Source organism: Pseudoalteromonas sp. TP27 (assembly GCF_056470645.1).
Window position 1 is genome coordinate 57672 of sequence record NZ_JARDAK010000017.1, and the last position, 41480, is coordinate 99151.

General features: G+C 39.6%; 40 protein-coding genes (1 of these 40 only partly in view). 23 read left to right on the top strand and 17 right to left on the bottom strand.

All coding sequences use genetic code 11. From position 1 onward, the window contains the following. The 6 genes from PX700_RS16995 to PX700_RS17020 form a co-directional block, all read left to right on the top strand. Positions 1-328, top strand: the end of a protein-coding gene (locus PX700_RS16995; protein WP_479521370.1) for a sigma-54-dependent transcriptional regulator. Its footprint begins 1013 nt before the window's first position; the window shows 328 of its 1341 coding nt (coding positions 1014-1341); its start codon lies beyond the left edge, outside the window; it ends in the stop codon at positions 326-328. Between the two features lie 14 nt (positions 329-342). Next, complete coding sequence (locus PX700_RS17000) at positions 343-552, top strand: histidine kinase (protein WP_039485081.1); 210 nt, start codon at positions 343-345, stop codon at positions 550-552. 35 nt (positions 553-587) lie between these two features. Next, positions 588-2072: a sensor histidine kinase gene (locus PX700_RS17005; protein ID WP_479521371.1), complete on the top strand. Its 1485-nt coding sequence runs from the start codon at positions 588-590 to the stop codon at positions 2070-2072. Beyond that, positions 2073-2534, top strand: coding sequence for a response regulator (locus PX700_RS17010; RefSeq protein ID WP_479521372.1), 462 nt, complete (start codon positions 2073-2075; stop codon positions 2532-2534). Positions 2535-2544: 10 nt separating this feature from the next. Beyond that, positions 2545-4512 carry a response regulator gene (locus tag PX700_RS17015; RefSeq protein WP_479521373.1) on the top strand — a complete coding sequence of 656 codons (1968 nt, stop codon included), beginning with the start codon at positions 2545-2547 and terminating at the stop codon, positions 4510-4512. 285 nt (positions 4513-4797) lie between these two features. After that, positions 4798-5412: a fumarylacetoacetate hydrolase family protein gene (locus tag PX700_RS17020; RefSeq protein WP_479521374.1), complete on the top strand. Its 615-nt coding sequence runs from the start codon at positions 4798-4800 to the stop codon at positions 5410-5412. 66 nt (positions 5413-5478) lie between these two features. Here the strand turns inward: PX700_RS17020 and PX700_RS17025 are convergent, their stop codons facing one another. Further along, positions 5479-6531 (bottom strand): aldo/keto reductase, encoded by a 1053-nt coding sequence (locus PX700_RS17025; protein ID WP_415636614.1) that lies wholly within the window; start codon positions 6529-6531, stop codon positions 5479-5481. A gap of 18 nt (positions 6532-6549) precedes the next feature. Then, positions 6550-6978: an acyl-CoA thioesterase gene (locus PX700_RS17030; RefSeq protein ID WP_415636613.1), complete on the bottom strand. Its 429-nt coding sequence runs from the start codon at positions 6976-6978 to the stop codon at positions 6550-6552. A gap of 165 nt (positions 6979-7143) precedes the next feature. Here PX700_RS17030 and PX700_RS17035 point away from each other — a divergent pair, with 165 nt between their 5' ends. The 3 genes from PX700_RS17035 to PX700_RS17045 all read left to right on the top strand — a co-directional run bounded on the left by PX700_RS17035 (position 7144) and on the right by PX700_RS17045 (position 10410). Beyond that, positions 7144-7320 (top strand): hypothetical protein, encoded by a 177-nt coding sequence (locus PX700_RS17035; RefSeq protein ID WP_479521375.1) that lies wholly within the window; start codon positions 7144-7146, stop codon positions 7318-7320. A gap of 387 nt (positions 7321-7707) precedes the next feature. Then, entirely contained in the window at positions 7708-8760 is a 1053-nt protein-coding gene (dinB, locus tag PX700_RS17040) for a DNA polymerase IV (RefSeq protein ID WP_479521376.1), read from the top strand. 129 nt (positions 8761-8889) lie between these two features. Beyond that, positions 8890-10410, top strand: coding sequence for a M17 family metallopeptidase (locus PX700_RS17045; RefSeq protein WP_479521377.1), 1521 nt, complete (start codon positions 8890-8892; stop codon positions 10408-10410). Positions 10411-10645: 235 nt separating this feature from the next. Here the strand turns inward: PX700_RS17045 and PX700_RS17050 are convergent, their stop codons facing one another. Together PX700_RS17050 and PX700_RS17055 are read right to left on the bottom strand one after the other, a co-directional pair. After that, entirely contained in the window at positions 10646-12283 is a 1638-nt protein-coding gene (locus tag PX700_RS17050; RefSeq protein WP_479521378.1) for a methyl-accepting chemotaxis protein, read from the bottom strand. Positions 12284-12427: 144 nt separating this feature from the next. Beyond that, on the bottom strand, positions 12428-14653 hold the full coding sequence (locus tag PX700_RS17055) for a S9 family peptidase (protein WP_479521379.1): 2226 nt from the start codon (positions 14651-14653) through the stop codon (positions 12428-12430). A gap of 111 nt (positions 14654-14764) precedes the next feature. Between PX700_RS17055 and PX700_RS17060 the strand changes: the two genes are divergently transcribed. After that, entirely contained in the window at positions 14765-15169 is a 405-nt protein-coding gene (locus tag PX700_RS17060; protein WP_479521380.1) for an HIT domain-containing protein, read from the top strand. Between the two features lie 41 nt (positions 15170-15210). Here PX700_RS17060 and PX700_RS17065 read toward each other — a convergent pair whose 3' ends face one another. Beyond that, positions 15211-16911: a dipeptidyl-peptidase 3 family protein gene (locus PX700_RS17065; RefSeq protein ID WP_479521381.1), complete on the bottom strand. Its 1701-nt coding sequence runs from the start codon at positions 16909-16911 to the stop codon at positions 15211-15213. A 297-nt stretch (positions 16912-17208) separates the two neighbouring features. Between PX700_RS17065 and PX700_RS17070 the strand changes: the two genes are divergently transcribed. Beyond that, entirely contained in the window at positions 17209-18048 is an 840-nt protein-coding gene (locus PX700_RS17070) for an HDOD domain-containing protein (RefSeq protein WP_479521382.1), read from the top strand. Between the two features lie 52 nt (positions 18049-18100). On the opposite strand, the gene PX700_RS17075 is transcribed toward PX700_RS17070, so the two are convergent. From PX700_RS17075 to PX700_RS17100, 6 genes are all read right to left on the bottom strand, one after another. Continuing rightward, positions 18101-18778: a FlgO family outer membrane protein gene (locus tag PX700_RS17075; RefSeq protein ID WP_415636604.1), complete on the bottom strand. Its 678-nt coding sequence runs from the start codon at positions 18776-18778 to the stop codon at positions 18101-18103. A gap of 102 nt (positions 18779-18880) precedes the next feature. Then, positions 18881-20557 carry an amidohydrolase gene (locus PX700_RS17080; RefSeq protein WP_479521383.1) on the bottom strand — a complete coding sequence of 559 codons (1677 nt, stop codon included), beginning with the start codon at positions 20555-20557 and terminating at the stop codon, positions 18881-18883. 133 nt (positions 20558-20690) lie between these two features. Next, a complete protein-coding gene (locus PX700_RS17085) occupies positions 20691-20927 on the bottom strand; it encodes an EF-hand domain-containing protein (protein ID WP_166420479.1) in 237 nt (78 codons plus the stop codon). A gap of 9 nt (positions 20928-20936) precedes the next feature. Next, the gene (locus PX700_RS17090; protein WP_415636602.1) at positions 20937-21173 is read right to left on the bottom strand and encodes an EF-hand domain-containing protein; all 237 of its coding nucleotides are present in this window, start codon (positions 21171-21173) and stop codon (positions 20937-20939) included. Positions 21174-21353: 180 nt separating this feature from the next. Then, complete coding sequence (locus PX700_RS17095) at positions 21354-21581, bottom strand: EF-hand domain-containing protein (RefSeq protein WP_415636601.1); 228 nt, start codon at positions 21579-21581, stop codon at positions 21354-21356. 24 nt (positions 21582-21605) lie between these two features. Next, a complete protein-coding gene (locus PX700_RS17100; RefSeq protein ID WP_479521384.1) occupies positions 21606-21839 on the bottom strand; it encodes an EF-hand domain-containing protein in 234 nt (77 codons plus the stop codon). A gap of 330 nt (positions 21840-22169) precedes the next feature. Here PX700_RS17100 and PX700_RS17105 point away from each other — a divergent pair, with 330 nt between their 5' ends. From PX700_RS17105 to PX700_RS17125, 5 genes are read left to right on the top strand one after another with little or no spacing between them, the layout of a single operon-like run. Beyond that, positions 22170-23627 (top strand): sensor histidine kinase, encoded by a 1458-nt coding sequence (locus PX700_RS17105; protein WP_479521385.1) that lies wholly within the window; start codon positions 22170-22172, stop codon positions 23625-23627. A gap of 1 nt (position 23628) precedes the next feature. Further along, positions 23629-24174: a hypothetical protein gene (locus tag PX700_RS17110; protein ID WP_197179923.1), complete on the top strand. Its 546-nt coding sequence runs from the start codon at positions 23629-23631 to the stop codon at positions 24172-24174. A 2-nt stretch (positions 24175-24176) separates the two neighbouring features. Then, positions 24177-25526, top strand: coding sequence for a sigma 54-interacting transcriptional regulator (locus PX700_RS17115; RefSeq protein WP_479521386.1), 1350 nt, complete (start codon positions 24177-24179; stop codon positions 25524-25526). Between the two features lie 8 nt (positions 25527-25534). Further along, a complete protein-coding gene (locus PX700_RS17120) occupies positions 25535-26035 on the top strand; it encodes a DUF1543 domain-containing protein (RefSeq protein WP_415636596.1) in 501 nt (166 codons plus the stop codon). A 23-nt stretch (positions 26036-26058) separates the two neighbouring features. Further along, complete coding sequence (locus PX700_RS17125; protein WP_341593010.1) at positions 26059-27210, top strand: murein transglycosylase domain-containing protein; 1152 nt, start codon at positions 26059-26061, stop codon at positions 27208-27210. A 32-nt stretch (positions 27211-27242) separates the two neighbouring features. On the opposite strand, the gene PX700_RS17130 is transcribed toward PX700_RS17125, so the two are convergent. Beyond that, complete coding sequence (locus tag PX700_RS17130; protein WP_341593011.1) at positions 27243-27461, bottom strand: hypothetical protein; 219 nt, start codon at positions 27459-27461, stop codon at positions 27243-27245. Between the two features lie 132 nt (positions 27462-27593). Here PX700_RS17130 and PX700_RS17135 point away from each other — a divergent pair, with 132 nt between their 5' ends. Beyond that, complete coding sequence (locus tag PX700_RS17135) at positions 27594-28844, top strand: multifunctional CCA addition/repair protein (protein WP_479521387.1); 1251 nt, start codon at positions 27594-27596, stop codon at positions 28842-28844. Between the two features lie 5 nt (positions 28845-28849). Here PX700_RS17135 and PX700_RS17140 read toward each other — a convergent pair whose 3' ends face one another. The 3 genes from PX700_RS17140 to pdsR all read right to left on the bottom strand — a co-directional run bounded on the left by PX700_RS17140 (position 28850) and on the right by pdsR (position 31989). After that, complete coding sequence (locus tag PX700_RS17140) at positions 28850-29014, bottom strand: hypothetical protein (RefSeq protein ID WP_197238774.1); 165 nt, start codon at positions 29012-29014, stop codon at positions 28850-28852. A gap of 150 nt (positions 29015-29164) precedes the next feature. Further along, positions 29165-31300: a proteobacterial dedicated sortase system histidine kinase gene (pdsS, locus tag PX700_RS17145; RefSeq protein WP_479521388.1), complete on the bottom strand. Its 2136-nt coding sequence runs from the start codon at positions 31298-31300 to the stop codon at positions 29165-29167. After that, positions 31300-31989, bottom strand: coding sequence for a proteobacterial dedicated sortase system response regulator (gene pdsR, locus PX700_RS17150; RefSeq protein ID WP_479521389.1), 690 nt, complete (start codon positions 31987-31989; stop codon positions 31300-31302). The genes pdsS and pdsR overlap by 1 nt, the downstream gene beginning before the upstream one ends. A 364-nt stretch (positions 31990-32353) precedes the next feature. Between pdsR and pdsO the strand changes: the two genes are divergently transcribed. From pdsO to PX700_RS17165, 3 genes are read left to right on the top strand one after another with little or no spacing between them, the layout of a single operon-like run. After that, the gene (gene pdsO, locus PX700_RS17155) at positions 32354-33085 is read left to right on the top strand and encodes a sortase-associated OmpA-like protein PdsO (protein ID WP_479521390.1); all 732 of its coding nucleotides are present in this window, start codon (positions 32354-32356) and stop codon (positions 33083-33085) included. Positions 33086-33141: 56 nt separating this feature from the next. Continuing rightward, positions 33142-35157, top strand: a complete 2016-nt coding sequence (locus PX700_RS17160) for a marine proteobacterial sortase target protein (RefSeq protein WP_479521391.1) — start codon at positions 33142-33144, stop codon at positions 35155-35157. Between the two features lie 17 nt (positions 35158-35174). Further along, a complete protein-coding gene (locus PX700_RS17165) occupies positions 35175-35780 on the top strand; it encodes a class GN sortase (RefSeq protein WP_479521392.1) in 606 nt (201 codons plus the stop codon). On the opposite strand, the gene PX700_RS17170 is transcribed toward PX700_RS17165, so the two are convergent. Beyond that, positions 35675-36634: a DMT family transporter gene (locus tag PX700_RS17170; RefSeq protein WP_024604368.1), complete on the bottom strand. Its 960-nt coding sequence runs from the start codon at positions 36632-36634 to the stop codon at positions 35675-35677. The two genes, PX700_RS17165 and PX700_RS17170, sit on opposite strands and share 106 nt — an antisense overlap. Before the next feature lie 119 nt (positions 36635-36753). On the opposite strand from PX700_RS17170, the gene proB reads away from it, so the two are divergent. The 3 genes from proB to gltX all read left to right on the top strand — a co-directional run bounded on the left by proB (position 36754) and on the right by gltX (position 39857). Next, the gene (gene proB / locus PX700_RS17175; protein WP_479521393.1) at positions 36754-37857 is read left to right on the top strand and encodes a glutamate 5-kinase; all 1104 of its coding nucleotides are present in this window, start codon (positions 36754-36756) and stop codon (positions 37855-37857) included. Positions 37858-37973: 116 nt separating this feature from the next. Beyond that, a complete protein-coding gene (locus tag PX700_RS17180; RefSeq protein ID WP_007581591.1) occupies positions 37974-38333 on the top strand; it encodes a glutaredoxin family protein in 360 nt (119 codons plus the stop codon). Positions 38334-38372: 39 nt separating this feature from the next. Next, positions 38373-39857 carry a glutamate--tRNA ligase gene (gene gltX / locus PX700_RS17185; RefSeq protein ID WP_479521394.1) on the top strand — a complete coding sequence of 495 codons (1485 nt, stop codon included), beginning with the start codon at positions 38373-38375 and terminating at the stop codon, positions 39855-39857. A gap of 88 nt (positions 39858-39945) precedes the next feature. On the opposite strand, the gene PX700_RS17190 is transcribed toward gltX, so the two are convergent. Further along, a complete protein-coding gene (locus tag PX700_RS17190; protein ID WP_479521395.1) occupies positions 39946-40914 on the bottom strand; it encodes an integron integrase in 969 nt (322 codons plus the stop codon). Positions 40915-41480: the final 566 nt, after the last annotated feature.

A 41480-nucleotide genomic window follows, 5' to 3' on the forward strand; every position in this document is an offset into this window, starting at 1 on the left:
TAAAGAGTTGCAAAGCTATGAATGGCCGGGTAACGTGCGCGAAATTCGCCATGCGATACACCGTGCATTTATTATGAGTGATCCGCAAACTAGCGATATTATTTTGCCTGACAATTTAGAATCGCCGTTTTCGCGTGTTAATAATCAAACTGCAGAAAAGCCAGTATCGGCAGGGCAAACAATTGAAGAAGTTGAAAAAGAACTTATTCATGCAACGCTTGATAAAGTGCAAGGTAATAAAACACTTGCTGCGCAAATGTTAGGTATTAGTACAAAAACACTTTATAACCGCCTTAATGCGTATGGCGGTATTGGCGAATATAAATAGATCTGAGGAAGGGCATGACATCCGATAACCAAACAGAGCAGCTTAATAAATTAGTACACGATGCAAGAGGACCGCTAAATCGTATTTCGATGAATGCCGAGCTTATTAAATTGGTACTTGAAAACGATATGCCAAAAGAAAAAGCGCTAGATGCACTTGATAAAATTATCAATAATTGCCAACAGTGCAGTGAAAGTTTACAAAAAATATCAGACTCTCAATAAATACAGTGTTGTTTAAACACTAACTCGGGAAGCTAATGAACAAGCAAAAACATCAAAGCAAAGCGAATATTACTTGGGCAGCTTTTATAGTTGTTGTGTTGAGTATTATTGTAGGTAACGCATTTTTAGCATTGAACACTATTCAAGGTTTAACGCAAACCCAAAAGAGTTTAGATAACACTAATATGCTGACAACGGCAATTGAGCAACTGCATTTATCAGTAGTTCAGGCTGAGTCTGGTCAACGTGGTTACTTATTAACAGAAGAGGCTGATTATTTAACGCCTTACTATGATGCGATTGGGCAAATACAGGCACAAACAGATCATGTTAAATCGCTCCACTCTGAAATAGATGGCCAAGCAGAGCGTATTGCTCAATTACTAGTGCTTGTAGATAGTAAAATTAAAGAGCTAAAGCAAACTGTAAGCCTAGCATTGGATGACAAAGAACGACGTGCAATTTATGTGTTAAATACACATAAAGGTCGAGAGCTTTATAAACAAATTCGTGAGCACGTAAATGAAATACAAGACCGCGAATTACTTTTTAAAGTGAGCCATTTTTCAAAGTTAGCAAAGATAAAAAATGAGGCTAAAATTACGTTTGCTATAACGGCAATAACAAGTGCACTACTTATTATTGGTATGTTTATTATGACGCGCCTTAATTTAAGAAATTCAGCACAGTATCGTTTTGAGCTTGAAAAACAAAACGAAACACTAGCAACGAAAGTGTCGGAACGTACGCAAGAATTAACGTTGTATTCTGACGAGTTGAGTCGAAGTAACCGAGAGCTTGAAGAGTTTGCTTTTGTGGCGAGCCATGATTTACAAGAACCACTTAGAAAAATTCAAGCCTTTAGCGATCGCCTTGAAACAATGTTTAAAGATGAACTTGGTGAAAAAGGGATTGATTATATTGGCCGTATGAAAAATGCAGCTCAACGTATGTCTAACTTAATAAACGACCTATTAGAGTTTTCGCGTATAGCAACGCGTGGTAAAGACTTTGACGATACAAATTTAAACGAAGTGGTAGCTGATATATTAAGTGATTTAGAAATTGCGATAGATGAGTCTAATACGCAAGTAGATGTAGAAGACTTACCAGTTATTCAGGCTGATAAAAGCCAAATGCAGCAATTGTTTTTAAATTTGTTGTCGAATGCGGTGAAATTTAGACGCCCAGATACAAATCCACATATTAAAATTAGTTACCAGCATGAAAATATATTTAGTGCTGATCACAATACCGAATTAAGTTTTCAAGTTATTACAATAGAAGACAATGGCATTGGTTTTTCACAAGACTACGCCGATAAAATATTTGTACCGTTTCAGCGTTTACATGGCCGCTCAGAGTATAAAGGCACGGGTATTGGCCTTTCTGTATGTAGGCGTATTGTGGAGCGGCATGGCGGAACAATTACAGCCCAAAGTAAAGACGGTGAAGGTGCAACTTTCACCATAAAACTACCTGTGGAAGCTGCGCTTTTCACATTGCAAGGAGAGGCTTAAATGCCCTATACAAAAGTAAAACCGATTACTATTTTAATGGCAGACGATGATGAAGATGATCGTTTGTTAACACAAGATGCCCTTGCCGAAAGCCGTGTACTTAACGAACTTCACTTTGTTGAAGATGGCGTTGAGCTACTTGAATATTTAGAGCGTAGAGGTAAGTTTGAAGACAAAGCAACATCGCCTCGTCCTGGGCTTATATTGCTTGATTTAAATATGCCTAGAATGGATGGTCGTGAAGCGCTTGAAGCAATTAAAGCAAACCCTAACTTAAAGGGTATTCCGGTTGTAATTTTAACTACGTCCAAGCAAGAAGAAGACATGGTTAAAGGGTATAACCTAGGCGCTGCATCTTATATTACAAAACCGGTAACATTTGATGGCCTAGTTGATTTAATGAAAACACTTGGAAAATACTGGGTAGAATTTGTAGAGCTACCGACAACATTTAACGATTAATGGAGATTGTATGTTAGATAAAGTGACTCAGTTGCTGCTTGTAGAAGATGATGAAGATGATTACATACTCACCTGCGACTATCTGGACCAATTGGATTCACACACGTTTAACATTCAATGGATAAGCTCCCCAGAGCAGGCAATTGAAACGCTTAGTAAAAACGAGCATGACATTTGCCTGCTTGATTACCGCTTGGGTGCATCTAATGGTTTAGATGTATTAAAAGAAGCCATTGCTAATGGTTTTAGCGGCCCTATTATTATGCTTACCGGGCAGTCAAACGACGAACTCGATTCGGCGGCACTTGATGCTGGCGCGGTAGATTATTTAATAAAAACAGAAATGAGCTCTAGCCGCTTTGCGCGTGCTATTCGCTATGCTTTGGCGCGTAAAGATGTTGAAGGTGAGCGAGTAGAGCGTTTAAAAGCCGAAGCAGAAAACCGTTCTAAAGACCGCTTTTTAGCGCATTTGAGCCACGAATTACGAACTCCTCTATCGTCTATTTTAGGTTACACCGAACTATTAATGCAGAGCGACTTTAGTCAGCAAGCAGAAAATGAATTAGGTGTAATTTATCGAAACGGTAAACACTTATTGAGCCTATTAAACGATGTGCTCGACTTATCTAAAATAGCCGCCGATAAACTAGAGCTGACCTTGAGCGAAGTTAACCTTGATAGCATGCTTGCCGATGTATACACGTTAATGCGCGTATCGGTGCTCGATAAGGGCCTTACGCTACGCTTTGAATCACATCAGCCATTGCCTTTAGTTGCACGACTTGATGCAACAAGAGTTCGCCAAATTTTAATAAATTTAATAAATAATGCGGTTAAGTTTACCGATAAAGGCGAAATTGTTGTTAATGCGTGGACGCAGTGGGTTGATGACACTGAAATGCTGTTTTTTAGTATTAAAGATTCAGGAATGGGTATAGCCCCTGAAAAACAAGAACTGATATTTAAACCGTTTGAGCAAATAGCTGATGTAGAATCGCGCTCTGTAGGTGGTGCTGGCTTAGGTTTGGCAATATGTGCTGAATTGTTAGCGCGTATGCGCGGTGATATTAGTTTGCACTCTGAAGTTGGTAAAGGCTCTACGTTTACTATTTCGGTTTACCCAGGTGATATTAGTGAAGTAGAGCGCCAAGTACTTAACTTTAGCAGTGCGCCGCAACTACAAAGTAAACTGGCTCCTTGTAAAGTACACGGAAGAGTATTGGTTGTTGATGACTTGCGCGACTTACGCATGCTAGTTGGTCATATGATCAGTACCTGTGGCGCGCGAGTAGACTACGCAGAGCATGGCCAACAAGCACTTGAAAAAGTACGCATAGCAGATGCGTATAAAGCGCCTTATGATATTATTTTTATTGATATTCATATGCCTGTAATGGGCGGCAAGGAAGCTACCATAGAGCTTAGAAAAATGGGCTACAAAGGCCCAATAATTGCGCTCACTGCTGCTACTATGAAAGGAATACATGAAGAACTTGCTGCGCTTGGCTTTAATGATGTAATACCAAAACCGGTTGATAGCACTGCTTTGTATCAATGTTTGCAAGATTATTTGGTAGCGCCAGAACATGCTCCTCAAGCCAAAGATATAAATAGTAGTTCGGACTTAACAGAGAAAAAACAGCGCTTTTTACTTGTAGAAGATGACCACGATGCAGCGCAAATTACACAGCTACTTTTAGAAAGCCTAGGCGTTGAAACAGTCATTGCGTCTAGCTGCGCACAATGTTTGCAAATACTTAATCACGACCAGCAATTTAATAAGGTATTGTTAGACATGCATTTACCCGATGGGCGTGGCATTGATTTAGGCCAGCAAATTAACGACCGTTATCCTGAGTTACGTTTAGTGATTGTAAGTGGAGCAGAGCCAGACCCAAGAGAAATAAAAGATTTAAATATTGACCGAGTTTTACTTAAACCTATTAATTTGAGCTTGTTAGAAACACTTATTAGCTAGGGCCTGTTTATCTTTCGAGGTTGAATTTACAGCAGTATGTTTGGTATTTAGGCAAGGCAGAGCCTGTGTAGTGTGGTTACTCCCCATAAATAGGCGATAACGTAGCACAAATGCCAAACATGCGCTGCCCGAAGGGTTCTGCCCAGGGACTATTTACTCTTTGTTGCTCGGTTTTTACTTAGCCCACTAGGTTACAAACCTCGCGCCGCGATTAAATCGCCCCTAGATTGAACAAATTTCAATCCTGAAAGGTCAACAGGCCCTATTAACTGAGACATTACTTATATGCATTCAATAAAGTTAGTATCTGAGAAATTAACACCATCAAAAGTAGTGTGTGTTGGCCGTAACTATACCGCACACATTGCAGAGCTAAATAACGAAACGCCAGATCAAATGGTTTTATTTAATAAGCCAAATAGCGCAATTACTAATACGTTATTTGCAGTTCACAACGGTGATACGCTGCATTATGAAACAGAATTATGTTTTGTCATTAAAAATAAAAAATTTGTAGGTGTTGGACTCGGCCTCGACTTAACAAAGCGTACTGTGCAAAGTAAATTAAAAAATAAGGGGCTACCTTGGGAGCGGGCTAAAGCGTTCGACGGGTCTGTTATTTTAAGTGACTTTGTTGAATTAACAGATGCAATGCAGCACTTTACCTTTGAACTTAAAATTAATAATGAAGTGATTCAGCGAGGCGATACTCATTTTATGCTGCACAACCCTGACTCAATTTTACAAGAAATTAGTGAATTTATGAGCCTAGAAGACGGTGACGTAGTAATGACCGGCACACCGTCGGGCGTAGGTGAAGTAACGGCTAAAAGTACTTTTGCTGTTGCGCTTTATGCTAACGATCAGTGTTTGCTTGAGCATCAGTGGATCGTGAGCTAAAGAGACGGTTAAACAGACACTTAAACAGGCAATTAAATGTGATTTAATTGCCTGTTTAAGTTTATATTAATAGGGCATTGGATGGTTTCTAAAAATAGCATCAATACTTGTCAGTATTTCATTGTTTAGCGTTATATCAAATGCATCAATATCTTCTTTTAATTGTGCCATAGAGGTTGCGCCAATAATTGAAGATGTAACACCATCAACTTGGTTACACCATGCTAGCGCAAGCTGCGCTGGGGTAATATTATTTGCATGAGCCAGCTCAACATATTGCTTAGTTGCTTGTTCTGCATTGGGTGTATCTCTAAAAATACCGTTGCGCTGCATGAAGGTCCATCGAGAGCCTTCAGGGCGAGCACCATTTAAGTATTTACCCGTTAATAAACCGGCAGCCAGAGGCGACCATGGTAAGTAGGCAATCTCTTCATGAACACATTGCTCTATTAAATATGGCCAATCTTTAGCATGCGCTAGGCTAAATTCGTTTTGAATAGACACCATACGCGGTAAGTTATGCTCTTTAGCTAAACTTAAAAACTGGCTGATACCCCATGGCGTGTCGTCAGATAAACCGCAGTGCTTAATTTTTCCTGCTTTTACACATTCATTAAGGCCTTCTAGAATATCGAGCATACTAGCTTGCTGCTCTTGTGTATTTACGTCGGTAAATTTAAGCGTGCCAGGCCACTGCCTACCAAAATGTGGTGTTGAACGGTTTGGCCAATGTAACTGATATAAATCGATGTAGTCGGTTTGAAGGCGCTTGAGTGAATCGTCCACGGCTTCTATTACTGTTTGGCGAGTAATATTGCCACCATCACGTACCCACGATAAGCCATTGCCTGCAATTTTTGTAGCAAGTACTACATCGCCGCGTTTTTGTTTATTACGCGATAGCCAATCGCCAATAATTTCCTCTGTTTTACCATAGGTCTCTGGAGAAGGAGGCACAGCATACATTTCGGCTGTATCAATAAAGTTTACGCCTTGCTCTAGCGCGTAGGCTATTTGCTCATCCGCATCGCTTTGAGTGTTTTGTTTGCCCCAAGTCATACTGCCTAGGCACACTCTAGATACGTCTACACCACTGCTACCTAGTGGGCTGTATTTCATAAAAATTCCTTAGCTAAATTAGTGTTGAGCGTGGCTAGTTAAAGCCGATAAAAGAGGCTCAGAAATCGTAGCTTTTTGCCCTGTTGTAAAATCAAACATGACAACTTTAGAAGTACCCGTTGTTGTTATAGCCTTTTGAACATGGCTGTAAACGGTGTAATTCATGGTGAAGCGGTCTGTTTTTATATCAGTAATAGTAACGCCGACTGTAAGCGTATCTGGGAATGTAACTGGGCGTTTATAACGAATGTTATTTTCGCTAATTACTGGGCCCACACCATTAGGGCTTATTGTGTCGAACAGATTTATTTTATTTAAAAAGTCGATTCGGGCTATTTCAAAGTAACGTAAATACACTACATTATTTACGTGTTGCAGTGCATCCATATCAGCCCATGCTACGGTGATGTCGGTATGAATAGGGTGCTGATCTTTAAACGTTTGCATTATGTATTGGCCCTTAATTTTAAAGTACTTAGATTATCAATATGGTGTTATGAGCTCAAGGTAATTAGAGTATGTTTTTTTGTAAGATGATTGTACCTATTTAATTTTAGGTCTACAGTTAAGTGGCACTGTAAAAACACACAAGACAAAAACACAGAGGTATGTATGCAAAATATAATTAATTGGTTTTTAGCTTGTTTGGTTTTTATAGCTTCTTTTACCTGTCACGCAATGGGTAACGAATCAGGCGCTATTATTTTAATGTTAGCGGGGTTTTTTTTCGAGGTTATGTTTTGGTTGCGCGGTTATAAAGAGTCAGAAGACAATAAACACTTTTTTTAATCGTTAACTAGGGCCTGTTGACCTTTCAGGATTAAAATTTGTTCAATCTAGGGGCTATTTAATCGCGGCGCGAGGTTTGTGACCTAGTGGGCTAAGTAAAAACCGAGCAAAGCTTCCGCGTCCTGCTCACGCCCCTTACCTACATCCATGTAGGCAACAAAGAGTAAATTGCCCCTAGGCAGAACCCTTCGGGCAGCGTATGTTTGGCATTTGTGCTACGTTATCGCCTATTTATGGGGAATAACCACACTACATAGGCTCTGCCTTGCCTAAATACCAAACATACTGCTGCAAATTTAACCTCGAAAGATAAACAGGCCCTAGGCTTGCTTATCACAATTGATTCTATAATAATGACTGTATAAATAACCAGTCGTTATAGTGGTGATGAAAAAGTTTATTCACATAGACATGGATTGCTTTTACGCAGCAGTAGAAATGCGAGATAACCCAAAACTTGCACATGTACCGCTTGCTATTGGAGGCAATAGCCGACGAGGCGTGCTCTCAACTGCTAACTATATAGCGAGAGAGTATGGCGTGCGCTCGGCTATGTCGAACTATCATGCTAAACAATTATGCCCCGATTTAGTTATTGTTCCTGGGCGCATGGCTGTATACAAAGAAGCTTCAAACCAGATACGCGAAGTATTTAACCGCTACACAGACTTAGTTGAACCTCTTTCTTTAGACGAAGCCTACCTTGATGTAACAGACAGTAGTGCTTGTAAAGGCAGTGCAACGCTTATAGCACAGCAAATAAGAGCGGATATTTACACTGCCACAGGGCTTACTGCATCGGCAGGTATTGCACCTATTAAGTTTATTGCCAAAATAGCCAGTGACGAAAAAAAACCGAATGGTCAATTTGTAGTTTTGCCTCACGAGGTCGATGACTTTTTGGCGCAATTACCGCTGGGTAAAATTCCGGGTGTAGGCAAAGTAACGCTCGAAAAACTCAATTTAAAAGGGCTATATACCGGCAAAGATGTACGCGAAAAAGGCGTAAATTGGATGCAGCAACATGTAGGCAATTTTGGCGTGTCGCTTTATCAAAAGTGTGCAGGTGAGTATGTTGGTAAAGTATCAACAGATCGCATAAGAAAATCACTGAGTGTTGAACATACCTACGAATACAATAAAACAAGTTTGCAAGAGTGCTTAGATGAGCTTCCAAAACTGTTAGACGAATTAGTTTTAAGGCTTAATAAGCAACAATTACAAAACCGTATAAATAAACTGAGTGTTAAAGTGAAGTTTGCAAATTTTGTAGTAACCTCAGCCGACCAAGCATATCACGAGCTAAATACTGAAATACTTGTTCAACTACTTACCAAAGCTTATCAACGAGGTCTACAACAGCCTGTTCGGTTGCTTGGTATAGGCGTTGGCATTAAAAACGAGCCAGCACAAAACTTCCAACTGAGTATTCTTGATTAAGCTGTAAAGCCTGTAACTCCAAGTTGCCATTTATTGGCAACTTGTATAATTAGCTCATCGCACCTAGCTGGTCTTCAATATTTAAATCGACGATAATAGGGGCTTATGTTTTCTAACAGGACCTTATTTATGGCATACCCTCAAGCGGTTAGTGCAAGCCTTGAATGCACATCTCATGATGCGCTTATTATTATTAGTGATGACTTTTCTCAATTACCACACAATTCATTACGTGACGCTATTTTAGCGCAGGCAAAAGTTGATTCTCGCATTGGTAAGCAAGTTACTTTATTAGTGATTGAAAACAAGCGCGTTGTACTTGCGCCAACCGGTCCGTTAAATAGAGATTACGACGACGTTCGTCGCTATTTTGATGCAGCTAAACTAGCAATTAACGAAGCAAAAGCATCGGGCAGTGTTAATCCTGCATTATTGTTACCAAATTTAAATGGCGATAGCCGTTACCAACATGCGCTAGAAGTTGCTTATTTAGGTGCTTGCCAGGCATTATGGCAGCCATTAGAGGCGCGTGAATATCACGGCGAAGGTATTGAGCCTATTCCTCAAATTGGCTTAATGGGTGCAAACGAGCAAACAATTAAAGCAGTTAATGCCATTGCGGCAGGGCAGTATGCAGCACGTGATTTATGTGGCACTGAACCTGAGCGTATGGCTCCACCGCGTTTTGCTGATTACTGCGTTGATTTATTTAAAGGCTCAAGCATTGCAGTTGACGTAATTGATGATATTGCAGCTATTGATAAAAACTACCCAATGTTAAGTACGGTTGCTCGTGCATCATACGCAGTTGAGCGCCATCACCCACGTGTTGTTAAGCTTGAATATGTACCTGAGGGTGAAATTACTCGCACACTTATGTTTGTAGGTAAGGGCCTTGTATACGATACCGGCGGTGCAGATCTAAAAGTAGGTGGCCATATGGCAGGTATGAGTCGCGATAAAGGCGGCGCAGCTTCTGTTGCGGGCTTTATGAAAGCCGTTGCGGATTATCAGCCTAAAGGCGTTAAGGTGGTATCGTACTTAGCTGTTGTTCGTAACTCTATTGGTTCGGATTGTTTTGTGCCAGATGAAATTATTACTAGCCGCGAAGGTGTACGTGTACGCATTGGTAATACCGATGCAGAAGGGCGTTTAGCAATGGGCGATCTACTTAGCGAAATGAAAGATTTAGCTAAAACTGAGGTTAATCCAACGTTATTTACTGTTGCTACATTAACGGGTCACGCAGCTCGTGCAATGGGCCCTTACGGTGCGTATGTTGAAAATGGCCCAGCTCGAAGCGCTGGTGTATCTCGTCAGATTGCTGACCTTGGAGATTTGTGGGCTGATGGCGCAGAAGTATCGCGTTCACGTCGTGAAGATTACGACTTTATCAAACCACGCACGCTAGCTGACGATGTACTCTCGAGCAATAACGCAGCATCGGCTGTTACCGCTCGTGGTCATCAGTTCCCAATGGCATTTATGGCTATTGTTGGTGGGCTTGATAAACACGGTAACGACTCTGCACAGCCTTTGCCTTATGTGCATATGGACATTGCGGGTAGCGGTGTTGAAGGTGGTGATTGGCAGCACGGTAAGCCAACTGCCGCATCAGTAACGAGCTTGTTTGCACGTTACTGTATGTAATACCAATCCGCAATAATACTTAATCATTTTTCGGGGCTAAACGTGTCGCTATCTGTGTTAAAAAATTCTCATTTAGAACAACTAAATAGCAAATTTTTTGCCTAGCTATCAACACGTTTTTCCATCCTAAAAATAGATCACTTAATTAAGCGAAATGGTATAAGCTAAAAACGCATATGTAATAAAAAGCCCTGTTAATTCAGGGCTTTTGCATTTCATGATAACGGTATCGCTATCAATCTAATTTAAAGCGATTAACTACGCTCGAAAGCCCTTGGCTACTTTGCTTAAGGTTATCGCTGGCATTTGTAAGCTGTTTAGTATTATTAAGTGACTGCTCTGTTGAGTGTGATAGCTCGTTAATACGTAAATTAACTTCATCCGCGGCTTGAGTTTGCTGCTCTGTGGCACGTGCAATTTGGCTGTTCATTTCGGTAATAATTGAAACAAGTCGTTCTATTTCATTAAGTGAAGTATTGGCAGACGACGCCTGTTCTACGGTGGAAACCGAAAGTGCTTGGCTTGATTTAACTGCCTCAACAGCTGCCTTTGCACCTTCTTGCAGTTTAGTGATCATGGTTTGAATTTCGTCTGTACTTTGCCCCGTACGACTCGCTAATGTACGTACTTCATCTGCAACAACAGCAAATCCTCTGCCATGCTCCCCGGCGCGAGCAGCCTCAATGGCAGCGTTTAATGCCAGTAAGTTTGTTTGTTCCGATATACTTCTTATTACATCAAGTACAGAGCCTATATTATGACTCTCGTTGGCCAAATCAGCAGTTACACGGCTGACTGTTTCTATGTTGTTTGAAAGTGTTTCTATGGCTGTTATTGTTTGCGCCACCACATTTTTACCCGTTGATGCGTTTTGTGCTGCATCTTTAGCCGCTTGTTCTGCGGCTTCGGCGTTGCGGCTCACATCATGTATTTGGTGAGTCATTTGCTCCATGGCAGCTGCAACTTGGGTTGAGCTATCGTTTTGAAGCTCAATAAAAGAAATACTTGTTTTACTTGATTCGTCAACGGTTTGTGCATGCTTGCTTACGCCGTTTGCGCTTTGTGATACATGAACAAGTGACTCTCGTATTTTTAAAACAAACAAATTAAATGAGCGCGATAGTTCAGATATTTCATCGTTACCGGATTCATTTAATGTACGGGTTAAGTCGCCTTCGCCTTGAGAAATGTCCTTCATCATATCGGCTGCTAAGCGAGTAGGTATTAAAATACTTTTACCTATAAAGTAACTAAGTAAAATAACAGCAATAATCATAATTATTGCACTGACTATAATTAGGTTACGTTGTTGGCTAAATGCCTCGTCAATTGAATCAAGGTATACACCCGAGCCAATAATCCATTGCCATTGACTAAACCCTTTAACAAAAGCAACTTTCTCTACAGGTTGGTCTTTACCTGGCTTTGGCCACTTATAAGGTATAAACCCTTCACCATCACGCTTAACTATATTAACCATCTCTACAAAGAGCGCTTTGCCATCTGGATCTTTATTATTACTTAAATCTTTATTATCAAGAGCAGGTTTAATCGGATGCATTATCATTGTAGGCTGATAATCATTTATCCAAAAATAATTAGTATTGTCATAGCGCAGTGCTTTTATTGTTTCAAGAGCTTGCGTTTTAGCTTGCTGCTGGGTGAGTGAGTTATTTTGTTCAAGGTCATGAAAGTGCTCAATGATGCTGTGAGCAGTTTCTACTACATTTTGTGTTTTAAGGTACTGCTCGTTTTTAAGGGCATTATATTGGTTAGTTAGGCTGGATATACTCAGCACTATTAGCCCAAGCACTACAATGGCTATTAACAGTGAGAAACGTTGAAATATACTAAAGCTACGTAAACTAGGCATACATTCATCCTTAAAAATTGTGCGCTTTTGCGCATTGAATAAGCGTAGCTAAAAAGCGAGTTTAATCTAGGCTTAACAACCATTAATGCAAAAAAAAGGCTGATTTATCAATCAGCCTTTAGTCTACTTTTTAAACTTGCTTAACTATTTAACATCAAAGTGACGATTAAAGAAATTAGTAATTGTTTGATGCAAGTGCGTTTGCACTTGTTTACCACGTAGGCTGTGCTTAGAGCCCGGGTAGGTCATCATTTCAAACTGTTTTTCGTTATCTTGTAGTTGTTTAAACAATTTAGTTGAATGCGTAAACAATACGTTGTCGTCGGCCATTCCATGATAAATCATTAATGGACCTTTTAAGCCATCTGCATATGGAAATACTGCGCTGTCTTCGTAGCCTTTAGCGTTTGTATTAGGATGACCTAAATAGCGCTCAGTGTAATGCGTATCGTATAGAGCCCAATCGGTTACTGGAGCACCCGATACGCCTGCTTGAAAGTAATCGCCCGCTTTAAACATAGTCATAAGCGCCATGTAGCCGCCGTAGCTGTGGCCATAAACACCGATGCGTTGTGGGTCTACGTAATCAAGTGTGCGTAAAAACTCTACGCCTTTAATTTGATCGGCAACTTCCACTACACCTAAGTGTTTATAAATAGCATCTTCAAACTTTTTACCACGGTTGTACGAACCACGGTTATCGAGTTGAAAAATTACGTAACCTTGTTGCGCCATGTATTGAAAATACAAGTTTTTGCTGCGCCAGCTATTCGTTACTCGCTGAGCATGCGGGCCGCCGTACACATTAACAATAACAGGATGCTTTTTGCCATCGGTTACGTTACTTGGCTTAAATAAACGGTAATGCATAACTTGGCCATCTTCGGCTTTAATTGTGCCGTATTCTGGTTTTGTTAAATCGCTTAAATAAGGGGTAAGCGGGTGGTTACTATCTAGCTTGTTTTCTTCAAGCCATGTAATAAATTCGCCGTTTACTTTACGAAGCGCTGCTGAGTTTGGTGTGTTATCAGATGAGCTATTGTCGATAAAGGTTTTGCTGTCTTTTGCTAGCACAACATTATGGTACTGACCTTTTTCGGTGATACGTTTAGCATCGCCTTTTTTAAATAAAGACGCGCTGTATAAATGGCTCTCAAGAGGAGTGTCTTTTCGACCGGCAAAGTAAACAATGCCTTTTTTCTCATCAATACCTTTTAAGCTATCAACAGCCCAATCGCCAGAAGTAATTTGGCGAACAAGTTGACCGTTTGTGCGATACAGATATAAGTGTTTAAAACCATCGCGCTCAGATGCCCATACAAAGTGCTTTTTGTCTTTTAAAAACTCAAGATCAAAATGCAGGTTAATCCACGTTTCGCTGTTTTCGGTTAATGCTACTTTTTGTGCTTTAGTTTCGCTGTTATAAAAACGCAGCTCTAATTTATGTTGCGAGCGATTTTGCCATTGGTACGACAATGTATTGCCGTCTTTCAGCCATTTAGCACGCGCTATATAAATGTCTTCATCTTTACCTAAATCAATCCAATCTACTTTTTGATCGTTAAGTTTAACAACACCGAGTTGAATTTTAACGTTGTCGGTACCTGTAAATGGGTAGCGTTGGTTAAATAACTTAACTTCATCAGCGTAAATTTCGTTACGGATAGCTTCTTTTACTGGTGTTTCGTCAACACGGGTATAGGCAATTTTAGTTTCATCCCCTGACCACCAGTAACCCGTCATGCGGCTCATTTCTTCTTGAGCAACAAACTCGGCCATACCGTTTTTAATTACGCCACCGCCATCTTTACTAAGCTGAATCTCTTTACCTGATTCAAGCTCTAAAGCGAATAGATTTTGCTCACGAATAAACGATACGTAGTTACCTTTAGGTGAAAAGCGTGCATCGGTTTCAAATGTTTCAGTGTCGGTTAGTTTTTTACTTTTAGCAGAGGCTAAATCATAATAGTAAAGGTCGCCGTTAAGTGGGAATAAAAGTGCTTTACCGTCTTTAGACCATTTGTACTCAAGTATGCCTTTACCAAAAATACGTTGGCGTTCGCGGCGGGCTTTTTCTTCATCTGATAGGTTTTCTGGGCCTGAAAATAACTTTGCCGAATCAACTAGCACACGGTTGGTGTTATCTTTTAAATTGTATTCCCATAAATCATAGCGGTTGTAGTCATCGCTTTTACCTTGCAGGTAAGTTACACGGCTGCCATCAGGCGAAAATTTAAGTTGTACAGGCGATTTACCTGACAGGCTTGGATCGTCAAAAATACGTTCCAACGATAAAGGTTTTGCTTGAACACTAATAGCGCCAACCATTAACGGTAGGGCTAGTGAGAGGTGTTTTATTTTTTTTAGCACAAGGTTGCCTTAGCTTATTATAAATATTACTTTGATGTTAAAGCCAAGCGTGTGCAACTGCAACTAAATGCTATAAAGTGGCGATTATTAAAGACAAAGTAGGACATAACAATGACGAACTCTAAATTTGAACTCGCACCACAACTTAAACGTGACTGTATAGAACTTGCCGACTGGCCACTGTGTAAAGTGCTCTTATTGAACGACAGCCAATATCCGTGGTTTGTATTAGTGCCAAGGCAGGCTAACTTAAGAGAGATAATTGATTTATCTGAGGATGATCAAATAGTTTATTTAAAAGAGTCAGCCAAATTAAGTAAGTTATTAATGGATGTGTTTAGCCCGGATAAGTTAAATGTAGCGGCTTTAGGTAATATGGTACCGCAATTACATATTCATCATATTGCACGCTTTACGAGTGATGCAGCTTGGCCTGCGCCAATTTGGGGTAAGCACCCAGCTGTGCCGTATACAGATGTACAAATTACAGAGTTAAAAAAAGCGCTGCAGTTTTAAGCTGCAACGCTTTTTTAGGGTTTAACTAAGTTTAACTAAACTTATTTAAGCCCTAGTACTTCCCTACCTTGCTTAAACGTAACATCTACAGGGATATTTGCTTTGCTTAGTTTTTCTAAGTCTTCAGCAAGTTCTTCTTTAATATCGCCATGCGTTGCAATTAGTTGATCTACTTTTTCGTAATCGCCATCCCCTTGTAAGGTTAGGATTAAGCGAGAAAGTTTTGCCATCGCTAAGCTCATTTTTTCCATATTTACACTGTATAAACCCGCTTCATTTTTAGAAAAAGCGCCTTCTTGTGCAAAAAAGTTAAAACGGATCATATTTGCTTTACCATGCGCGCTTGAAGCACCAAAACGTACTGAGCGGAATATACCGGCCATAAACGTCGTGTAGTAATCTTCAAGTGTGCCTTCAGTGATCTCGCCTTTTTTAAGCAATTGCTCAACCATGTACAGGCCTAAAATGTCGGCTTTACCTTCTTCAAGCGCACTCGCGTGCTCTTGTAATGATTGACGAACAGTCCCTTTACCCGTAAGGGTGTTTTTAATACCTAAACCGTGCGCTACTTCGTGGAACATAGTGTTGGCAAAAAAGGCATCAAAAGTAATGTGTTTACGCTGCTCAGGTACAATTAACTGCTCTGAAATTGGCACTAAAATTTTGTCAAACTTAGCACGCATTGCATTTTTAAGTTGCAGACGACGTGTGCCTTTTTCTAGCTGTACTTGCTCATCGTTTGGCAAGTTAATTGCGATTGTTTTACTACCCGCGTTTGAATGCCCTGCGTAGTAAACAACGTCATATGCATTTAGGTCGGCGTCAGAGCCTGGTACTTCTTGTTTGTATTTAGCATCAACAGGTAAATCTTTTTGAAGCTCAGGTAAAAATGCTGCAAACTTAGCTAAACGTTCACTCCATTTTAAATCTTTAATAAGTACGTAAGACTCATAAGCAGCACGGTAACCAAATAATTGATCTTCATAGGTCTCAATTGGACCAATAACCACATCTACTGGGTTGTTCTTCATGTCCATCCAAGCAAAGTCAGAAACTTGGAAGTCATCTTTTTGTAGAGCGTCAGCACGCAGGTTTAGATAATTAGCAAACTCTTTATCATCAGCAAGTTTACTTGCTTCACGTAAAAGGTCAGCGGCTTGTGCAAGCTCAGCAGCATACTCTTTTGAATATGGCACGCTATAAAGCTTACCTTGCTCATCACGCTTAATTACAGAGTAAAGCCCTGTTTTGTCTTCAACATCTGCATTGTTTAACTCTTCTTTAGTTATATCAGCAGGGTAAAACTGTGCGCCAAGAGGCTTTTCTTTATAGCTAGATAAAAACGCTTCATCGCCATTTAAACGATCCCATGGACCGTAGTTAATATCGGCAAATTTACGTACTTTTTCGTCACCTAACTTTGCTAAAAAAGCATCTTTATTCTCACCAAAAGATTGCTTCCAAAATAACTCGTCCATTATTTTTGAAGCATCAATAAGCTTTACTACCATCGCTTTTTGGTTATCACTCAAATGCGAAAGGTCAGCCTCTAGGCTAAAGTCGGTATAAATATCTAAACGTTGATTATCTGTATTAACAAGCTTAGGGCCTGATTGTGCACTGCTTTTTTGAGCAAGCTCTACGGCTGTGTTGTCGGTAGAAGACGGCGCTTGTTCAGAACATGCACTAAGAAAAACGACACCAGAGAGCATAATTGCTTGGCTAATTTTATTTAAGTTCATTATATTGCCTGTGAAAAAGTAAGTTTAATAATTTGTACAGCTTTAAGTTAAATACTAAAACATGTACAAACGCTTCCTTATTGTGTGTGCATTAAAGCAAAACTAAATGGTAAATAGCAAGTATTTGGCGTTGTAAGGCATTCTGATGCGGCAAAGAAAGATAAATAAAAATAAACTTCTATAATTTTCTTAACTTTATCGGTAAGTTAGATAATACTAATTATATTGCTAATACAAAAATTAACTGCTTGAGTTTGCAGTTACTTTACAGGCTGAACACAAAAGGATGGCGGCTTTATGTCTACAGAAAACGCTTTATTAACAATTCTAGTCGATAGAATAAATAACGATACTCTCGTTTTACCAACGCTACCTGAAGCAGCGATTAAGGTTCGCCAAGCTGCTGATAACTCTGATGTGAATTTAATGCAAATGTCAGATGTGATTTCACAAGACCCTGCGCTTTCAGCTCGTATGATTAAAGTAGCTAATAGTGCGATTATGGGGCGTTCTGTAAAAGTATCTAATTTACAGCAAGCAGTTACTCGTATTGGACTACGGCAAATTAAAAATATTGCGACGGCTATGGCTATGGAGCAATTATTTGTATCACACAATGAGCTGATTAAAGGCTATATGGGTAAGGCGTGGCAAAAAACATTAACGGTTGCTAGCCATTCAATAACACTCATGGAGTTTTACTTAAAAAATAATAAACATACTTCATTAAACCGTGATTCAATTACATTAGCTGCGCTTGTTTATAATATTGGTGTTTTACCAATTTTAACTGAAGCAGAGCGTCATCCTGAAATCTTTGCAAATCCAAGCTTTTTAGCTCACGCAATTCAAAAACTTAGTGGAAAAATTGGCTCATCAATTATGCAAGCTTGGGAATTTCCTAAAGAGTTTGTAGATGTAGCTTTAAGCTGGGCAGATCCAAGTTACAAACCTGATAAGGTTAGTTACGTAGACTTTATTAGGGTAGGGGCTATTTTAGAGGGAACGTTACAAGTTTCTGATAAATCGGCAACGCTGCAAACATATATAGATAAAGGTGTAATACCGTCTATGCAATTATTCACCAGTGATGAATACAACGAGATGCTAACTGATGTAAAAGAGATGTTTAGGTAAGCGCACTTCTTTTTCGCAAAAAAAGGGTTAACTTGCATTAACCCCCTTTTTTTTACTGAATTGCGTCTAATACTATTCCATCCATTCTGCGAGTTGGGTACAAAGACTCAACTACAAAACTCGGTATGAATCCCTTAGCCGATGACACTACTACTTTAGATTTTGCACCAATGATACGGGCATTTACAATAACACCACGATTAGTGTAGGTGAGTGTGCCAGTTAGGGTGTATTCAATATGTGGATAGCCTTTAATATTTTTACCATTACGGCTGAAAGAAAAATCTCCCAGAGGCGTCACGTGTACTGTGCCTGTGTGTTTATAATCAACAACAGATAAACCAAACTCTTGTAATTCAGTTATAAAGCTTTCAGCTAAATGATTACCAAAAATATTAGTTGTTTGAAGGTTATCGTCTAAATTTACAAACGAGGTGATAGCGATAGGCGTACCACTATTTATGTAATTCATATTCTCAATTAGCTTCATTGCTAATTGCTCAGTGTAATTACTTAGTAACTTACTGCTGTTAATTGGGCGGTAATTATTTTCAGGGAACTGCCAGTTACTTACGCGAGGCTGATTATTTTCTGCATAGCGATTGTGAGCGTTATTATAGCCAATATTATTATGTGGTGCGTGCCCATTATAGATCGGGTGAGTAGAGCACGCCGAAAGCGACAGTGTAAAAAGTGCAGATAAAGTAAGAGATATCTTTTTTGATAACATGTTTTCTTCCTGAAACATAAGAGGATTTAATAAATACTCTCACTTATCGACACACTTTTTGATTACTTTAATAAAAATTACTAATTAGTTAATTGATATTGATTAAAGCGTTTTTATAACCTCTTCTTTTTTATAGCGAAGCTTACCTGCTACCCAAGTTTGTAGCACGTTCGTCTTGTATATCTCGTCAACCGGTACTTTAAAGTAGTCTTTATCAATTAAAATAAAGTCGGCCCATTTACCTGTTTCTAAACTACCTACCTTAAATTCTTGATGAGCTGCATAGGCGCCACCGAGAGTAAATGCACGTAGTGCATCTTCGCGGCTTAGTACTTCACTTGCACGCCAGCCATTTTCAGGCAGTTTGTTATGATCCATACGTGTGATAGCTGAATACAAACCATCAAATGGATTTGCAAGCTCTACAGGGTAATTAGAGCCTGCTGCAACAACAGACCCTTGCTGTAAAAATGTTTGCCAAGCGTAAGCACCGCTTAATTGTTTTTCAGTTAAACGCTGCTCTGCCATATGCATATCAGAAGTGGCGTGTACCGGCTGCATAGAAGGTATTATTTTTAACGCTTTAAAACGAGGGATATCCTCAGGCGTTACAATTTGTGCGTGCTCGATACGATTACGCAGTAATATACCGCCGGTTTTTTTAAACACATTTTGATAGGCATCGAGTACTACTTTATTTGCTTTATCACCAATTGCGTGGGTATTTGCGCTAAAGCCGCTTTTAAAGCTTTGTGTAAAGAGCGCTTCGAGCTTTTCTTGTGTTTCAAGCATTAAACCATGGTGGCCAGCTCTGTCTGCATATTCTTCAATCAGAGCGGCGCCGCGAGAGCCCAGTGCGCCATCGGCGTAAACTTTAACACTGCGAATTTCCATAAAGTCATTTTTGTCGTGGTATCGACCTGCTTTTAACATTGTGCCTAAATCAGGGCTTGCACCACTTAACATTGCCACAATACGTAGCGGTAAATTACCAAGGTCGCCGCGCTCTTTGTAAACTTCCCATGTGGTTTTATCAATGCCAGCATCGTGAGTAGAAGTAATGCCTAAACTTAATAAATGCTTACCTGCTGCATCTAGTGAGTCACTTATATCTTGCTTTGAAGGGGCTGGCATATGCTGGGTAATTAACGATTCTGCTTTATCTACAAAAATACCTGTAGGATTACCAAATTCGTCTTTAATTATTTCACCGCCTTCAGGGGCTTTTGTTTGGGCGGTAATACCAGCAAGTTCGAGCACTTTTGAATTAACCCAAATGGCATGGCCATCAACCCGCGAAAGTACCACTGGTCGATCGTTAACTACATTGTCTAAATCTTTAGCTGTTGGGAAGCGTGTATTAGCCCAAAGTTCTTGGTTCCAACCACGTCCTATAATCCAGCCTTGTTTTTTATCGGCAAATATTTTTAGTTTATTTGTTACTTCATCAACTGATTTTGCACCGCGTACATCAAGTTGCGATAAATTGTCGCCAAGGCCAATAACGTGCCCATGGGCATCAATTAAGCCAGGTAATAAGGTATTACCGTGTGCATCAATTAGTTTAGCGTCTGGGTAACTATCTTTAAGTGTATCGCTACCTAGCTTAACTACCTTGCCATTTTTAATAACGAGGGTAGTGAATTGCTGTACTTCACCTTGATATAAAGGCGTGTAGCCATTGGCGTTATAAATTACTTTAGTTTGTGCGAGAGTGTAACTAGAACTAGCGCAAAGGCTGGCTAGGATGAGTGGTTTGATCATTTTTTTGAGCGACATAAGGCATTATTTTTTATTGTTAGTGCGTTAACACTAGCAAACCCAATTTTATAATACCAATATGTGAGATGAATTATAATGAAGAAAAAAGTAGTAAAGCTAGAACATAAAAATATCTAGCTTTTGAAAGGGTTTACTTACTAGCGTATAAGCTGTATTCACTTAGCGTTAGCTTACCGTCTTTGTCTTGATCGTAGCTTGAAAACCGAGACCAAAGAGCGGGATCTACTGCTGTTTCTGCGCGTGTTAAAAAACCATCCTGGTTTCTATCAAGTTTTTCAAATTGCTCTGCAACATTGTTGCTTGCAGCAAAGCCTAATGTGCTAAAAATACTAAACGCAAAAAGCGTTATATAGCTTGTTTTTTTCATGAAAAATACTCAGTAGAGGTTATTAGTAAGGTAATTTTTAAATTCGATTAACGAAATTTGGTTATCTTGATTTTTATCCCATTTTTCAAATGTGTTTAAAAGTTGTGGTTGGGGATCAAGTTCGTCATGTGTCAGATAGCCACTTTTGTCATTATCAAGGTGATCAAAGCGTTGCTTTACATCAAGTGCAGCGGCATCAAAACTTAATAGCATTAAAATGCTTATAACTAGGGAAAGTATCTTCATGGCATTCCTTCCAAAAGATGTATTAAAATTTTGTGGCTGAAATAAGAGGAAAAAGCACTTGCCGTAATTTAACTCCCAACATTAAATCCTTTTACACACTCCCTCAGGGATTATGGCAAATGCTTTTAATTCCAGTCTACCTATAACAAGCTTAAGTAAAGCTTAATCAGTAATTACTGATTAAGCTTTAAAGCTTTCAAATTCTTTTTTTGAGATTTTTTCATCACCGTCTTCATCTAAGTCGGCAAATTGTCTCATTACTTCCTTGTCTTCTTTTGCTTCCACAATAGATATTTGCCCATCCATATCTTTATCTAAATGGGCGAAACGTATATTTGTAGGCGATGCGAGTACAGTAGCACTAATGGCTAAAAACATTAATGCAAAAGCGGCTATAAGTTGTTTCATAATCACGTTCCTTATTAAATGAGTTTATTGGATAAACTTTTTGAATTCATCTAGCGACAATTGACCGTTTTGATTGGTATCAATTTGTGAAAAATTTTCGTGTAAAACGGCATCTTCACCTGCTTCGGCTTCACTTAATGTGCCGTTACTGTCTTTATCAAGCTCGTTAAAAGTCGCGTGAACGTCCATGGCATGTGCGTTAGCGCCTAAAAACCCTAAAGTGAGTAATGATGAGATTGCTAAAATGCGTTTGTTCATAATTATTTCCTTATTGATTGAAGTTACTACACGTATTACAAAAATGATGCCAAAATTAATTGTTGTTTATTTTCAATTGCTTATTGTTTTTAGATCAAGTGAGTGAGCAGTTTTTACAGGTTTTGTTGTAAATTTTGTATATCTTTTGCAACATTATTTAATGATGTTGATGAGAGGGTTCTAAAATCAATGACTTACGTTGTCTCCATTTGGCGACACGCTATTTTGTTAGTGTTAGTTGTTAATCGTATTAAATATAATTGCTGGTTCAGCTAGTGTATAAGGTAAGCACTTAATAATAGAGCGCTTAACTTAAAAGGACAAAACGCAATGCCAGCAACCATAGCTAAAAAATACCAAGCAATGCTTAACTGGCGGCCTAATTTAATTGGGCAATTTGCAATGAGTATGCTGCTTTCGTTACTCCCCCTTTCTATAGTGGTAATCGTATTTTTAAATGCCCTTAATAAGCAATTAGCGGTTACTCAAAATATTGTAAGTAACAACTACCAAGTTACTAAATCGTTTAATACTCTAAAGCAAGAACTCAACAGCCTTGAGCGCGCCACTAGGCAAAACTGGGTATTAAAAAGTGAATCGCTCGATAAACTCATTGTCGATAAATGGCAATCATCCTTGCAAAGTATCGATGAGCTTAAATTTGTAAACACGAATAAAGATTATACTCACCAATGGCAGCGCTTATATACCACCTTACAAACCGCGCATGCTGAATTGGTTGAGCAAAAACAACAACAAGCTGAGTTGTTTGTGCCAGTGAGCGATTTAGTTGCTGAGCTTACTTTATGGCTACGTGATAAAAACGAAGCGCAAATCACCAATAACCAAAATGAGCTGACAAGCTTGCAAGCTTCATTTATAAACTGGCTGGTGGCACTTATTCCACTTACTTTAATTGTAGGAGGTGGTTTTTTATGGCGCATAAGTGGGCGACTAAAAGGGTTAACTACGGTTATTGATAAGCTAGGGCAGGGACATTGGCAGCAAAAAATATCTGTGAAAGGCTCCGCTGAGCTAGTTGAGCTAGGAGAAAAACTCCAATGGGTGCAAGAGCAACTTCATATGCTTGAGCAGCAAAAAGATACTTTTTTACGCCATGTAACACACGAGCTAAAAACGCCGCTTGCTTCAATGGTCGAAGGCACTGATTTACTAACTGATGAAATAGTAGGCCCAATTACCGCTGAGCAAAAAGCAGTGCTTGAGCTTATTAGCCAATCTATGATGCGGCTTCGCACAATGATTGACAGCTTACTGAGTTATAATGCGATTCGCACCAGTAAAGACAGCCTAAGCGAAGTTGAATTTAGTCTTCTTATTAATAAAATTAATAGTCATTTTGAGCATCGTTTAAGTGCGCGTGAGCAGGCTCTAAAATGGCAAAATAACTTACCAAATAAACCGCTTGCTTTACCTAGTGAGCTTATTGAGATGATTTTAATTCAGCTTATTTCAAATGGCTTGAAATTTTCAGAAGATAAGCAGATCGTTACTATTAATTTAGTACTTGAACAAAATCAACTTTGTATTGCTGTACTTGATAAAGGCTGCGGTATTAAAGAGCAAGAAAAAACTCAAATTTTCAGCGCATTTTATCAAGGTAAACACAGTAAAAATGTTACGCTGCAAGGCAGTGGGCTGGGCTTAACTATTGTAAAAGAATCTGTTGAACAGTTAAGAGGAACACTTACTGTTGAGCATAACGAGCCACATGGTTGCCGGTTTTCAATTAAAATTCCCATAACAAAAAATCTAGGAGTTAATTAACATGCGCTTGCGTTTAATCGCTATTTTAAGTGTGCTCAGTAGCAGCATGGTTATATCTGGTTGTGAAATTAATAATGGGCAAGAAGAGCGTGTGTCAATTACACCAGCACCTGTGGTCGATACTAAAATAAAAAACGACAAAAACAGTAAACCTAGTCCAAAACCCAGACCAAAAATTGAACCTAGCTATCCTCCAGCAGATCAAGTTATTGCATGGCACGCTAATCAGTGTGGTGGATTTAAATTAGTGCCTAAAAAAGATATTTTTACAGGCGAGAACGACCTTAAACGCTTTTTTAAATTTATGTGTTTAAATATAAATGATGATCCAAATACAGTAATGACTAAGTTACTAAAACTCGATTTAGCTTACTTTTGGCCAGACGACATTAAGCAATATTTATGGCTTCAAAAACAGCAAGTGACGATGCAAATAAATGCTAAAAAAGAGCAGCAAGCACTTAACAATAAAATGCAAGAAACCCTCTCATCGTTAGCAACTATTGAGCAACAGCTTTTACTACGAGAAGAAACTAAGGAGCAGTAACTATGGCAGCAACTAAAGTGCAAGGTGCAAAAGTATTACTCGTTGACGACGACGCTAGCTTATTAAAACTGCTCGCTATTCGCATTGAATCAAAAGGGTACGAAGTAACGACCTGTGAAAGTGGCTTAATTGCACTACAAATACTTAAAAGCCAAGTGTTTGACGCTGTAATAACCGACTTGCGTATGGATGAAATGGATGGCATGGCACTGCACCGCCAATTGCAAAGCCGTTACCCTGCATTGCCTGTCATTATGATGACAGCGCACGGCTCTATTCCTGATGCGGTAGAAGCGACCAAACAAGGCATTTTTGCATTCATAACTAAACCTGTAGATAAAGATGAGTTATTTGACAGCCTTGCTAAAGCGATAGAAATTCACGGTGTGAACGCTGATGAAGCTGCGCCAAAAAGCAATATAGTTACGCGTAGTGGTACAATGCTTCACTTGCTCGAACAAGTAAAACTACTTGGGCCAACGCAAGTTAATGTACTTATATCTGGTGCCAGTGGTACAGGTAAAGAGTTACTTGCACAGGCTATTCATCAACATAGCCACGTAAGCGACGGACCTTTTGTTGCAATTAACTGTGGGGCTGTACCGGGCGAGCTTTTAGAATCCGAATTATTTGGCCATAAAAAAGGCTCTTTTACGGGCGCAATTAAAGATCACCAAGGGTTGTTTCAACAAGCTGAGGGTGGCACGTTATTTTTAGATGAAATAGGCGACATGCCACTTAACTTACAGGTTAAACTACTGCGCGTATTACAAGAAAAAACGATTCGTCCGGTGGGTTTTCAAGAAGAAATAGCAATTGATGTACGCATTGTATCGGCAACACATAAAAATTTACCAGAAGCTATTTTAAACCAACAATTTAGAGAAGATTTATACTATCGCTTAAATGTCGTTAATTTAAAATTACCGCCACTGTGTGAGCGCCGCGAAGATATAAGCTTATTAGCGCAGTACTTTAGCGCAAGCATTGCCAAACGTATGAACCAAAATGAAAAGCACTTTGCCAGCGATGCCATGCATGCGCTTGTGCGTTACGATTGGCCGGGTAATATTCGTCAATTACAAAACGTCGTAGAGCAAGTGGTCGCATTAACACCAAGCGAAGTGATCTCAGAACATTTAGTGTTGGCTGCACTTAACAGTAATGAAAAAAATGTAGAGCCGTTATCACTTAACGACGCTAAAAAAGAATTTGAACGCGACTACGTAATCAATACTTTAAAAATGGCAGGTGGCAATGTAGCAGAAGGCGCTAAACTTGCTAAACGTAATCGCTCTGATTTTTATAAGTTGATTAAAAAGCATAATATTGATGTTGATAATTTAGGTTAAGGAAAAGCATGCAGTTATTTATGGTGTATTTGGGTGGTCGAATTCAAGGCTGCCACATTGAAATGCACGATATTCGCTTTGTAGTAGGGGAGAATATTGAGCAAACCTACTCAAAGTTAAAAAGCCAATGGGTGGGCGATAAAAGCAGTGTTCATATGGATAGCTTTATGGCAATAAAGCACATTGATGGATTTAAAGTAGAAGTGGTTGATAGCTACGTTGAACAAAATAAACAACTTTACTTTGTAAACCTAGGGGCTTATAGAAGTGACTCTATGGCTGAGCAACACGACTTTGCACTATATGTTGCAAGTAGTAGCAATGAGGCCAAGCAACGCGCTAAAAATGATTTACTCGCAGGCCTTAGCCATATTCATAAAGACGATCTGCACGACGTGGACGATTGTTTCGCAATTGACTTACTCGATAGCCCCTATAAAATAAAGTTAACTAAAAGTGAAAAAAGCCAACAAATAAAACCAGATTGGTTTGGTTATCACATTTTATAATTTGTTTCATTTAGGGAAAATGCGTGAAAAAATATGGGCTATGCAGCTTAATTGTACTATTGAGTGGGTGTGAATCAGTATCTCACTTAGCACCAGTAAAAGATTTAAATATACTCGTCCATCAAATTAAAAATAATCCTACCGATGTTGTAACGATCAAAAAGCAAGTTGAAAAAACGCATTACTCAATCAAGCAGCAAGTTGGGAGCGTGGGTCAGTTATTAGCAACTTTAGAAAGTATAGTAAGTAAGAAGTGGGGGGCACAAAATACGCAACAACCCACGCGAAGAAAATACGTAAAATACAGCAATAATTATCAAGCTAGAGCCATAATTGATTTTGATAGCAGCACTGTTCAGGTTGAAACAATAGCGACTAATAATACAGAAGTGCTATTAAACCAAGCAATTGTTACCACGCTTTTAACCTCGAGCGACCCAGGTAAAACTGATATTTTTACAAGTGAAGATCCGATTTTAGAAGGCGAACCTTTTTTATATCAGCAAGTATTAGACGAAGATGGGCTACCCATTAAATATCAGTGGCGAGCAAATCGATTTGCTCGTTATTTAATTGATAATAAAAAGCAGACTAACTATAGCAATGGCCACCAAGTTACTTCGGTTACTTTTGAGCTAGTAGAGCAAAATGCCCATCTACGAAAGCAAAAATATAGTGAGTATGTGTTGGCTGCATCAAAAAAATATCAAATATCAGCATCACTCATATACGGCATTATTGAGACCGAAAGTCATTTTAATCCCTATGCAGTGAGCTCTTCAAATGCATATGGTTTAATGCAAATTATTCCTGCAACGGCAGGTAAAGACGTATATGAAAGAATTAAAAAAGTGCCAGGGCAACCGAGCAAAGAAGTGCTTTTCAAACCAGAAAATAATATTGATATAGGGAGTGCTTATTTAAGTATTTTACAAAATAATTACTTGTATAAGATTAATGCCGATCAAAATCAGCACTATGCAATGATCTCATCATATAATGGTGGTGCAGGTAATGTGTTTAAAATATTTAATGAAGATAAGGATATTGCCTTTTCGCAAATAAATCAGCTGACTGCTAGTCAGTTTTATTACATATTAACAACTAAACACTCCAGAGAAGAGACTCGACGTTACCTAGAAAAAGTAACAATTGCAGAAAAAACATATCAATAATTAATAAGAGAATAACGAAAAGTAGCTATTAACTATTTTTCGTTATCATCACGTTCGCTTTTCGCTGCCATCTTAAACGCTACAATAACCAATCCAAACATAGCAAACGGCAGTGCTGCCAACATGTATTCAACCATATTGCTGTCTTGAAAATTTGCTTGTAGTAAAAAGTGACCCGCTATACACATTAAAATAACCACTAATAAAATGGGCAGTAACATGAGTTCTTTTTTTGATGAATGGTTTTTCATTGAATACGAGGCTGTAGCTAAAAGTAATACGCCATTGTAATGAGCTTACTTAAGCTTGGCAAACACCGCAGAGTTTTTTAATTAATGTTATGATTAGCGTCAAACAATTGGTCAAGTGTTATTGGGAATAAAGTGAAAAGTAACTTAAAACAAGTTTACCTCGTTGGTGGTGCAGTGCGCGACAAACTGCTAAATATAAAATCAAAAGATAACGACTATGTAGTGATTGGTGAAACACCAGGCACAATGGAGTCACTTGGTTTTGTACCAATAGGTAGCGACTTTCCGGTTTACTTGCACCCAAAAACAAAAGAAGAATATGCACTAGGGCGTACAGAGCGTAAAAGTGGAAAAGGCTATACTGGCTTTGTGGTTGATGCCAGCCCAACCGTTACGCTCGAAGAAGATTTAGCAAGGCGTGATTTAACCATAAATTCAATGGCGCTTGATAAAAACGGCGATATTATTGACCCGTTTAACGGCCAAGCTGACTTACAAAATAAAATACTGCGCCACACCACTGAGGCATTTGTAGAAGACCCTGTACGGGTATTGCGTATTGCCCGTTTTTTAGCGCGCTATGGCAGCCAGTGGAGTATTCACCCAAGTACGTATGCATTAATGCGCGAGCTTAAAAATAAAGGTGAGCTAAATCATTTAGTACCTGAGCGCGTGTGGCTTGAAACCGAAAAAGCACTGGGTGAAAAGCACCCTGAGCTTTATTTTGAAGCATTGCAAGGTTTGGGGGTTTTTCCAGAGCTTGAGCGTATGGCTAATGTACCGCAACCAGCAAACCATCATCCAGAAGGGGATGTATTTGTACATACTATGCTGGTACTTAGACGTGCAGCTGATTTAAATTTTAACTTAGAAACTCGTTTTGCAGCCCTGACTCATGACTTTGGTAAAGCACTTAGTTTTAAAAAGTATGGAAATTTACGTGGGCACGAACGCGAAGGTGTTGCGGTAGTTGAAAAGTTTTGTGAGCGTTTAAAAGTACCTAATCGTTTTCGCGACATTGGTGTACTCACCAGTGATAACCACACGCTTTGCCATACGGTCGATCAACTAAGGCCGCAAACCATTCATAAGCTAATAGTGACTAACTTAAATGCGTTGGTACACCCAGAACGTTTTATCGCGTTTACCCAAGCATGCCAATGCGATGCACAAGGGCGAGGTGAAACATTGGTTGATAAGCCATACCCACAAGCAGCTAAACTGAGAGCAATCCATGCTGAACTGCAAAAAATGGATAAGAAGCAGGTAGTGCAAAATGCACTTAAAAATGGCAAAAAAGGCCCTGAAATAGGCGAAGAAGTAAAACTTGCAGAAATAAACTGCATTAAAGCATTTTTAGAATGCGAAAAGCCTCAAGCGTAATAAAATTAGACTAAGTAGTGCGATACGCCTTGGTTTTTAGTTATGTCGTGCTTTCTTAGCTCTTTGTAGTTAGTACTTTTTGGTTTTACACTTTCAGACTCAGGTTTTTTAGAGGGCCTGTATAAGTCAAAAATAAAGTCTAGTTCTTCACGCTCTAGTGATGGTTTCATGAGTATTCCTTCAATTTAGTACTTTAATGCGATGTAGGGTATGGTTATTCGACTGAATAAAAAGTGAATAGTTACATTTGAAGTTGTACTAAATTGTAATCGGCAGTTTTGAAGGGGTAGGCGGCGCGTTAAACCGCTCTATTAGCTATTTTAGTTATGTAAAGGCAAGCTCACAGTAAACACCACACCATCGCCTTGTTCGTTATTTTGTGCAGTTACACTGCCTTTATGGTAATCGCACACCAGCCTTACAATATAAAGACCTAACCCCAAATGTGGCTGTTGCTGCATTTGCTGGCTACGTACCGACACCATAGAGTCAAAAATATGCTCAGTTAATCCTTCGGGTAAAGTGGGGCCTGCGTTACTCACTGTTAATGTTGCTTTATTTTCGCTCTGCTTAAGGCTTACATTAATAGCCGTATTGGCTTTGCTGAACTCCATCGCGTTATTAATAAGCTTATCAAGCAGCTGAGCTATAAACTCCGGTGCACCTTGCATTGGTAATTTGTTTTGGCATACAGCAAGCGTAAATAACTGGTTTGGGTAAGTAAGCTGATAGCCTTGCATGCAGCCATTTATTACTTTTTGTAAATCAAAAGGCTCAGGCTCGTTGCTTTGAATACTTTGTTCAAGACGAGTGGCTTCGCTCATAGTGGTTATTATTTTACCTAAGCGCTCAACACCTTCACTGGCGCGATCGAGGTATTTTTGACTCAGCTCGTTTTGTGGCAAACTTTGTAAGTTTTCGAGTGACGAGCGCACTACGGCAACAGGCGTGCGCAGCTCATGTGATAATCGCGACGACATATTTTCTAAGTAATCGGTATAGCCACCAAGTCGACTAACAATGTTTGAAAAACTACGAGACAGATCGCCAATTTCATCATTAGCGTCGCTGTAATTAATACTGCCGGTAACACGCCCTTGTGCATCAATTGCTTGCTCAGCAGTATCGCGCAGCCGCCTAATTCGGTTCGATATACGTGAGGCAAAAAAGAACAAGGTGACAGTACCAATTAGCATCACAGCTAAAATAACGTTAAAGAGTTTTTCGAGTGATTTATTACGCAGCGTACGTACGCCGTTTGTGGTTTCCTCTGCTATTACCGCGCCAATTACTTGGTCTTGAATCCAAATAGGGTAAGCGGCTGATAAAATAACAGCTTTGCTATCAGGGGTTAAGCGCCAAGACGATGCTGGTTGTCCTTTTAATGCTTTCGCTAAATGTGTGCCTTGCATAGAAGCTACATCGTGCAGGGTATCTAAAAACTCATTTTCGGGGCGCGTTAAAATTTTATAGTAAATTGGGTGCAAGTAATTTTGCTCAAAGCGCTGCCACCAAGTTTTAGGTGCTTGGTTAGCAAGTCCATCAGCCCATACGCCATCGGCATTTTGAATAGTGCCGGTTTGTGCCAATACCCGATGATGATTATCGACTACCCAAATACGGCTGCCACTGTGGCCCATGCCTTTTAAAATACGGCTGATTTCTGGGGAAGGTACGAGTACCGAGCCTAAATCGCTTGGGTTATTTAAGTTTGAGGTCGACATTATTTTTGGCTCTAGCAGTGCCTCTTTGCTATCTATGTCAACAATGGCAAAGCCAAGTTTGTTGCCCAGCATGCTTATAGGAAAGCGTAGCTCTACATTGTAGCCAGTGTCAGTACTTTCAAAATACCCCTGAATTTTTGTAAAAGGTATTTTGGTTTTAGCATCAAACGCATTAACCCAACCGTTTTGGCGCGGCGCAATAATGTAGGTATTAAATTGGCCGTCAGGGGTTTTTAGGCCAATTTGTAAATAGTCGTTATTGGTAATGCTTAAGCTATTTTTAGCGCGATAGATAAGCGTGTCGTCAGTTACTTTAAATAGCGCATATAAGTAATTATCAAACTTGCCCACCATATGATCAAACGACAAATTGCTGGCTTTATGAGTACTGTCTGTTTTTTGTAAGTAGCGTTTATCGTAATGCCAAAAGAGTGCTTGGTAGCTGTCCCAATCGGTGAGTTTACCGTCTAATTGAATAGGGTTTTTAAGATTATACGCGTATAAATCGCGGCCTTTTACTACTTGGTCTAAAAAGTTGGTTTGTTCGTCAAATAATGCGGGGCGCTCATGTAATGCGGTCGCAAGGGCGCGAGTGGTGCCTACTAGGGTTTTTTCTTGGCCTTGGCGTAAAAACTTTTCCATTTCCCATACGTACTCGTAGCCGAGCCACGGTAGCAAAAACAAAAAACATGAAAGTAAAATAAATTTACTGCGCAGGCCAAATCGTAGCATTAGTGTTGTTCCCACCTGTAACCCATGCCATACACGGTATCTATGCAATCAAAGGCGCTGTCGAGTGCTACAAACTTTTTACGAATACGTTTTACGTGCGAGGTAATTGTGCTGTCGTCTACGTAAATTTTTGCATCGCTCATTAATTCGTTACGGCTTTTAACATGGCCTGGTCGCTGGGCGAGTGAATGCAGCATCCAAAATTCGGTTACGGTTAAATCAACGAGTTGTTGCTGCCAAAATACCTGCATACGTTGCGTGTCGAGCGTTAACTGCCCGCGTGTTATGAGTGCGCTTGCATCAGCAGGTTGTGCAAGTGCTTCCATTCGGCGAAATAGCGCACCAATACGTGCAGCCAAGTGAGCTAGGCTTATGTCTTTTGTTAGGTAATCGTCGGCGCCCATGCGCAGACCGCATACAGTATCTATTTCGCTATCGCGGGCGGTTAAAAAAATAATAGGCAGTGTTTTAGAAAGCGAACGCAATGTTTGGCACAGTAAAAAACCTCCATCTATTTCATGACCTAAGCCAATATCAACAATGGCTAAATCGGGCAGGGCATTTTTAAATTCAGCTTCTGCGCTGGCGCGATCTGCAAAGCCACTCACTTGGTAGCCCTGCGCGCTAAGCATTTCTATGTAGTTTTCGCGGATTGCGGGTTCATCTTCAACGATGGCTATTTTTTTCATTCTAATCATTATCCTATCGACACTAAGAGCACTATATCGAAGTTTTTAAGTTATACCAATCTGCTTATATATGGGGTCTATTTAACGTTAAGAAAATTACGCTAGAACTAGGCAAAAGTTTTTATATCTAGTTGTTCTAAATAAAAAACTTTTAACGACGTTATAGTGCAATTTAATTCGTTAAATTGATCAAAGATTTATGCAGGTTGGTATTAAGTAAGGTTAAAAAGGCAATTGCCTTTTTTTTGCCACAATTGCTCAGCAGTTTGCCATTTTTGCTCCCCTTTGTTGCCACTTGAGCTTGTTTTAATACACCCATCAAAACAAAACATCACAAATTAAAAGTAATTTAAAGGATCAAACCATGAAAAAAACATTAATTGCATTAACACTCGTTGCTAGTTTTTGCACTCCAGTAATTGCCTCAACATCTAACACGCCATCAAAAGAAGCGCATAAAGAAACGGCTATTGGTTTAGGTGCAGGCGCTATTATTGGCGGTGTAGTGGGCGGGCCAATTGGTGCGTTTATTGGGGCATTTGCCGGAGGCTTAATAGGTGATTCAAAAGTAGCTGATAACAAAATTGCAGTGCAAGAGCGTGCCATTACAGTCATGAAAGAAAAAACTAGCGATTACCAACACGTGCTTAACCACAACAATATGTTAGAGCAACAGCTAGAAGTGCTTGCCAATCAAAATGAGCAGTTAACTCAGGCTCAAATAAATAACTTACTAGCGATGACAGTGCAATTTAAAACAGGCTCAAGTGTTATAGCCCCGCATTTTGCATTGCAGTTAGATCAACTGGTTACCTTGTTAAACAACCAACCACAACTTGCGCTTGATTTAAGTGGCTTTGCCGATCAGCGCGGCGATAAGCAAGCTAACCTTTTACTTTCTAAAAAACGCGTGAATGCGGTGCAAAGCTATTTAATAAAACACGGTGTGAGCCACAAACGCTTAAGCACGCAGGCATTTGGCGAGCAGCAAACATTGGCTAACAGCAATACAGTGGAAGATAACTTTTTTGATAGACGCGTAACGCTTACCACTCGCTCAATGAATAGTGTAAATGGCCAAACGGCGAGTAACTAAATTTAACTGAATTTAACTGAATTTAAGAAAAGCAAAGCGTTCGATGGAGTGATTTTATGTTGAGTAAACCAACCAAAATGCTTACTAAAGTAAGCATTTTTATATTCATAGTGATTGTGCTGTTAGCAAGCTTTAAAAGCCATGCACAATCACCCAAGTTAGAACTTTTTGATAGCAATGGTGCGCCAGCAGGCCCCGCAATAATATTAAAAAGCGACGCCAATATGACCTTAACCGGTCTGATCAACCATGTTGTAGTAACGCAAACCTATCAAAACGAAAACCCGTTTGCAGTTAACGCGCGCTACGTTTTTCCATTGCCTGATGAAAGCGCTGTACATGCCATGACCATGCACATTGGTGATCGAGTCATTAAAGGCCAAATTGATAAAAAAGTGGAGGCCGAAAAAAAATACGAAGAGGCTAAAAAATCAGGTAAGCAAGCGGCCCTTGTACGCCAGCAACGCGCCAATATTTTTATTACGAATGTGGCAAATATTGGCCCGGGTGAGCAAGTAATTATTGAGCTTGAGTATCAAGAGATAATTGACTACAGCAGCGGCACATTTGCTATTAGGTTTCCTACTACCATTACACCGCGTTATCACGCAATTAGTGGTGAAGTTGAGGTTAATACTCAAAATCAAGCGCATGTTAATCCGCTCCCAACAGGTTGGTTAAGCCCTGTTTATAGTACTCAAAGCATCACTCAAGATAGTACTCAAAATGATAATGTACCAAGCAGCCAATTTAGCTTAAACATTGATATAGATGTCGGCTTAGAGTTGGTGGATATCAATTCTAAATTTCATAATGTTGATGTACAAAACACTGCGTTTGGGCAATATAAAATAGCGTTAAATGAGACAAATACAGTTAATCGCGACTTTGTACTTGAGTTTAAACCGCTGCAAAAAGAGCAAGCTCAAGCTGCATTTTTTACTCAGCAGTTTGAAAATGGCGACCGATACGGTCTTGCTATGCTAATGCCACCAGGGGATCACTTTACACAAACGCAGCGCTTACCTCGTGAAATGGTATTTGTCGTTGATACGTCAGGCTCTATGCACGGGCAATCTATGGAGCAAGCTAAAAAAGCCCTGTTTTATGCGCTTTCACTACTTGATAGCGACGACAGCTTTAACATTATTGGTTTTGACAACATAGTCACTCCAATGAGCGATAAACCACTTATAGCCAGCGACTTTAATTTACGCCGTGCAGAGCGATTTATTTATAGCCTAGCAGCAGACGGCGGCACGGAAATACAAGGTGCGCTTAATGCTGTACTTGATGGCAGCGAGTTTGATGGTTTTGTACGCCAAGTTGTATTTTTAACTGATGGCAGTGTAAGTAATGAAGACGCATTGTTTAAAAACATTCAAAGTAAATTAGGCGATAGCCGCTTATTTACAGTAGGTATTGGCAGCGCACCTAACAGCTTTTTTATGCGCCGAGCGGCAGATGTCGGTAAGGGCTCATTTACGTTTATAGGCAGCACCAACGAGGTGCAACCTAAAATGCAGCAGTTGTTTGATAAGCTTGCGCATCCGGCTATTACTAATTTGGCGCTAAGCGATGAAAGCGGTAACAGTTTAGATTTTTGGCCATCACCACTACCTGATTTATATTTTGGCGAGCCTATCATGGTCGCTATAAAACTTAATAATGCTAAAAGTGTGGTACTTGCTGGGCAAACAGCACAAGGGCCTTTAAGTATTAAATTAAGTGCACAAAATAGCTCAAGCGCTCAAGGTATAGCAAAACTGTGGGCGCGCCAAAAAATCAAGTCATTACTTTTATACAACGAGCAAAATACCGTTAAAGATGAAGTACAGCAGCTTGCACTTACTCATCAATTACTTAGCCCGTTTACTGCTTTTATAGCGATTGAACAAACTCAAATAAAAGAAGTGGCAGAACAAACGGCGCAAGCTACTAATGCAGTACCGCAAGGTATGGCAATGCGCTTACCGCAAACCGATGGGCAAAGTAGGCTACACATAATATTAGGCTGTATTTTATTATTAGGATTTGGCGCTATTAAATTTAAACACAGAGCGAATCCTTAAATGAAAAGAGATTTAAAATGAAAAAGTGGCTAAGCGCGGGCTTACTAATCGCTGGGCTTGGTTTATTTGGTCACGGCGCTTATATGCAGGCAAAAGCGTGGCTTGCTCAAGTATTAATTGAGCAAGCATGGCAAGAGGCACTTAAATCACCCGGCACTAAAGTAAAACCGTGGTATTACGCCGACAGCTACGTGACTGCAAAGCTTGATTGGCCGAGTCATAATAAAACATTAAGCGTATTGGCTGGCGCGAGTGGTCGTAATTTAGCGTTTGCGCCTAGCCAATTTTTACCCGCAGGGGAGCTTGGCGGAAAAGAATTTGGAAACGAAAAAGGCGCGCTAATAGCAGGACATAACGACACCCACTTTGCATTTTTAAAAAACGCAAAAGTGGGTGAGGCGTTTACTTTGCAACTGCAAAGTGGGGTGATTCAAAATTATAAGGTAACGGGGATTGAGGTTATTCATCAATCCCAAAACGCATTTTTACAAACACCCGGGCTGTATTTGCTTACCTGTTACCCTTTTGATTCGCTTGCCTCGGGTACTGATTTAAGATTGCTTGTATCTGCGCAAATGTCTTCGCCCGATTCACTAAGCGGTATATCAACTACAAGTTCTTGATGGCGCTGGCTGACCATTACACCAATAAACACCACAAATATGCTCAGCCATTGCCACACATTAAGCACTTCGCCCAAAATAATAGCTGACAAAATAAGTGTAAAAATAGGAATTAAATTAGAATAAGCAGCAGCGGTTAATACCGATACCTTGCTAATTGCATAGTTGTACATGCCGTAGCCGCCAAGGGTTACACACGAGCCTAAATACAAAATGCTCATAAGTGCGGTTAAGTCGTGTTGGTTTTCGCTTGGCAGGTCGATAAAAAATAAAAACGGAGCAAAAAACAAGCTGCCGCTAATACCTTGCAACGCAATTAAAGTAAGCGGCGAGTAACGATTAGCTAAATGTTTAATACTTACGGTATAAAATGCAGCGCACACCATAGCCATAAGCTCTAAAAAGTTACCCAACAAGGGATTAGGTGCCTGCTCCGAATTTGGTGAAAGAAGAGTAAGTAAAATACTGCCGCCAATACACAGCGTAAAACCAACAACAATTGCTTTGCTTATGTATTCTTTAAGCAATAAAAAGGCAAGTAGCGCAATAATAATAGGTAAGCACGACACAATAACCCCAGCCTGCGAGGCCGATGTGTATTCCATTGCATGGCCTTCAAATAAAAAGTACAAGCAAGGCTCAGCAAGCGACATACCCACTAAATACTTCCAGTCACCTTTTAAATACTCAAACCGAATAACGTAACGCCACAAACAAAGCGACAAAACTAACGTGGTGAGCATGCGTAAAAATATAACCAATGCGGGGTCGTAAATGGCAATGGCGTATTTAAGCGCTATAAAAGAGCTGCCCCATAAAAAGGTGGCAATAATTAAACATAAACTGGCAGGCATAGAGAGTAATTTACATAATTTAATAAAATCAGATCCTAGCATGAATATTTTTAACTTGTTCAAAAATACCGAGCTGGTATAAATTAATTCATCTTTAATTAATCAGTAGTAAAAAGCACATGCAAAGGGAACAGGTAATAGTTGTAAAGCTTGGTACAAGCGTACTTACTGGCGGCACAGATAAACTAGATAAAGCACACATGGTTGAATTGGTACGCCAATGCTGCGAGCTTAAAAAACAAGGCCACCAGGTTATTTTAGTGTCGAGCGGTGCAGTTGCTGCTGGGCGCGAACAACTATTAAAACCCTGTGGCAGAAGCTTAATTGATAAACAAATGCTTGCTGCAATTGGACAAGGTCAACTTATTCATATTTGGCAGAGCTTATTTGCTTTATATGGGGTAAACGTAGGGCAAATGTTGCTTACCCGCGCTGATGTAGACGACAGAGAGCGCTACCTTAATGCCCGCGATACACTTAATGCGTTATTAAATTACGACGTTGTACCTATCATTAACGAAAATGACGCAGTAGCTACCAGCGAAATAAAAGTAGGCGACAACGATAACTTGTCGGCACTTGTCGCTATTTTGGCTAATGCTAATAAATTATTGCTGCTAACCGATCAAGAAGGATTATTTACCAGCGATCCGCGCACCAATGCCAATGCTACTCTTATTGGCGAAGTAACTCATATAAACGATGAGCTGCGTCAACTTGCTGGTGGCAGTGGCACAAATTTAGGCACCGGCGGTATGGCAACTAAATTGCAAGCCGCCGACATTGCAAGGCGCGCAGGCGTTGAAGTTATTATTGCTAAAGGCGCAGATAAAAACGTTATTTTAAAATGCATGAGTGACGAATTACCAGGCACGCGTTTTTTAAAACTCACCGCTCCAAAAGATGGTCGTAAAAAATGGTTACTAGCCGGGCCTAAAAGTACCGGCCAAATTGTTATTGATGCAGGTGCTATTAGCGCCCTTCAAAATAAAGGTGCAAGCTTACTCGCTAAAGGCGTTACTAATGCATTTGGACGTTTTGAACGAGGTGATTTAATTGATTTAATTGATACTAAAAATCAAGTGATTGCACGGGGATTAACGCGCTTTAGTAGTACCGAGGTAAATAAAATAAAGGGTGCGCATTCTAGTCAAATAGGCCAGTTACTCGATTACGATAGTGGCGCAGAAGTACTTCATAGGGATGATATGGTATTGCTATAGAAGCACTTTTAGTAAATTAAATTACTTGAGTGTAATTCTCGCAGTATTACACTTTTTTGATTGTAAATTTGTGCTAAAATCTGGCTCCTTAAATTGTTGTAAGCAGAGCACAGAACATGAAATTAGTTCGTTGGTTTTTAGGTTGTATAATCTTATTCTTTAATTTTGTATTTACTCCTCGCAGTAAAAAGCGTGCAAGCGACGAGCAAGCACAGCTTGATCAGCAAACCTCACAATTTAAACTGTATCAATTTAAAGCATGCCCGTTTTGTGTAAAAGTACGTCGCGCTATTAAACGCGAAGGCTTAAACATAGAAACGCGTGATGCAAAAGACAATGAGCAATATCGCCAAGAGCTACTAGAGCAAGGTGGCAAAGTTAAAGTGCCTTGCCTGCGTATAGAGCAAAACGGCCAAGTACAATGGCTGTACGAATCAAACGATATTATTGCTTACTTAAACAAAGTAGCTGCATAAACCACTTTTATTATCTCACTTATTTAAAGAGAATATACCATGACAATTCGCACCCGTGTTGCCCCGTCGCCAACTGGTGACCCGCATCTTGGCACCGCTTATATCGCCTTATTTAACTACTGTTTTGCTAAACAACAAGGCGGTGAATTTGTACTTCGTATAGAAGATACAGACCAAGTACGTAGCACGCCAGAGTCTGAACTTGCGATTATGGATAGCCTACGTTGGTTAGGACTTGAGTGGGATCATGGTCCTGATGTGGGTGGCGAATTTGGTCCTTACCGTCAATCTGAGCGTAGCGATTTATACAAAAAATACGCGCATCAGTTAGTTGACGATGGTAAAGCGTTTTACTGCTTTGCAACAAGCGAAGAGCTTGATCAAATGCGTGAAGAGCAAATGGCAGAAGGCCTGCGCCCTAAATACGACGGTCGTGGTTTAAACCATACAGAACAAGAAATTAAAGCAAACTTAGCTGAAGGCAAACCTTACGTTATACGTATGAAAATCCCAAGCGAAGGCACATTTAAGTTTAACGACTACCTACGTGATGAAATTGAGATCCCGTGGGAAAACGTAGACATGCAAGTGCTTTTAAAAGCAGATGGTTTCCCTACGTACTTTTTAGCGAACGTAGTTGACGACCACCATATGGAAATTAGCCATATTTTCCGTGGCGAAGAGTGGATTAACTCAGCACCTAAATTATTAAAACTGTATGAAGATTTTGGTTGGGAAGCGCCAGTACTTGGTCACTTACCATTACTACGTAACCCAGATAAATCAAAGCTGTCTAAGCGTAAAAACCCAACATCTATTAATTACTATAAAGAAATGGGTTACCTGCCAGAAGCCGTGCTTAACTACTTAGGCCGTATGGGTTGGTCAATGCCAGATGAGCGTGAAAAATTCACACTTAATGAAATGATTGAAAACTTCGATATGAAGCGCGTATCGCTTGGTGGCCCAGTATTCGACGTAGATAAATTAAGCTGGTTAAACGGCATGTGGATCCGCGAAAACCTAACCGACGAGCAGTTAATTCAGCGCTTTGTTGATTGGAAGTTTAACGGCGAAATGCTCGCTAAAATATTACCAGAAGTTAAAACACGTATTAATACGTTATCAGACATGGTTGAATTAGCAGGGCACTTTGTAGGTGGTATTCCAACTTACGATCCCGCGCTATTAACAGCAGGTAAAGCAGACGAAAACGTAATTCGCCAAGCACTACAATTTTTTGTATGGCAGCTTGAAGGTTTACGTAGCTTTGAAAAGCCCGCTATTTTTGCAATTGCAAAAGAAGTTGCAACATTCCACGAGCTTAAAATTAAAGACTTTTTAGAGCCAATATTTGTCGCCGTTACAGGTAAAACATCAAGTACGTCAGTGCTTGATGCAATGGAAATATTAGGCTCTGACTTATCACGTGCTCGTTTACGTGTAGCACTTGCTCATTTAGGTATTTCTAAAAAGCAGGCTAAAAATATAGAGCGCGCGTACCGCGAATACCCAAGTGCATAACATTTAATAACGACTGCTAATAGTCAGTTTTAAAGGTATTAAAAGCCGAGCTTAGTAAAATAAGCTCGGCTTCTTTTTATCGGGTCACTTATAATTTTGAAAAAGGGCTAGTAACACCATTGGCACCTTGTTGTAGTACGTGGGTATATATCTGTGTGGTTTTAACGTCAGAATGGCCAAGCTGAGCTTGAACGGTTCTTATATCGGCGCCATTTTGCAGTAAATGAGTAGCAAAAGAGTGCCTTAATGTATGGGGTGTTATTATTTTTGTTAACCCTGATTTTTGAACGGCTTTTTTCACTTCTTTTCTAATGCAAGAGTGATGAAAATGATGTCGCCTTATTTCACCACTTTGAGGATCTGAACTTAATATATGAGAAGGAAATAAATACTGCCACGCAAGCGATTTTGCGGCGCAAGGATATTTTTTTGTTAAAGCATATGGCATCCATACGCCAGAATATTTCGTATTATTTAAATCAAGTTTTAAATAGTCATCAACGTTCAAAATTTGATTTCTCAGCATAGGAATTAGCTCGATGGCCAGCGTTACAATGCGGTGTTTATTACCTTTTCCATTCCAAACTTGAATACATTTATAATCAAAATCAATATCTTTCACCCTTAATTGCACCGCTTCCATCACTCTTAAACCACTTCCATACATAAGAGCTGCAATTAAATAATAGCGCTTATTTAAATGAGCCATCAACATTTTAACTTCCTCTGGGGTCATCACGACAGGGAGCTTTGCTTGTTTTTTACTGCGGGCAAAATTTAAATTTAATGAGAGTTCGTTTTTTATTATGTGCTTGTATAAAAATGACAATGAATTTAATGCGGTGGCTTGCGTACGTGGTGCAACGTTTTGCTTTAACACTAAATGTTCTAAGTAGCGCTCGACTTCGTTGTCTCCCATTGAGGCGGGATGGCGCTTATTATGAAAATGGATATAAGATGCAATCCATCTTAGGTACGTATCTACGGTGCGTAATGAATACTGACGTACCAACATATAATCGGCTATATAATTTAAAAATGGAGAACGTGTTTTCATATTACCACCAATAATAGTGCTGTTTTTATATACAGTATAGTTGTGTTACTCCCATATTCAAGAAAATGAGCGACGAGCGCATTTTATCTTTTATTAATAGTTTGATTGCTAATAAAAAATTATATATAGCAATGTATTAAGTTATTTGATAAAAATGATTTATAAAATACATGAGCGTATCGTTGGCAGAAATATGCGCGACGAGCGCACTATAAAATTGTTATGTGTTTTAAATTCGTAGTTTAATTCGGTTTGTATTTGTTAAACGTGCGGTGTTTTAATTATGTTTTTTGGGTTTGGTGTTTAATTTTCGCCAAATTTGTTAAGGTGCGTCTCACTAATAAGCTTTGCGCTTTTTTTACTTCGTAAACAGCAAAGCTATTATTTTCGATTTAAGCGAAAGTGAGTGGCTCAAATAATGCGTTTATTCGCACAGGCAACGGCGTGACAATGCTGGCTTGGTGTTCAAGTAAACACATAACAAGTTGCTCAAGCAGGACAAATAACAGTTGGTTTTTGCTCGTGCCTCGCTTATTTTAACCAACTGATTATTTGCCTCTTAGCAA

What these genes read in the sequence shown, in the direction of transcription:
- PX700_RS17000 (WP_039485081.1), top strand. Translation starts at nt 343, where the DNA reads ATGACATCCGATAACCAAACAGAGCAGCTTAATAAATTAGTACACGAT.
- PX700_RS17005 (WP_479521371.1), top strand. Translation starts at nt 588, where the DNA reads ATGAACAAGCAAAAACATCAAAGCAAAGCGAATATTACTTGGGCAGCT.
- PX700_RS17010 (WP_479521372.1), top strand. Translation starts at nt 2,073, where the DNA reads ATGCCCTATACAAAAGTAAAACCGATTACTATTTTAATGGCAGACGAT.
- PX700_RS17015 (WP_479521373.1), top strand. Translation starts at nt 2,545, where the DNA reads ATGTTAGATAAAGTGACTCAGTTGCTGCTTGTAGAAGATGATGAAGAT.
- PX700_RS17020 (WP_479521374.1), top strand. Translation starts at nt 4,798, where the DNA reads ATGCATTCAATAAAGTTAGTATCTGAGAAATTAACACCATCAAAAGTA.
- PX700_RS17025 (WP_415636614.1), bottom strand. Translation starts at nt 6,531, where the DNA reads ATGAAATACAGCCCACTAGGTAGCAGTGGTGTAGACGTATCTAGAGTG.
- PX700_RS17030 (WP_415636613.1), bottom strand. Translation starts at nt 6,978, where the DNA reads ATGCAAACGTTTAAAGATCAGCACCCTATTCATACCGACATCACCGTA.
- PX700_RS17035 (WP_479521375.1), top strand. Translation starts at nt 7,144, where the DNA reads ATGCAAAATATAATTAATTGGTTTTTAGCTTGTTTGGTTTTTATAGCT.
- dinB (WP_479521376.1), top strand. Translation starts at nt 7,708, where the DNA reads ATGAAAAAGTTTATTCACATAGACATGGATTGCTTTTACGCAGCAGTA.
- PX700_RS17045 (WP_479521377.1), top strand. Translation starts at nt 8,890, where the DNA reads ATGGCATACCCTCAAGCGGTTAGTGCAAGCCTTGAATGCACATCTCAT.
- PX700_RS17050 (WP_479521378.1), bottom strand. Translation starts at nt 12,283, where the DNA reads ATGCCTAGTTTACGTAGCTTTAGTATATTTCAACGTTTCTCACTGTTA.
- PX700_RS17060 (WP_479521380.1), top strand. Translation starts at nt 14,765, where the DNA reads ATGACGAACTCTAAATTTGAACTCGCACCACAACTTAAACGTGACTGT.
- PX700_RS17065 (WP_479521381.1), bottom strand. Translation starts at nt 16,911, where the DNA reads ATGAACTTAAATAAAATTAGCCAAGCAATTATGCTCTCTGGTGTCGTT.
- PX700_RS17070 (WP_479521382.1), top strand. Translation starts at nt 17,209, where the DNA reads ATGTCTACAGAAAACGCTTTATTAACAATTCTAGTCGATAGAATAAAT.
- PX700_RS17075 (WP_415636604.1), bottom strand. Translation starts at nt 18,778, where the DNA reads ATGTTATCAAAAAAGATATCTCTTACTTTATCTGCACTTTTTACACTG.
- PX700_RS17080 (WP_479521383.1), bottom strand. Translation starts at nt 20,557, where the DNA reads ATGTCGCTCAAAAAAATGATCAAACCACTCATCCTAGCCAGCCTTTGC.
- PX700_RS17085 (WP_166420479.1), bottom strand. Translation starts at nt 20,927, where the DNA reads ATGAAAAAAACAAGCTATATAACGCTTTTTGCGTTTAGTATTTTTAGC.
- PX700_RS17090 (WP_415636602.1), bottom strand. Translation starts at nt 21,173, where the DNA reads ATGAAGATACTTTCCCTAGTTATAAGCATTTTAATGCTATTAAGTTTT.
- PX700_RS17095 (WP_415636601.1), bottom strand. Translation starts at nt 21,581, where the DNA reads ATGAAACAACTTATAGCCGCTTTTGCATTAATGTTTTTAGCCATTAGT.
- PX700_RS17100 (WP_479521384.1), bottom strand. Translation starts at nt 21,839, where the DNA reads ATGAACAAACGCATTTTAGCAATCTCATCATTACTCACTTTAGGGTTT.
- PX700_RS17105 (WP_479521385.1), top strand. Translation starts at nt 22,170, where the DNA reads ATGCCAGCAACCATAGCTAAAAAATACCAAGCAATGCTTAACTGGCGG.
- PX700_RS17110 (WP_197179923.1), top strand. Translation starts at nt 23,629, where the DNA reads ATGCGCTTGCGTTTAATCGCTATTTTAAGTGTGCTCAGTAGCAGCATG.
- PX700_RS17115 (WP_479521386.1), top strand. Translation starts at nt 24,177, where the DNA reads ATGGCAGCAACTAAAGTGCAAGGTGCAAAAGTATTACTCGTTGACGAC.
- PX700_RS17120 (WP_415636596.1), top strand. Translation starts at nt 25,535, where the DNA reads ATGCAGTTATTTATGGTGTATTTGGGTGGTCGAATTCAAGGCTGCCAC.
- PX700_RS17130 (WP_341593011.1), bottom strand. Translation starts at nt 27,461, where the DNA reads ATGAAAAACCATTCATCAAAAAAAGAACTCATGTTACTGCCCATTTTA.
- PX700_RS17140 (WP_197238774.1), bottom strand. Translation starts at nt 29,014, where the DNA reads ATGAAACCATCACTAGAGCGTGAAGAACTAGACTTTATTTTTGACTTA.
- pdsS (WP_479521388.1), bottom strand. Translation starts at nt 31,300, where the DNA reads ATGCTACGATTTGGCCTGCGCAGTAAATTTATTTTACTTTCATGTTTT.
- pdsR (WP_479521389.1), bottom strand. Translation starts at nt 31,989, where the DNA reads ATGAAAAAAATAGCCATCGTTGAAGATGAACCCGCAATCCGCGAAAAC.
- pdsO (WP_479521390.1), top strand. Translation starts at nt 32,354, where the DNA reads ATGAAAAAAACATTAATTGCATTAACACTCGTTGCTAGTTTTTGCACT.
- PX700_RS17160 (WP_479521391.1), top strand. Translation starts at nt 33,142, where the DNA reads ATGTTGAGTAAACCAACCAAAATGCTTACTAAAGTAAGCATTTTTATA.
- PX700_RS17165 (WP_479521392.1), top strand. Translation starts at nt 35,175, where the DNA reads ATGAAAAAGTGGCTAAGCGCGGGCTTACTAATCGCTGGGCTTGGTTTA.
- PX700_RS17170 (WP_024604368.1), bottom strand. Translation starts at nt 36,634, where the DNA reads ATGCCTGCCAGTTTATGTTTAATTATTGCCACCTTTTTATGGGGCAGC.
- proB (WP_479521393.1), top strand. Translation starts at nt 36,754, where the DNA reads ATGCAAAGGGAACAGGTAATAGTTGTAAAGCTTGGTACAAGCGTACTT.
- PX700_RS17180 (WP_007581591.1), top strand. Translation starts at nt 37,974, where the DNA reads ATGAAATTAGTTCGTTGGTTTTTAGGTTGTATAATCTTATTCTTTAAT.
- gltX (WP_479521394.1), top strand. Translation starts at nt 38,373, where the DNA reads ATGACAATTCGCACCCGTGTTGCCCCGTCGCCAACTGGTGACCCGCAT.
- PX700_RS17190 (WP_479521395.1), bottom strand. Translation starts at nt 40,914, where the DNA reads ATGAAAACACGTTCTCCATTTTTAAATTATATAGCCGATTATATGTTG.